Raw genomic sequence first — 57,671 nt, forward strand, 5'->3', positions numbered from 1 at the left:
AGCCGGTACATCTACGGTGAGCTTAACACCGCAGGCAATGGCTTTCAATAACATGGGCGTGCCGGGTGCCAAATCGTTCCACCTTCTTGCACCGGGCTACGGTAACCCTGCTGGCCTGGCTACCAACCCACCTATGGCTAACCCGTACTACGTGCGTATGGCTACTTCGCCTTCCGCTACAGTGCTTGGCGATGCAATGACCAAAAACCCGACATTCTTTACCAACTGGATAGGCTCTAACGATGTACTTGCTTACGCAACCTCGGGCGGTACAGGCGTAGACCAGGACGGTAACATGAACCCTGCAACCTACGGCAGCAGTGACATTACCGACCGCAATGTATTTGCAGGCGTATATTCGCAAATTATAAATACGCTTACATCAAATGGCGCAAAAGGCGTTGTGGCTACAATACCGAATGTAACTGCCATCCCGTATTTTACAACGGTACCATACAACCCATTGACTGCAGCTGCTATAGGCGGCGGTGACGAAGCTGTGGGCGTTGCTACGATAAACCAATTGAATACGTCGCTTTTAGGTCCGGTTAAGCAAGTGCTTACGGCATTAGGGCAGGGCAACAGGATACAGCTTCTCTCTACAACAGAAGCGAACCCGCTTCTTATAAAGGATGAGACGCTGGTAAACTACGGGCCACAAATTACAGGCGCGCTTACAGGGGCCGGTGTACCGGCACAGCAGGCGGCGCTTATAGGCGCTATTTTCGGTCAGGCAAGGCATGCAACGGCTTCAGACCTGGTGCTGCTTACTACAAGGACTGTTATTGGCACAGCGCCGTCAAGCCCAATGGCAATAGCCCCACTTAACAAGTATGGCGTAACCTTCCCGCTTGATGACCAACACGTGCTGACATCAAGCGAAGTTACCATTGTAAACAATGCTACGACTGCATTTAATAACACGATCAAATCTATTGCTGCGTCAAAAGACCTTGCTGTTGTTGATATGAACGCTGTTATGAACCAGCTTATATCCGGCCTTAGGGTTGAGGATGGCTCGATCTATACCGCAAATTATTTTAGTACGGCCACATTGAGCACGGTAGTGTTCTCACTGGACGGCGTGCACCCCAACGCAAGGGGTTATGCATTAGTTGCTAACGAGATACTCAAGGTGATCAACGAGCATTACCATGCGAAGCTGCCACTGGTAAGCGCCGGTAACTATCCGGGTGCCACAGTGCTTCCGACAAACTAAGAAGTAATAAAATTTCTATAAAAGCGTCCTGAATAAGGGCGCTTTTTTTTAGAGCATCATTCTTCAGTATTTGTACGGCTTGCTTTTATACGATCTTATCTAGTATGAACGTTAAGTTAAAACACGATTATTCATCAACCTATCATGACTATGAAACAAACAAGATACCTTTTCACATTATTTGTCGCTGCAGTTGCTTTTGGACAAACCAGGGATACCCGGGCGGAAATGGATATTTATGGAAGGGCTGATGAAATATCAGTTTCCCCTGATGAGAAAATATGGCTTGTCAGCGCAATGGGCAATACATATTATACTGATAATATCAACTCTGACTGGCATTATGGGAGGTCTTTTGGGAATGGTGACCTGATCGGTTCTACACATTTAGAACGTATATCTTTTTTCAATAAAGATGTCGCTATAATGACAGGATATATTCCCGGCCCGGATGCAGAAGAAAAAAGCGGTTATTTCCTTACGTCAGACGGAGGGAAAAACTGGAAGATGCTTGATTTTGGTGATAATTCCTGGATATACGATGTTTTTGTTGATGCTGGAGGAAACGCTTGGATGGGTGGGTCATCTGGCTCAATCCTTTTTTCTTCAGACTTTGGGCAGCACTGGAAAAAACTAAATTCCCCTTACAATTCAGAAACCAGGATGGCGGCTATCTTTATGCAAAGCCCTACAGTAGGTGTATCGGGGGCGTTACACGGCAGTATTTATTGTACAGTGGATAATTGGAAATCAAGCAGGAAAATTATAACCCCCTTTGAACAATATAAATTTAACGGCGAAGACTATAATGATGACAGGATAAAAAAAGTGTTGCTTTGGAATGATCACATTGTTGTTAACCAGAACGGACATGTTTATTATACTAAGGCAGATAAGATCAATTGGCAGCTTTTCCCGGTCGCAATTATTGATTTCGAACTTGATACGGATTCGAAAACCCTTTTTGCCGTTACCGATAAACTGGAGGTTGTGGAGTTTTTCCTGCCAACACAATTTCGGAAATTTAGAGATAGTTCCATTTTTGGGTATCCTACATGTTGCAAGGTTGTTAATCACTCTTTGTATGTCCTCTCAGACCAGGAAATTTATAAAGTGAACAATGCAGGTTTGACACACAGAATACCATATACCACGGACAAACCTATTGAGGAGCCCCGTATTGTAAAACATGGAAAAAACATAATTTGGGGGATAAATGGTAAACAGGTCTATCTTGCCGGTGAAGACAGGGTATGGTACAGGGAAAATGCTCTTGATATTGTTGTGACAGATCTCATGTTGCTTAATGATAGCAATGCGATCTTTTGGGACGGCGAGGACAATTACAGTTATTCGTTAAAGGACCATACTCCCGAAAAAATTGTCCCTAATTCTCCATTAAACGCATTTTTGGCATCGCCAATAAGATCATTCAGTATTACTGCGGGAAGCCAGGGTTGTTTCCATAGTCAGGAAGATGTGGTGAATTATGAAATTAGTAATGATTCGGTTTATACAACAGGTGTTTTCGTAAGTAAGTACATGGATAAAAAACCTCTTGACTTCACTAAAAAAATAAATATAGCCGGATTAGAAAATTCTCTTCATAGTATAAATGCACATCCTTCGTCTATGCCTTCGTTAAAAGATTTTGGAATTACCGGAAAAGATATTAGGGATTATAAGGCAATGGTTAATGAACAGATCAAAGAAATGCAAGGCTTAACTAAAAAAGAAAGATTAGCACGTAAAGAGTTTTATTATGCTGTTCCAAAAATGCTTGATACGATAAACAATCAGACAATTGAGAATATATTCAGGCAAAGGGAAAACATATGGAGTACTACTGTTAATTGGACCGGAGTAAGCATTATTAACCAACAGAATGACACGATCCATATTGGGCGTTCCTTTTACGAACGTTCATTGCCTTGGAATCTTCCCTGGCATTTTCAATATAAAGGCCTTAACTTCAATTGCTATCAAATAGGTTTCTCAAAGTTTATCGATTCCTGTATCCCTCCCGGCTTTATGAATAAGGAGATCTTCGATAATAGGTTACTGATCATGGAAATTGCTAATTATTGGTGGGAACAAAAGCGGGATTTACAATAACAATAACAGAATTACAAGTGTACAAATGATTAAAATTTCCCTAAAAAGCGTCCCGGTTTCGGGGCGCTTTTTGTATTTTTACAGTAATTATTTACAAATGAAAACCCTTATCAACATATTCTTTACTACTGTTTTTGTAATGCTGCTGGCCCACCTGCTTCCGGGCGTTCATGTGCATAATTACATGACGGCATTATTGGTAGCCCTTGTGCTGGGACTGCTGAATATTTTCGTAAAACCGCTGCTGGTATTGTTCACGCTGCCGGCCACCATCTTTACACTGGGGCTGTTCCTCCTTGTCATCAACGCCATCATTATCATGCTTTGCGATGAGCTTGTGGACGGGTTTCGCGTAGACGGCTTCTGGTATGCGCTGCTTTTCAGTTTGGTGTTGTCGTTCTGCCAGTCATTGGTGTCGGGGCTTACGAAGGAGGAAAAGAAGTCGTAATACCTGTTGTTTTTATTCACTGGCATCTTTCGGCTTTATTGCGTTTCTGCCTATTTCGCTATGCAACCCTGAAAGGGTTAAACATAATAGCCCCGGGCATCGCCCGGGGACGCAACAACAGACTATTTATTTTTTCACCATCTTGTAATACAATATTTTAAAAACTTTGTACGGGTTGTAAAAAAACAGTAATTTTGCATCCCAAATTTGATGGTATAAACACATAGTAGAATGAATATTACAAGAGAGAATAAAGACGCATTGAATGCAGTGGTAACAGTGAATGTTACGAAAGACGATTACAAGCAAAAAGTAGATAAAGTTTTACAGGATTACAGAAAAAACGCTTCTATTCCGGGATTCAGGAAAGGTGCGGTGCCTATGAGCCTTATCCAGAAACAATACGGCAAGGCGGTTTTGCTTGACGAAGTGAACAAATTGCTGCAAACTTCCCTTAACGATTATCTTGTTGAGGAAAAACTTGACATCCTTGGCAACCCGCTTCCGAAAGTAACGGAAGATTTCAACTGGGATGCGGATGATTACGCCTTCGAATTCGAGCTTGGCCTTGCACCGGCATTCAGCGTGGACCTTGGCGCTAAAAACAATGTGGTAAAATATAACATTATTGCTGACGATAAAATGCTGGACGAGCAGGTAGAGCGCATCCAGAAGCAGTACGGCAAGCTGGTATCTAAAGATAAAGTTGAAGAAGGAGATGATATCGTTGGTACTTTTACTAATGAGGAAAAAGGCATCAACAACAGGACGACCATCACTACAGAGGTATTTAAAGATAAAAAAGCAGCGAAGAAATTCATCGGCAAAAAAGTAGGCGATGTGGTTACTATCGGTACTAAAGGCCTTTTTGACGACGACCACAAGCTTATGGATTACCTTGCTGTAGGCCACGATGACGTGCACGGACTTGACATTGAGGTGAACTTCACCATTGAAGAAATAAACACGCACGAGAAAACAGAGCTTAACCAGGAACTTTTCGACAAGCTTTTCGGCGAAGGCAACGTGACTTCTGTAGAGCAGCTTAAAGAAAAGATTAAGGAAGATGCCGAGCAGCAATTTGCCCAGCAGGCCGACCAGAAATTCCTGAACGATGTTACGGAGTCGCTTATCGCTAATACAAAATTCGACCTTCCGGCTGAATTCCTGGTAAAATGGCTTCAGACGGCAGGCGAGCAGACCCTTACGCCGGAGCAGGCTGAGGAGGAGTTCAAGCGTTCTGAGAACGGTCTTCGCTACCAGCTTATTGAAGGCAAGGTAATGAGCGAGAACAACCTGCAGCTTACTTTTGAAGACCTGAAGGCGTATACAGCTGAGGTAATCAAAAAACAGATGGCACAGTTCGGCCAGCTGAACCCGACCGATGCTGATGTAGATGGGATCGTGGCAAGGGTGCTTTCTAACAAAGATGAGGTGAAGCGCCTTTCTGAACAGGTGATGAGCGAAAAAATGATGAACCTTTTCAAAGAAAAAGTAAGCTATACAACCAAAGAAGTTACTTATCAGGACTTTATCAAAGAAATGTACGGAGAATAATTCTCGCAAAAAATGAGTATCTTTGAACGTCAGGCCATAATGGGGCTGACGTTTTTTCGTTTCTTTTAATAAACTTAAAAAAATTTTACAAAAACTATGGACTACGGTAAAGAATTCAAAAAATATGCTACCAAGCACCACGGTGTGAACAATTTATATTATGATAAGATCGTTGGCCGCGTTACGCCGATGAACCCAATGAACCTTACGCCTTACATCATGGAGGAGCGCCAGATGAACGTTGCACAGATCGACGTGTTCTCGCGCCTTATGATGGACAGGATTATTTTCCTTGGTACAGGCATCGACGACCAGGTGGCTAACATCGTTCAGGCGCAATTGCTGTTCTTAGAAAGCACCGATGCTTCTAAAGACATCCAAATCTACATCAACTCGCCGGGCGGAAGCGTTTATGCAGGCCTTGGCATGTATGACACCATGCAGTATATCAAACCGGATGTAGCTACGATCTGTACAGGTATGGCGGCTTCTATGGGTGCTGTATTGCTTTGTGCGGGCGCTGCCGGAAAACGTTCGGCATTGCCGCATTCAAGGGTAATGATCCACCAGCCATCGGGCGGTGCACAGGGTGTTGCTACCGATATGGAGATCAACCTTCGCGAAATGCTGAAGCTGAAAGAAGAATTGTATGAGATCATCGCGAAGCATTCTGGCCAGAGCTATGAGAAAGTACACAAGGACAGCGAAAGGGATTACTGGATGAAAGCCCCTGAAGCTAAGGAGTATGGAATGATAGATGAAGTATTGGTAAGAGAATAAAAAATAAAATTTTCCGTTTATAGCAACCTAAGGCGCAAAAAACGCGTCTTAGGTTATATAAGCAAATAAAAAGATGGCGAAAGAAGTATTAGAATGTTCCTTTTGCGGCAGGAAGAAGCCGGAAACCAACCTGCTAATTGCGGGCATAAGCGCACACATTTGCGACCGATGCATTGAGCAGGCCCACGGCATCGTGCTGGAAGAGCTGCGCCAAAGCGGGTCGACTGCCATGGCCGCCGAACTGGAACTTAAAAAACCAAAAGAAATAAGGGCGTTCCTTGACCAATATGTTATTGGCCAGGACCAGACCAAAAAAGTACTGTCAGTTGCGGTGTACAATCACTATAAAAGGCTGATGCAGCAACAGGGCGATGATGATGTGGAGATTGAAAAAAGCAACATCCTCATGGCGGGGCAAACGGGTACAGGCAAAACGCTTGTGGCCAAAACCATTGCCCGTATGCTCAACGTACCGCTTACCATTGTAGATGCCACGGTGCTTACTGAGGCTGGCTATGTGGGTGAGGACGTGGAGAGCATACTGACGCGCCTTTTGCAGGTAGCCGATTATGATGTAAAGAAAGCCGAGCGTGGTATCGTGTTTATCGACGAGATCGACAAGATTGCGCGTAAAAGCGATAACCCGTCCATTACACGCGATGTATCCGGTGAGGGCGTGCAGCAGGCGTTATTGAAGCTGCTTGAAGGTACGGTTGTAAACGTTCCTCCGAAAGGGGGAAGGAAGCACCCGGACCAGAAATTCATAGAGGTGAACACGCAGAACATCCTGTTCATAGCAGGCGGGGCGTTCGATGGTATCGAACGCATCATATCCAAAAGGCTTAACCGCCAGGCAGTGGGCTACAGCACATCGCGCAATACCGATAATATCGATAAAGACAACCTGCTGCAGTACATCATCCCGAAAGACATTAAGGACTTCGGCCTGATACCCGAAATCATCGGGCGTATGCCGGTACTCACACACATGGACCCCCTCGACAGGGAAACGCTACGTGCGATCCTTACAGAGCCTAAAAATGCCCTTGTAAAGCAGTACCAAAAGCTTTTTGCAATGGATGATGTAGCGCTAACCGTTGAAGACGATGCACTCGATTATATCGTGGAAAAAGCATTGGAGTACAAACTCGGTGCCAGGGGACTGCGTTCGCTATGCGAAGCCATCCTTACCGAAGCGATGTACGAACTTCCGGGATCGGATGAGAAAGAACTGCACATTGACAAAGACTATGTGGAGCACCATCTGAACAGGACGTTGTTGAAGCGTTTGAAAGCAGCATCGTAAGCAATACTGTTCTCGACTGCGCTCGAACTGACAACGTGATTATCATATTTACGTTTATATTATTTCCGTTGTCACATCGAGCGCAGTCGAGATGAAGTAATAAATAGCACATAACAAAAAAGCCATCGTTTACACGATGGCTTTTGTCTTTTTGGTAACGCCTTCAGCAGGCATCGGTGTCTTATCTGTTTTGTCGTTTTCCACGATGCATCGGCGCCTTGAGCAGCCGTAGCGATGCACCTGCGGGCCACATGAGGTTAATAATAATAATCCGGCAGCAGCAAGTGTTAAGAGTGTTTTCCTTTTCATTATATCATTTCAGTTTAGCATATAAATGCAAAGGTAATGCCAAACTTTAAATCGCTGTAAATCTTTGTGTTAAAGTTTTTTAGGCTCTCCCGTGGATGGAACAAAGTAAAGGTTTTCCTTCCATAATTTTTTTGCGAATACCCGGAAGCTTTCCGGCGCATTGGTAAAAGCGGGATCAAATTTATATGTACCACCGTCATAGCTTTTATTTCCTTTTTCGTCAACTCCCTGTAGCATTTTTTCGGTTCCCCGCATGGCATGTTTTTTTCCGTTTTCGTACATGATGAGTTTCATATCTGCGGGGCTCACGTCGCCACGACAGGCTGTCTTATAAACCATCCATACTTCCGCAAAGCCATCATTGTCCAGATCGGTAATGTTTGGTGGGTCTGATACGAAGTTGGCCTCGATATCTAAGGGGCAGTCCGAGATGTAATCATAGACCTTCCACGTTTGTAACGGTTTACCACCTTTCATGATGTAATGGTACGCAAACAATTCAGCATCTCGCCCATCATCTTCATGCTTGAATTTCTTGCTTGTATAAATCCCTGTTTCGGTAGTAATTAAAATATTGTCGCCATTGGCATCTTTCCACTGCAAAGCCGACTTTACCTTTCCTTCATACTCAATTCCTTCCGGCAATTGCTTTGCATTGAGTTTTGTCGGCGACAGCTTTCCCTGTGCAAGACATACAGAAATATTTATAAGTACTAAAAACAGTGTGGCGTTACGTTTGGTTATCATATAGGAATAATTAAGCCATTGATCCATCCTCAACCTGCATCGCTTTCAGCTGTTCCAGATAATGGCGCTCATTCGAAAGCCTTGGTATCTTGTGCTGCCCGCCCAGCTTGTCCTGCTCCTTCAGCCAGTCATAAAAAAGCTTTGGCCGCGCAACGTTCAGTACGAGGGGGTTCAGGGTCATATTATTATAGCGCTTTGCTTCGTAATCCGAATTTAGTGACTGTAGCGCTTCATCAAGGGTCTTGCGGTAGTGCTCCACATCATCGGGAACATTCTTAAATTCAATGATCCATTCGTGCGCGCCCTTTTCCCGGCCGTCCATAAATACGGGAGCCACTGTATAGTCGATCACCTCAGCCCCGGTAATGGCACACGCTTTTGCGATAGCGGTATCGGTATTTTCTACCATTAGCTCTTCGCCAAAAACATTGATGTGGTGCTTCGTGCGCCCGGTCACCTTTATACGGTAGGGATCCAGGGAGGTAAAGCGAATGGTGTCGCCGATCATGTAGCGCCACAGCCCGGCATTGGTGGTAATCACGATAGCATAGTTCTTGTTCAGTTCCACATCAGCCAGGCGGATAACCCTTTGATTGGGTGTGCCAAAAGTATCCATCGGGATGAATTCGTAAAAAATGCCATAGTCAAGCATAAGCAGCAGTTCGTTGCTGTCGTTAGAATCCTGTATGGCAAAAAAGCCTTCGGAAGCATTGTAAATCTCATAGTACCTAAAGTCGCTTTTCGGCAGGATCTTTTTGTATTGCTCGCGGTAGGGCTCAAAGCTCACGCCGCCGTGAAAGTACACTTCAAGGTTAGGCCATATCTCCAGCAGGTTGCTCTTTCCGGTCTCTTCGAGCAGGCGGTTCATAAGCACCAGCATCCATGACGGGACACCTGCAAAACTGGTCACGTTCTCCACCATGGTCTCCTTTACAATGGCGGCCAGCTTAGTCTCCCATTCGCTCATCAGCGATGTTTTGTTACTCGGTGTACTGCTGAACTCGGCCCACATAGGCATGTTGTCTATCAATATAGCCGAAAGGTCGCCAAAAAAGGTGTTATTGTCTTCGTAAAGCTGCTTGCTTCCGCCCAGGCGGAGGCTTTTCCCGGTAAACAGCTGCGAGTCTTCATTATTGTTGAGATAGAGGCACAGCAGGTCCTTTCCCGCTTTGTAATGGCAGTCTTCGAGCGCCTCTGTGCTTACCGGAATGAATTTGGATTTGGCATTGGTCGTCCCGCTCGATTTAGCGAACCATTTTATCGGCGTAGGCCAAAAAACGTTCTGCTCGCCACGGCGGGTCTGCTCGATCATTGGTTCCAGGTCTTCATACGAGGATACCGGCACCCTTTCGGCAAAAGCCCGGTAATTCTTCACGGAAGCAAACTCATATTTCACCCCGGTCACAGTGCTTTCCGCGTTGCGTACCAGGTTCATAAGCAGCTCTTCCTGAACCTCATTGGGGTATTTCATAAACAATTCCATCTGGTGGATGCGTTTCTTCAGTATCCAAGAAGCAATTGAATTGATTATCGGCAATGCCATATTTTAGTATCTTTATGCCCATAAAAATACTAAATTTTCCATGCAATACGAAGGCGTTCTCACAAAAATGCAAACCGAGCCCGGCAATCCCATACAATACTACATGGTGTTCGAAAATAGTTTTTTGAATGTGAACCAGTTATTGGGTGAAGATTTTGAGATCAATTTTATGGGTTTCAGCTGCCTTAACTGTACTAAAAAAAAGAAGATCTACCGCATGGGCTTTTGCTACGACTGTTTTTACAGCATCCCTTCGGCGGGCGACTGGATCATGCGTCCCGAGCTCAGCACGGCACACCTTGACGTTGCCGACCGCGACCTGGAATTCGAAAAGAAAGTGCAGCTGCAGCCCCATGTGGTTTACCTTGCATCAGCTTCCGGCATGAAAGTAGGGGTAACGCGCAAAACGCAGGTGCCTACCCGTTGGATCGACCAGGGGGCATCCTTTGCAACACCGTTGGTAGAAGTGCCCAACCGCTACCTGGCTGGTATCACCGAGGTCGCCCTCAAAAGCCACTTTTCCGACAAGATCAACTGGAAGAAGATGTTGCTCAACGACATTACACTAATCGACCTTATAGCGCGCCGCAACGAGGTTCAGGAGCTCCTGCCCGACGAAGTGCGCGATTACTTTGCCACCACCCCGGAAAAGCTGTACGAGCTCCAATATCCTGTTTTGGAATACCCTAAAAAAATAAGCAGCCTCAATATTGCTACTACGCCTGTTTTTAGCGGTAAGCTAATGGGCATCAAAGGCCAATACCTCATTTTTGAAGACGGCACCGTGTTTAATGTGCGGGCGTATGAGGGATTTGTGGTGCAGATAAATGTGTGATTTGGTTGCCAGTTGATGGTTGACAGTTGACAGTCGAAAGGATTATCAATAATTAAAGGAGTATGAAAAAAAGTATACTTATCGTCATAGTGATTTTGTCGGTCATATTTCAATCATGTACATGTGATTGTGAAGGTAAATATTATAATACAAACGATGAATCGGCAGTTAACATGTGATCATAAATACCGATGGAACTTATTTTCAATATTATAAAAAGGATACGTTAAAATTTTCTAACAAAGGAAAATGGACGTTGTCAGAAGATGGATACTGCACCATTGATTTAGAAAATTGGCACAATTATAATGAGCCCGATAGAAAAGAAAAAATTTATGGAAGCTTCCTCTTTTATATCGATGGAGAATATTTAAATGAAGGTCCTGAGGGTCAAAATTCAGGCAGTTTCAAAAAGAATAGATAACCATATTGTTTAAATCAATAATTATAATTCTTGTAGAACATAAAAAACACCTGTCAAGCTTACATTGACAGTTGTTTTTCGTTTGAGTGTAGCTTGCTCCCCTCTCCTTGGAAAGAGGCTGGGGATGAGACCAAAAAAACACCCGTCAAGTCCTAAAACCTGACGGGTGCTTAATTTAGTATTGAGTGAGGCCATCAACTGACAACCATCAACCAATAACTATTTCTCGTCTTTCTTCTCCTTCTTCTTAAACAACCCTTCCATTAGCTTGCCGGCGCCTTGCTTGGCTTTTTCCTCAACCTGCTGTTTTACCTGCTCGCTGGTTTTCGGTTTTGTGGTAGTAGTTGTATCTTTTGTTGTCGAAGTGTTCTTGTTGCCGCCCAGCAGGCCGCCCAAAAGGTCCTTGCCTTTATCAATACCCTGGTTCAGGTACTTGTCTTTCTGCTGCTGTACCAACTGCGTAGTGAGGCTTGTAACCGATTTGGAAAGGTCGGTACTTACTTTCGGGTTCTTGAAGTTCCCTGTAATAACGGCATTCACCGGAACGCTTATTTTGCTGGCATCGGTTTTCAGTGAACTTAGCAGCTTGGTTACTTCGTTGCCCAAGTATTTGGCAGGCACATCGAAAGCAACATTATAACTCATCGTCTGGTCGAAGCCGTGCTGCCCGCTGATCTTTACGTCGATATCCTGGTATTTCAGGTTGAAAGGCTTGATATTTACCTTGCCATTCTCGAAAGTCAACCCTATTTTCTGGTTCAGGTTCAGTTTTTTCAGATCAAGGAACTTCAGGTTGCTGGTAAGCGCCGTCAGCACTTTTGATTTCTCCGGGTTAACCGAAGTAGAAAGCAGTTGCCCCATCAGGTCGCCGCTTAGGGACTTGAGGTCGGGTGTCATTTCCTTGGCATCAAGTTTTCCCGAAAGTTTTATAGTTGTATTGATCTTACCGGTAATCACATCAGCGATAGGCGCAATGGATTTCAGCATCTCCAATTGCGTGAATGATTGTGTAATATCTACGCTGTTTAGCGAAAGATCCATGTCAAAGGCCGGTGCCGCGCCTTTAGTCGATACGCTGCCGTTTGCCCCTATAAGTCCCCCGAAGACGGATGTCTTCAGGTTTTGTATGGAAACTGCCTCGTCTTTTATGATCATCTTACCCGAAACGTCTTTCAGGTTCAGGTTGTCATACACTACCGTATTGGCTTTGGCTGTAATGGTACAGTCCAGAAATGCCGGAATTTTTACGGCATCGCTTGCAGTAGTGGTTTTCTTTACTTCCTTGCCGTCTTTTTTCGTAGTAGTCGTTTTGGTATCCGGAGCCATGAAATCGGCAACTAATAGCTTATCGGAATTCATATTGAAATTCCCCTTAAGTGTCTGATCTTTGAATATAAATCCGTAAAAATTATCAATTGTACCGGTAACCGATATGTCCGAACCGCCTGTTTTAGCATCAAATTTGCTTAGTGTAATGCGGCTTGGGTTGAAGGCTACATCTGCCTGTTTGATCACAATAGGCTTCGCCATGCCCTCACCGGAATAGTTGAAACCGCTCAGGCTTAAGGTACCATTATTCTGTATCTTTTCATACTGGCTCTTTTCTACGGCCTGCATGTCGAATTTCGTTTCCACATCCGCCTTCAGCATACCCGATAACGGCATGTCCAGCTTTACAGGATAAGCTTTCCCGAAATTGGTCAGGTTAATGGTGCCTTTCAGTTTGGCATCCACCAATGGGTTTTCCACGATATTCTTTATGCTGGCGCTGGCATCGAAGACATCCTGGTCAATACGGAACGACAGCTTGTCAAGGTTTACATAGGTATCGTTCAGTACGCCTGTCACGTTGATGATCTTGGTATCGATCACGATATTCTGCACCGATTTCGGAAGGTCAGGATATTTGAATGAAGCATTGTTCGATGCGATTGCGATATTGAATTTCGGCACGCTGTTGTCGCTGTTCAGCCCGTTCACTTTACCGTTGATGGTAAAATCGCCTTCTGTCTTTACAGCTGCCAGGTTGCCCGAATACGCTTCCGGTATCAGTCCCAAAAAGTTCTTGAACGATGAGGTCGGTGTTTTAAAAGTCAGGTCGAATTGCTGCCCGGCTTCCACCATGGCAAGGCTTCCGTCAAATTCAAGCGGCAATTGGTTGATGAGCGCTTTGTTATTTTTAAAAGTATAAATGCTCTTTTCAAGGTCGAGTCCAAGCACGGCATCTAGGCTAAGCGTTACATTGCGCATGTAGTTGGTCTTATCCATATCCAGCGTAAGCCTTGCGGTGGTTTTGGTGTCCAGGTCCAGCTTGCTTGCGGCAAAATTCCCTTTACCTTCGTGGTTCAGGCTGTCGATCACCATTTTTATTTTCGAGCGCTCGTCGTAATATTTAAAGCGAAGATTCTCTATCTTATAATCCTGCACGTTCAGCGCGAACGGCTTGCTTTCTTTGGCATCTGACGGTTTTTCGTCCTTATCTTTTAAGGCGATATCAAAGTTGCCCACGCCGTCTTTATTAAATAGGATATTGATGACTCCATCTTTCGTGCTTAACGATTCGATATTCATCGGCTCGCCATCGCCTTTAAAAAGTTCTTTTACAGACATGTCAAGGTTCAGCTCGCCCATATATACCAGCGTATCGCCTGCAAAAGGCGCTTTATTGATAATACTAAGCTTATCAACAGTCACATTCGCTTTCGGGAAGCTGCTGAAAAGGCTCAGGCTTACGTCCTCGAAAGCCACGGTAGCATCCACCTTCTCGTTGATGGCCTTAACGATCATCTCTTTTATCTTGTTCTTAAAAAGGAAAGGCGCTGCCGCCAGCGCTATAATGATAACCAGCAGGGTTATCCCGGTCCATTTCAGGATTTTCTTAGCCATGTTTTTTATTTTGTAATATTTGCCTTAAAGATATTGCAACTGCCCCAATATTCAAAAAATAAAATAACCACATAGTTATGTCAGGATAGCTATGTGGTTAAATTTTAAGCAGTCGTATTTGTATAACGCAGTTATCGGATGTTTATTTCATACGGCATGATAGCCTGTGTGCCCCTTAGCTGGCTAACCCGTCTCAGGCGCTCGATCATCTGGTAGTTTTGCTCGCCCACTTCTTCCTTAATGAACTCTTCTTTCGTTTTGGCAAATGGCATTCCACTAAGGCCTGCAAACAGCTTTTCAAAAGTCATTTCATATTCAGGAAAGTTCACAGTGTTGTACGTTTTTATCTTGGCAAGTTTGGCAGCATATTTTATGGCATCGTCCATTCCGCCCAATTCGTCTACAAGGCCATTTTTCAGCGCCTCGCTTCCGGTCCATACACGGCCCTGTGCTATAGCATCAACCTGTTCAAAGCTCATTTTGCGGCCTGCTGCCACGCGGTTCACAAAAGTGGTATACACGCGTTCAATGCTTTGTTGGATCACCTCGCGGGTATTGTCCTGCAACGGCGTAAACAGGCTGTAGCCCGATGCATTGCTGTGTGTGCTCACCTGCTCGGTATGTATCCCTATCCTGTTGGATAGTTCAGACATGTTCGGCAGTACGCCAAATACGCCTATTGAACCTGTGATGGTGCCCGGCTCGGCAAATATCCTGTTGGCGTTACACGAAATATAATAGCCTCCCGATGCCGCATAGTTGCCCATCGATACCACTACCGGCTTTTTCTTTTTGGCAAGCTCAATTTCCCTCCATATAAGTTCCGATGTAAGTGCGCTTCCGCCCGGGGAGTTCACGCGGAGCACAATGGCTTTTACATTGTCGTCCTCAAGCGCCGCCTTGAAGGATTCCCTCATTGGGTCTTCGCCAATAGCCGTAAGACCGCCTTCGCCGCCGGTAATTTCGCCCTGCGCGTAAATGATAGCGATATCGTCCTTAGCGCCGGATGTGTATCCGTCAAGCGCCGTAGCATCTACATAATCCAGTATGTCAACCGAGTTGTAATCTTCGTCTTTCTTTACTTTCAGCGCCTTTTTGATGCCGTTGTGGTATTCGTCTTCATAGCCTATCTTGTCGATCAGCTTGTTTGCTTTTGCCATTTCAGGCGTACGGCCTTTCAGGTTCTCGGCAATGCTGTTGATGCTGTCCAGCGGAATGTTGCGGCTTTTCGAAATGTCATCTGCAACCGATGCCCATATCGAGGTAAGCATGGCAGTGATCTGCTCCCTGTTGGCAGGGCTCATCTCGTTGGCCAGGAACGGTTCCACCGCGCTTTTGTATTTCCCATGGCGTATCACTTCCATCTTCACGCCTGTTTTTTCCTGCAGGTCCTTAAAGAACATCACTTCTGATGATAACCCTTTGAAATCTACCTCGCCCACCGGGTTCAGGTACAGCGTATCGGCTACCGAGTTAAGGTAATAATCGCTTTGGGTATAATTGTCGGAGTAGGCTACCACAAATTTCTTTGCTTTTTTAAAATCCTCCAGTTGGTCACGCAACGATTTTATCTGTGCGATACCCAGCATCGTCATGCCGTTGGTTATCGAAATGCCCTTGATGCGGTCGTCTTTCTTAGCCGATTCTATCGCCCTCAATACATCCGACAGGCCTTCGTGCGGTTCAGAGTTCAGGAAGCTGTATTCGTCGTTGTAAAATGTGCCGGAATAGTCTTCGGTAACTTTGCTCAGGTCAAGCTCTATCACCGAATTGTCTTTTACCTGCGCGGTTTGTTTTTCACCACCTGCAGCGGCAACGCCTACTATGATGAGGAAAAGGATAAAGAACAGGAAGCAAAAAAGGAAAAGCCCTGTTAGGGTAGCCAGCAGCATTTTGAAAAATGAAGGGCCGGTTTTCGCCGGTTTATAAGGATAAGGCTGATTTGGGGTAGTATTCATAAAAATTATAATATTTACTTTTTATATAAGTAGCAAAAGTAAGCATTATGTTACAAAGCAACAGGAGATAAAAGTTTCATGAAAGTTAAGGTATGAATTACAGGAATTTTATGCCGACAGAAATCCGCGTTCATACGCCCGATTCGCGTTCCATTTTTAATTTTGTTGCAATAGCCAAATTTATCAACAACCGGCAATCGCATTTGAATGTTTGCTTACTTTGCAGCCTATGAGATTCCAAAACACCGCCATCTTATCGCTGGGCAGCAACATGGGCAACAGGCTCGAAAACCTGCAATGGGCCATCGACACCATCCATACCAAAATTGCCACGGTAACGGCTGTTTCGGGTATTTATGAAAACCCTGCATTTGGGTTCGAAGGCGATGATTTTTACAATTGTGCCATCGTCGTGAATACTGCCAAAACCGCATCACAACTGCTAAGTGAGTTGCTTGCCGCAGAACTGGAAGGCGGACGCACACGTAGCGCCACCGAAAGACATACGTCGCGAACTATCGATATTGATATTATTGCCTTTAATAATGAGGTTATTAACGAAGAGCACCTGCACATACCGCACCCGCGCATGCACCTGCGCAATTTCGTGCTCTACCCGTTGCGCGACGTGGCCCACGACTGGATCCATCCCATATTGAAGCTGGATGTGAATGCCCTGATAGCACAAAGCGGCGATACCGGAAGGTGCGAATTCGTATTACAGCTACCGGCACCACTGGCCGGTTTACGGCCGCATACCTTCAATTACATTGCCATAGAAGGGAATATAGGCGCAGGAAAGACCACCCTTGCCGGTAAGATATCCGAAGATTTCAATGCCAAGCTTATCCTTGAGCGTTTTGCCGATAACCCGTTCCTTCCAAAATTCTATAAGGACCAGGCCCGTTATGCCTTTTCACTGGAAATGTCTTTCCTGGCCGACCGCTACCAGCAATTAACTGATGACCTCGCGCAATTCGACCTGTTCAGGGATTTTGTTGTAGCCGATTATCATATATTTAAATCGCTTATCTTCTCTAAAGTAACCTTAAGCGAAGACGAATACCGCCTGTACCGCAAGCTGTTCGATATCATGTACAAAGAAATGCACAGGCCGGGGCTGTATGTGTACCTGTACCAGACTACCGAAAGGCTTTTACACCACATAAAGCAGCGTGGGCGCAGCTATGAGCAGGATATGAAGGCCGAATACCTCGAGAGCATCAATCAGGGGTACCTCGACTATATCAAATCGCAGGCCGGGCTCAATGTGCTGATTATCGATGTAACCGACCGCGATTTTGTACACCGCCAGGAAGACTACATCTGGCTTCTGGAACAGATCAATTCGAAAGTAATTTAAGGATTTTTTTGGGCGTGCCGCTTCCGCAGGCTGCAGCCCCGGGCTTTCGCCTTTATCTGCTTCGTTCCCTGCCTTTGCCGGCAGGCAGGCTCCGCAGGATATCGGCTCTATACCTCACGCGAAGCTACATTCTTGCCGGGTAGTTACGGCCCTTCAGGGCTTCCGTATCCTGCGCCGGTCTCCCCGGGCGATGCCCGGGGCTAAACAGTATAACCCCGTTGGGTTGCTATAGAAAGGGTCAAAATTATTCGAGGATTTTGTAATTGTGTTTAGTTACCGTCAGGCTGTTAACCCTGAAAGGGTTAAATAAATTAGCCCGGGTATCACGCGGGATAGAAAAAGGGTTTTGTATTAGCCCTGAAAGGGTGAAACATTTTTTAAACAGTAATTGCATTCAATTTCTTTAATATATTTACCACAAACCAATTATAAGAAACCATGGAAGAAAGAAAACCCGACGACTATTCCGAAGCAGGAAACCCCATCTACAAATACGAACCGCTAAACGAAGGTATTCAGCCTGTAATCGGCGATCCTGAAACGACTTCGTATATCGATGCGCACCTCGAAAAATTTTTCAACGATGAAGATGTAACGGTTTTCCATGAGCTTATATCCGATAAGGTACATATCGACATTTACATGATCAGGGGAGGGGACCAGCGCGACTACAACATCCTGATGACATCGGGCATGAGCAGCCTGCCCATGAATGTGCCGGAAGGCAGGGAAGACCTGGCCTATGCCGAGGTAGTGGCGTTATTGCCGAAAGACTGGCCGCTGACCCAGGAGGCTTTCGATAATGAAGACAACTATTGGCCCATCCGCCAGCTCAAAACCCTCGCGCGATTCCCGCACCTGTATGGCACATGGGTAGGGCAGGGCCATACCATAGCCAATGGTAATCCACCGCAGCGGATGTCGCCCAACTGCGCTTTTGAAGGGGTGATCCTACTTCCGGGATTTGTGCTTCCTGAGGAATTCAACACCATCGAAGCAGGCGACAAAGAAATAAACGTACTTACCATGATACCGCTTTATGCAAACGAAATGGACTTCAAGCTGAAAAAAGGTGCAAATGCTCTTCTGCCGCTGTTCGATAAGTACAATGTGGGAGATATAATTGATATCACAAGGCGGGATACCTGCAAAAAGAAATTCGGGTTATTTTAAATATTTATAGTTTAAAAAACGACGAAATGTCACATTGAACGCAGTCGAAATGCGGCATTTTCGTTCTTCGTGCTTCTCGACTGCGCTCGAAGTGACAACCGTTCATCGAACATAAGTTAATTTGGAAAGCTACTTAAATGTACAAATACATAGTATTCGATTTTGACGGTACGCTTGTTGATTCGAGGGGTATATTCCTTTCGCTTTACAACGCGCTGGCTGCAAAATATGGCTATGCCCCAATGACAGCCGATAACCTCGAATACCTGCGAGGCCTCAGCATCGGTGAACGTTGTAAGGTTCTAAAGGTGCCCATGTACAGGCTCCCGTTCCTCGCTTCGGCGGTAATAAAAGGTTACAAAGCCGCTATTCCTTCACTTCAGTTCAATGAGGGCATGCAGGAAATGCTGCGATCGCTATCGGCACAAGGGATGCCTTTTGCGATACTTTCATCCAACTCCAAAAGCAACATAAAGGAATTTTTTACGCTGCGGGAAATGGCTGTCGATGCGGTTTACACCTCGTCCAAAATTTTCGGCAAAGACAAGATGCTCCAAAAATTCCTGAAAGATAAAAGCCTTGATGCCTCAGAAATTCTTTACGTAGGTGATGAAGCCCGCGATATCATTGCCTGTAAAAAAGCCCGTGTAAAAGTAGCCTGGGTAAGCTGGGGTTACGATTCCCATGCCGCTATAACCGGCCTCGAACCGGATCATATTATCAATTATCCGTCGGAATTGCTGGAAATTATTGATCCTGTAAAACCTTAATATAACAAATACAGACACGTTCTGTCATTTCGAACGCAGCTTGCGGAGTGAGAAATCTCCAGACATCTATAAATAATTTAAGATTTCTCCTTCGTGAAATGACATGAAATCGGATTCTAAGCCATAAAAAAGCCACCGTTAGCGATGGCTTGATCTTTTATCTCAGGAGGCTGAAATGTCCCTTTATTTCCGGGGTAATATCGTTTAATTTTATCACATACCAGTAGTCGGTAGCAGGCAGTCGGTGGCCGTTAAAGGTACCATCCCAACCCCGGTTCCTCCTGTTCAGCACTGTTATCAGCTTGCCATAACGGTCAAAGATATCTACTGTTATTTCCGGGAACTGGTTCATTCCCTGCAGGGTAAACTCTTCGTTGATGCTGTCTCCGTTCGGGGTAAAGAATTTAGGGATCACGAATACCAGGAATGTATAGGTGTCCTCGCCGCATCCACTGTTTGAAACGACAGACACCGTATGATAACCGTTTCGGAGATCATAAAAATTCGGCGAATTCTGGTACGGCCCGTTGTCTAATGAATATTCATAATTTTCAGGGTCATTGCCGACCATAACCACGAGGGCATCAGCTGATCTTACGATCACTGTACTGATATCCGGTGCTGTGCGCATACTTGCTGTAAATTCCTTTGAGGCGGTACACCCATCCGGTGTGGTTACAACCACCGAGTAAGTACCGGCTGCGCTTATTGTTATAGTTTTGGTGGTTTCGGTTGTCGACCATAAATACGTTACGCCTGTGACACCGGCATCCAGGTCAACATTCCCGCCCTCACAGAAAAGGACATCTTCATCAGGGCCCAGTGTGGGAAGGAAATGATAGATAACATTTACAGCCTCACGCGTTGCAGAGGTGCAGCCGTTGTTCACCGCTTCAGCATAGAATGTCCTGTCGCCTGTAATCACAGGGCTTTGTATGGTGTTCCCTGTGCCTACGAGGTGGCCTCCTGTTGGGGCATCATACCAGTTTATGGTTCCGTCTGATGGTATACCTTCAAGTGTTGCCCTCACCTGTCCGCACACGTCCACGGTCGCGGTAACTGTAAGTGTTGGCAGTGGCACTACTCTTGCTTCTACTGCGGTTCGGGTTGCCGATATACAGCCTCCCGGGCTCACCACTTCGGCATAATAAGTGGTAGTTGCAGTAAGTACAGGTGTTGTAAAGCTTTGTCCTGTAGCTAATACAGTGCCTCCGGTTGCTGCCGCATACCAGTTGATGGTCCCTGAGGAAGGTACCGCACCGATAGTTGTACTTCCGGTTTCGCATATAACGCCATTACTGGTGGAAGTTATGGTTGGCAGCCCATTTACCGTCACCGTTACCGGCTGCCTGGTCGCTGAAGTACATACGCTTACTGCCTCGGCATAAAAAGTAGTTGTTGTGTTTACAACCGGGCTGGTAATGCTGTTTCCCGTACCGATAAGCGTACCTCCCGTTGCTGTAGTATACCAGTTTACCGTTCCAGCCGATGGTGTGGCCTGTAGCGTTGCTGTTCCCGGGCCGCATAATGTTGGAGGCGTTGTAACCGTCAAGGTAGGGGACGCGCTTATGGTAATACTAACAGCTTTTCGTGTTGTCGAAATACAGGTTCCGTTAGCAGGTTCTGCGTAATAGGTTGTGCCGGCAGTTATAGCAGGTGTGGTAAAGCTGTTTCCAGTACCCACTGCGGTGCCCCCGGTTGCCGAGGTATACCACGTAATTGTAGCCCCTGCCGATGGTGTTGCCTGCAGGGTTGCAGTGCTTCCCGAACAGGTAGCAACCGGTGTAGTTACTGTAGCGGTTGGCAGCGGCGTCACCGTTACCAGTATGGAGGTACGTGCAGCCGATGTACACCCCTCTGCATTAACAGCCTCTGCATAATAAGTCGTGGAGGCATTCAGCACCGGGGTAGTAAAGCTGTTGCCTGTGCCCAAAATGGTACCGCCAGTTGCTGTGCTGTACCAGTTGATCGTAGCAGGTGTTGGGGTACCAACAGAAATAGTGGCAGCCTGCCCGGCACAAACCACCGCAGGGTTAGCAGAATTTATGGTAGGGAGCGCGTTTACCGTAACAGTAACGGGCTGCCTTGCAGAAACGCAGGTTCCGTTGGCAGCTTCGGCATAATAGGTTGTTGTAGCAGTAATTACAGGTGTGGTATAGCTCGTTCCTGTCGCAAGCACTGTGCCGCCGGTAGCTGTGGCGTACCAGTTTACCATACCGGACGAAGCTGTTGCCTGGAGGGTGGCGCTGCCCTGGCCGCATAATGGCGAGGGGGTGGTAACGGTTACGGTAGGCGATGCGCTTACATTAACGATAACAGCGCTTCTTGATGATGAGATACAGGTGCCGTTTACCGCTTCAGCATAATAGGTAGTGGTGGCATTTATGGCGGGCGTGGTAAAATTATTGCCCGTGCCTACTGCTGTTCCGCCGGTTGCTGTGGTGTACCAATTAACTGTAGCCCCTGCCGATGGTGTTGCCTGAAGGGTTGCAGTGCTTCCGTTACAGGTGGTTACCGGAGTAGTTACCGTAAGTGTAGATGTTGGCGTTACGGTTACCTGAACGGATGTACGTGTAGCAGAAACACATCCCTCGGCATTTACCGCCTCGGCATAATAAGTCGTTGTGGCATTCAGTACGGGAGTGGTAAAGCTGTTGCCTGTGCTTAAAAGTGTACCGCCCGTTGCTGCGTTGTACCAGTTGATCGTAGCAGGCGTTGGTGTGCTGACAGAAATTGTAGCAGTTTGTCCGGCGCAGGCCGTTGCCGGGTTGGCAGGGTTTATAGTTGGTAATGCGTTTACAGTAACGGTGGCAGGCTGCCTTGCGGCAGAAATACAGGTTCCGTTGGCAGCTTCGACATAATAGGTTGTTGTTGTAGTGATTACAGGCGTAGTATAGCTTGTCCCTGTGGCAAGTATTGTGCCCCCGGTAGCTGCGGCATACCAGTTCACTACACCTGCCGAAGGTGTAGCTTGTATTGTAGCGCTGCCCTGGCCGCAAAGTGCGGCAGGCGGTGTTACGGTAACGGTAGGCTGTGGCGAGGGGGTGACCACGACCTCAACACGGGTGGCCGACGCACATCCTGTAGATGAGCTTACCGCTTCGGCATAGTAAGAGGTCGTTGCAGTTATGGCCGGAGTTGTAAAGCTCGTTCCTGTCCCTATAGATGTTCCGCCGGTTGGGGTAGTGTACCAATGTACTGTCCCTGCCGATGGTGTTGCCTGTACAGTAGCAGTATTGCCCTGGCAAACGCTTACCGCAGGGTTGGAGGTGGTTACTGTAGGTAATGCGCTTACGGTCGCGGTAACCGGTGTACGGGCTACCGTACTACAGTCGCTTCCGAAAGGCGATGCATAATAGGTGGTTGTCGAGCTTATTACAGGAGTGGTGAATGTAGGACCTGTAGCTACTTCTGTAGCGCCTGTAGCGCTGGTGTACCAATGTATGGTAACATTGTTAGTGGCTACTGCCGAAAGGTTTACGGTACCGCTTCCGCATCGTGTACCCGGGGTGCTCGATGTTATTTTTGCAAAAGTAATCGTTGTGCTTGCCGAGATAGTGATTGGAGGGTCGCCCGGCATGCCTCCATACTCCACTACATAACCCTGTGCGGCATAAGCGCCCGTTGCATCGCCGGTAACCGAAAGGTCATTCCATGAGCCGGGTACACCTATACCGGGTGCGGTAATATGTGCGTAATCTTCGTTATTCTGGTTATTGGGTTCGCCGGTATTCCAAAATGCATACGTAGGGGAAGAGCCTGCAGGGCCGCCATTCCAAAAAATGGTTCCTGCTTCGGGGCCGGTCATCCAGCGCCATACGCCTTCCACTGCCGCGTCGCTTCCGCCTATCCATCCGTTGCCCGATGCCTGAAGGCCGCAAAGCTGTGCTTCTTCAGCCGAGGTTATCGTAGCAAGGTAGCCCTGCAATCCATAGTAGGTGCTGGCCGCAGCAGCTGCCTGCGCATTGGTCCAGGTAATATAGAGTTGGGGTACAAACATATAATAATGGCCTGTGGACGGAAGATAGTTTGCCGCACCCACTGTTATAGAGAAGCTGCGGGTACCCGTTGGGTTAGCATTGTTGTTAGTATATATAACGTCTAATACGGCAGAAATAAAGTCCGCATAAGAGGCGCTTCCGCCTACACCATGCAATGTGAGCTTACCCGCTGCAGCATTCCAAGTGGCAGAAATTGTCGGGTGGCCCGGAAGCAGCGATAAAACGTCCTGTCCGTTTACATAACCTGCAGAGATCTGGATGTAAATATTATCGGTCGTTGTATCATCCGGATCAGTGATATTAAATGCAGTTGCAATATGCATCGGGGTACCGGTGCAATACACCTGGTTTCCGTCGGCAGTAACAAGGGGAGGAGTGTTCTGGGCATTTAATGAAGCTGCCGGCAGGATGCAAAATAAAAGGATTGCAAAAAACGATTGCGTAAAGTTATTCATCCTGTAAAAATTTATCGTAAAATTATTCATTTCGTAAAAGTAGAGAAGTTAGACTACCGCGTACGGGCTGTATAGTTTTTTTGAAAGATATGCCACACTACAACACCCGCACTTACCGAAATGTTGAGGGAATGTTTAGTTCCTAACTGCGGAATTTCTATTGCCCCGGTGCATTGTTGTATGGCTTCCTGCGACACTCCCTTTACTTCATTGCCAAAAATCAGGGCATATTTTGTGTTTTGTTGTGGTTCAAAATCATTCAGGTACACGGCGCCTTCCACCTGCTCAACTGCCCATACTTCGATATTTTCTGCCTGTAACGAAGCAATAACATCCAGTACGTTTTTTTGGTATTCCCAGGCAACAGTTTCCGTCGCGCCGAGGGCGGTTTTGTGTATTTCTTTATTGGGGGGTACGGCGGTAATGCCGCACAGGTAAATCTTTTCGATAAGGAAAGCATCGGCTGTACGAAATACGGACCCTATGTTATGAAGGCTGCGTATATCGTCCAGCACGAGTATGAGGGGTGTTTTTTCGGCATTTTTAAAGTCGCCGATACTCATCCGCCCCAACTCATCGTTGACCAGTTTTCTCATGTAATTTTTTTAGAATAGATGAAAGACAAAAGTAACATAAATAAAAGATTTAGGTAAACTTTAACGTTTTCGGGCGGTATTAATTTGGGCGTGCCGCTTCCGCAGGCTGCAGCGTTGGGCCATCCGCTGTATCCCTCCGCAAGCCTGCCTTTGCCGGCAGGCAGGCTACGGGGATGCCGCTTCTGTCCCTCACGCAGAGCTACACTCATGCCTGATTGTTACGCCCTTTCAGGGCTTGAACCCGCATTGCCGTTATTGCACCCCGGGCGATGCCCAGGGCTAAAAAGTGTCACCCCGTTGGGGTTTGGAAAGTATCCTCTCATTTTATTATTATAATTGTCCTGAAATAGGTTTACAAAAAAAGCATACCTGATTTGAATCACCCGGGTAGGAGTGAAATGCATCTCTTGATTATTATTCTGTAGTCCTGAAAAAGGTTTACACAAATCAAGCAAACAAGTAAGCGTATTATAATTTCCTAATAACCCTGAAAGGGTTTAACCTATTAGCCCTGGCATCGCCCGGGGTTACGAAATGCAGATTGAAAAAAGCCCTGAAGGGGCGTAACCCATAACAAGTATTTTATGTGTGGGATTAAAAGTTACACCCTTTCAAGATTTGCCACCTTGTAAAACGCAACAACCCCGGGCAATGCCCGGGGCTAATAGTATCACGTCTTAGATAATTAGTTGTAAATTACTTCGGCTGCATGCCGGTAGTAATTGCGATCCTGTTCCAGCCATTGATAACGATAACGGCCATGATTACCTCAGCAGTATATTTTTCGCCTAAAACAGCTACAGCTTCATTGTAGGTTTTGTCGGAAACATGGTTTGAGATCAGGGTAACTTCTTCTGTCAGGGCAAGAATGGCCTGCTCTTCTTTGGTAAAGAATGGTGTGTCCCTCCATGCGATCAGTGTAAAAAGGCGTTGCTCTGTCTCGCCCAGCTTTTTGGCATCCCGGTTATGCATATCCAGGCAAAACGCACAGCCATTTATCTGTGACGCCCTGATCTTGATAAGTTCGTAATGATTTTTCGCAAGCCCTGTGCCGGCAATATATTTTTCAAATTGCAGCATCATTTTATAGCCTTCCGGTTCGGTTTCAAATAGGTTCATTCTTTTGTCCATGATTATGTTGATTTAGTATTACAGGACAAAGTTCCTTCACAGAGCCGACAAAAAACTTAAGGTAGTTTAAGAAAGGGCATTTTGCTAATTATAAACTAATACTGTACGTTAATTTGTTGTTTTTTCGAAGTAGAGTCGTTGCAATGCAACGACTCTGCCGTGGCACGAAAGATATTTTGATAATATTTGTTAATCACTTCTTTGCACGCAGCATACTTAAAAATTCGGGTGTCATTCCCAAAAAAGATGCCAACATATACTGCGGTACGCGCTGTACAAATGCAGGATATTTTTGCAGCATCTGCTTATAACTCTCCTCGCTCGTTAAGTTAAAAATATAATGGATGCGCGTAAGCTGTGCCGAATACGCCCTTTCCAGCACCTGCCTGAAATATTTTTCCAATTGCGGTATCTTTTCGAACAGCTCTTCCTGCACGTTACGGTTGATGGCTGCCACAGTTGCGTTCTCGATAGCCTGCAGGTAAAACCCCGAGGGCTGGCCGCTCTTGTAACTGTTGTATTCTGTTATCCACCAGTTCTCAATGCCAAATTGTATTACCTGTTCCACACCCTTTGGCGTGATGAGGTACATCCGCACCAGGCCTTTTACCACAAAATAATTCTCATGGCACACTTCGCCTTCCCGCAGCAGGTGCTCTTTCTTCTTCACCTCCTTTATAGTAAGGTATGAGGTGAGTAGTTCTTCCTCAGCTGCTGTCAGGGTGATGAACTTTTTGATATGGGTAAGGATCTCTGTAAACATCGAAAGATTGTATTAGTAAAGTCTAAATTTAAAAAGAATATTTAACCACATAGGCACATAGCTCTAAGTTGTTTCGAAAGTTAGAAAAATCGTCCTCAATTATAGTTCAACATAGGTATTGAAGCATAGCTTCAATACTATTGCGGGCTTTATGGACAACCCGATCACTATGAAATCTATGTTGCTATGTGGTTAAATTTTAGTTAGTTTTCAGTATGTGAATATATAACTTTTAAGGCCAATAAAAAAGGGGGCTGCCTTTTTGAGACAGCCCCGGAGTTAACTAAAAACAGGCTTACAAAACAAAATATGCGTTCTTCACGGGTTCGATGTGGCGTGTTACCTGCGGCAGCGCCGTTTCATCAAACTCATCGCGGTATTCATATACCATTTGCATCAGGTTCTTTTCGATATTGCACGATATGGTTATCATTGGAGTATCCGTTGGCCTGTTGTCGAAAGGGTCCTGAAGGTGTATAGCCATTTTTTCGATAAGGAAACATGCGGCGGCTATTGTGGCTACTACCGGAATCTGCATCCAGCCAAGGAAATCGGTCAGGCTAAACGGCAGCAGCAGTATGAAAAGGCACAGCGTAAATCTTATATAAAGACTGTAAGTTGTCGGGAATATGGTATTCTTGATGCGCTCGCATTTGCCCATCGAATCGCACAGCCTGGTCAGCGTGTTGTCTATCTCCACCTGTTGGTAGGTATTCAGCTTGCCTCCGTCTTTCGCTCTCCTGAGTTCTTTGGCGTGAAGCATCAGTATGGCATTGGGTACGTGCTTGTGGTTTTTCACAAAGCGCATTTCATTTTCATTAAGCAGTTGGTTAAGTGGTTTGTAGGGGTCTTTCCCGCGAAGGGACTGCGCCAGGGCATAACACCACGCCGACTGCCTTTTGGCAAAGCGTTCCTTAAAGTCATGTGCCTCCGTCGAAAAATCGGGGTCTTTGTAAAAAGAGATCACCTGGCGCAACAGCGAGCGGGAGTCGTTCACGATGCCGCCCCATACAATACGGGCCTCCCACCAACGGTCGTATGCCTGGTTCGACTTGAAAGCCAGCAGCAGCGATATTATGGTTCCTATTATCGTAGGTATCGCAATCGGGATATCTATCGAAAAGGCGTGGTAAAAGTGGTGTATGACCTCAAAAACCACCGTGTAGGCAATAACCAGCGCCAGTTCGACCCTGATCTTACCCAGCACATATTTCATCGGTATTCTTTTTTTTAGCAACATATTCGTTGTGTTTTAAATTAAATCCTTGCCGCCTCTTCGTGTATCGAAAGCATCGGCAGCCCGAAAGCATCATTATCAACAGCCTTTTCTGCTACTGCCTTTTTCGACTTTCGTGTCTCAATCAGCAGGTCGATGCCGTTCCTCTCTATCGCTTCGTTTACAAAAGGGGCAAAATCTTTGTAGCCGTCTTCGGCAACGCTGGCCTGGCTCACTATCTTGAAATCGAATTGCCGGTTCACAAGCTGTTGCAACTCCTTTATACCTATCCGGGCATTATTGCTCTCGAGATAAAGCGCTTTGTTGAAAGCCGGCCGGCCGCACCTGCTGCCAAGATGGAGGATAGGCTTTTTGCAGGTGCTGACCAGCTTACAGAAGTAAGTGTGTATTCTTTTCTTCTCGGCTTTATAGGAAGGTGAGAGGATCACCATATCAGTACCAAGATATTGGAGCAGGTTGCGCAACAATGCCGCCGAAAGCCCGTATTGGTGATGCACATCAAGCGAACAGTTAGCGGATAACGCTACGGCGTTGTAGCATTCATTAAGCAATTCAGACTGTGCCTGTGTAAGTGCCCTTCTTGTTTTCCTTAAAAATTCTGCCGCTGAACCGGCGTCGGGCGCCTCAGTGAGTGTTAGCAATACTATGGTGCAGCTTTTTCCCCTCGCATGCTTTATAGCAGTATCTATAGCATGAAGCGTATCACTTTCAAAAACAGTAGGTATGAGGATGCTTTTCATAGTATGCTCTTTTTAAGTTTATACTACAAAGCAACAACCCGTAAATTAGAATAGATTTAAAATAACATTAGAAAATCCTAAGATTTCATATTAGAATTTTTAATGTTGGGCCTGCCGAATGTTATCGTCACTACGGTACCTTTGTCCGGCTCGGATTGTACAGCAAGCTCGCCGTTATGCATCCGGATGATTTTCATTGCCAATGGCAGCCCGAGCCCATAGCCCGTATAACGTGATGCTTTTTTGCCCCGGAAGAAAGGTTCGTATAAATAAGGTACATCCTCAGGCGGTATGCCTATGCCTATATCGGTAATTACGACTTTTATGTTGTTTTTGTCTGCCGTAAGAGCCACAAACACTTCATTGTTATCGGAATACTTTACACCGTTGGCAATAATATTCCCTACGGCCAGTTCCAGCAATGGCTTATTGCACGGCAGTATCAGGAGTGATTCGTCCTCCGGCATATTGCTTAAAATGATGCTGATGCGGTTGTTTGGGTAGAGCCTGTCGAGGTCGCCCTTTACATCCATCAGCAGCTCATCGATGCGTGCCACATCCTGCACCTGCTTTTTCCCGTCGTAACCGGTTTGGGTAAGTTTCAGCAGGCTTTCGGTCAGATTAGAAAGGCGTGTGGCCTGCCGCCCGATGCTTTCCAGGGCGCTGCTGTATTCTTCTGCCGAACGCTCCTTAAGCAGGGTAACTTCGGTTTCTGCCATTATGGTAGCTATGGGCGTTTTCAGCTCATGCGATGCATTATTGATAAAATTGGCTTGGATCTCAAAAGAAGTTTCCAGCCTGTCCAGCATATCGTTGAATGTATGTGTAAGCGCAGCGATCTCATCCGAATCTTCAGTACCGGTAAGAGGCAGCCGGTTGTGAAGGTTGGAAGCGCTGATGCGGTTCACCTCCTGCGTAATCCTTGCCACCGGGTTGATGACCCTTTTGGCCAGGAAGCGCCCAAGGAAATAGGCCAGTATTACAAAGGCCAGCCCGCCAAAGATCATGATGCGCGTAAGGTACAGGCTCGTAGTATTGCCCCGGCGGTCTTTTGCAGTAACGATGACCATGTACTGGTTGCGGCCTTCATTAAATATCTGCGCATAATAATACTGGTAGCCTTCCTGCTCCGACCCCGAGCCGTTCTTCATCACGCTTTGATAAAAATCGGGAGAGAGGTGCAGGTCGGTGTTATATTCAAACGAGTTGGAGCCGTTCACGCGCAGCACATAGTCTTTTTCATTGATCATTTCTTCCAAGCCGTTGGCTTTAAATTCCCTAAAGTATTCTGCCTTTAAAGGGTCGTGCTGGTAGTGTATCGAAGCTACTATTTTCGCCCTGTCCTGTAACCTTTTCAGGAAATAATAGCTATTGTTCTGCTGAAAAAGGAAGAACACCACAAAGCACAACAGCAACGTACTGACAACCGAGAGGGCTACATAGGTTATGGTAATCTTCTTTCTTATCTGCATATTATGGCTTTATCACATATCCAAGCCCTTTTATGGTGTGGATCAGCTTGTTGTCGTAGGGTTTGTCAATCTTTTTGCGGAGGTAATTGATATATACGTCCACCACATTAGTGTTCATATCGAAGTTGATGTTCCATACATTATCCAGTATCTTTTCCCGCGAAAGTATCATACCCGAGTTTTTTGCCAGGTAGTACAGCAGCAGGAACTCCTTTGCGGTGAGCGGTATGGTATCGCCAGCCCGTGTTACCGACTTGGCATTGAGGTCTATTATAAGGTCATCTACTTCAATAATTTCAGCCGGTTTTTGCGCCTGCCCGGCCCTGCGCGCCAGTGCGTTGATGCGCGCCTCGAGCTCGGTGAACTTAAAAGGCTTGGCCATATAGTCATCTGCCCCGGAGTTGAGGCCCGACACAATATTCTCACTGCTGTCCAGTGCCGTAAGCATGAGTATCGGCACAAAATTACCGGCAGCGCGGAGACGGCGGCATATCTCGATACCGTTGATGTCCGGCAGCATTACATCCAGCAACACCACATCGAAGCTATTACCTTCCAACAGCTGCAATGCCGTAGTCCCATCAAGGGCAGCGCTCACATCATGGCCGCGTTCGGAAAGGCCTTTGCGGATAATGGAGAGCAGGTTGGGTTCGTCTTCTACTATAAGCAGCTTCATTCGGTAGGAAAAGGTTTAACCACAAAAATAGAAATTCAAATGTTAAAGGCTTCTAAATTAAAACAGGGCTGTGCCGATTTATGATATTCGTAAAAGATATATATAAATTTCAGGAATTGTTTTCCTGTGGCAGGCGTTGCACCGCAAGTCTAAGACAGGATTTTAGAACGACAAAAGCAGCCCGAAAGCTGCTCTTGTACCCCTAAAATGTAACTGGAAATTATTTTGCTACAGCAGTATTAGCAGCATCATACATCAGGTTGATATCGTCATTAGTATAATCGGTAAACTGGTCCGGTGACTGGTCAAAGCCCATCCCTTCCTGAATGATCACGCTGCTTTCGCCTGTAGTGATGCCAACGGTGAATGAAAGTTTTCCTTTGGTGTCAGCTTTCATGAACGCTGTAGGCTTGTCATCTACAAGTTTATCGAAACTTGGATTTAGCTCTTTATCCGTAGATAGTACTTTGATATTTCCCACAGCCTCTTCAGCGGTGCCTTCGTTTTTTGATACCGTCAACTTGAACCTTTTGCCACCGTATACAAACAGTTCGCCTTCGGTAGTACTCTTGATGATTTTAGCATCTTTTGGCGCTTTCAGGATAATTGGGATGCCTTCGCCACTTAGGTCAAGGTCTACAAATTCAGAGCCTACCAATGGCTTGTCCTCTGCAGCAGGAGCCTCTGTTGCTGCTTCCGTTTCCGTTCCTTCTTTAGCTTTGTCGCCTTTGCAGCTATATGTTGTAAAAGCCAGTGCCGCGATCGCGCTTAATAAAAATAACTTGTTTTTCATGATGTTGTGATTTGTGATTGAATTATTGGTTAATGGTCGATTCGAAGCCAAAGATATGGTAAAGTACTTTGCGATTTTTCGTCGATGAATATTTGTATCACAACAAACAATATTCGCGCTTACTAACTGAATATTCGTTTTTACAAGGCAGGAAACCGTATTAGCCTGAATGTCAAAATTAAGACAATGGGTTTATAATCTTAAGTTAGTCGTTGCAATGCAACGACTCTACAACGTTGTTTAATCTGTATACGTTAATAAAGTTTAATGTGGCGTAGAGGCGTTGCAATGCAACATCTCACATATGGTTATATCCAACCCACGTTATTAGGCAATAATTATTTAACTTGCGGCTCAAACTGAACAAACTATGAAACTATTACGATTACTGGTACTGTTGCTTGCCTTTCCTGCCTTAGCGCAGCAGGGCGGCATGTGGATACCTTCCCTGCTGAAAGGGATGAATGAAAGTGAGATGAAGAGCCTGGGCATGAGAATGACGGCTGATGACATTTATTCTGTCAACCATTCGAGCCTGAAGGATGCTGTGCCGCAATTTAACGGCGGTTGCACTTCGGAGGTCATTTCGTCTAAAGGGCTGCTGCTTACCAACCACCACTGCGGTTTTGGCGAGATACAGGCGCACTCTACGCTTGAGCACGATTATATTACCAACGGCTTCTGGGCCATGAGCCTTGAGGAAGAGCTGCCGAACCCTGATGTGGTGGTAACTTTTATCGTGCGTATTGAGGATGTAACTTCAAAAGTGCTCGACGGCACACAATCCATCACTGCCGAGAAAGACAGGCAGAAGAAGATACAGGACAACATTGCATCGCTAACTAAAACGCTTCCGAAAGAATCGTGGCAGGAAAACAGCATCCGTACGTTTTACGAAGGCAACCAGTACATGCTGTTCGTTACCGAAACATTTAAGGACATCCGCCTGGTGGGTGCGCCGCCTTCCTCTATAGGAAAGTTCGGTTCGGATACCGATAACTGGGTGTGGCCAAGGCATACAGGCGATTTTTCGCTGTTCCGCATCTATGCGAATAAGGACAACAGGCCCGCCGAGTATTCTAAAGACAACGTACCGTATACACCAAAACATTACTTCCCAATATCATTGGGCGGCGTTAAGGAAGACGATTTCATGCTGGTGTTTGGCTATCCTGGGCGTACCACAGAGTACCTGCCTGCCGTAGCGGTAGAGCAGATCGTGAACGTGCTCAACCCTGCGAAAATAGAAGTACGCGATGCCGCACTGAAAGTAGCCGATGGCTTTATGCGTAAAGACCAGGCCATCAAAATACAGTATGCCGCTAAGTACGCAAGCATTGCCAACTACTGGAAAAAATGGATAGGGGAGACACAGGGCCTTAAGAAAAGCAATGCTGTGGCGCTGAAAAAAGCCGAAGAGGCTGCATTTATGGCAAGGGTAGCAAAAGCGGGGAAACAGGGCGAATATGGCACCCTGTTCACCGATTTCGAGAAGAACTACAAAGAGATAGAGCCTTACACACTGGCTCGCGATTATTTCATGGAAGTTGCATTGCGCAATACCGAGCTGCTTACCATAGGCTACAGGATGTACCAGTTGGAGCAGGCTTATACCGCACGCGGCGAGCAGGCTTTTAATGACCGCAGGAACAACACCATTGCAGCGCTTGAAGAGACTTATAAAGATTATAACAAGAATGTCGACGAAAAGGTGTTCGAGCAGCTAATAGCGCTTTACGGTACCAAATCGCCTAAGCAATTCCTGCCGCAGGAGGTTATAGGTGCCGACTACAAGGCGCTGACCGCATCGGTTTACGGTTCTTCGAAGCTTACTTCCTATGCAGGTGCAAAAGAGCTTTTGAGCGGCGACGGCAAAACCGTTATCGAAAAACTGAATGCTGATAAAGGCTACCAGTTGGTAAAAGCCATGGCCGATGCCTACAGCACTAAAGTCGCGCCAAAATATGACGAAATCAACTTGAGGATCGCTTCATTGCAGCGCACCTATATGAAAGGCATACTCGAGCTAAGCCCGAAAGATGCCCGTATATTTCCTGATGCCAACAGCACGCTAAGGGTTACTTATGGCAAAGTGAACGGCTACGAGCCAAGGGATGCGACTTACTACCAACCGCTGACTTACCTGGATGGCGTTATTGAAAAATATGTTCCGGGCGATTATGAATTTGACGTGCCATCAAAACTGATTGACCTGTATAATAAGAAAGACTACGGCCGTTATGGCGAGAAAGGCAGGATGCCGGTTTGCTTTATTGGTACTAATCACACCACCGGCGGCAACTCGGGCAGCCCTGCTATCGATGCAAAAGGTAACCTGATCGGCCTCAATTTTGACCGTGTGTGGGAAGGCACGATGAGCGACATTCATTACGACCCTTCCATCTGCCGGAATATCATGGTAGACATCCGTTACGTACTGTTCATCATCGATAAATTTGCGGGCGCAAAGCACCTGGTGGACGAGATGAAAATCGTAAATGCGAAGAAAAAATAGCACATGATATTTCTGCGGACTGACTAGTAGTTGGTGATAAAATAACAGCATATGTATTTACCGGGCTCCCGGGCCTTTATAATAAGGGTATGGGAGGGAAAAAGTTGTATTTAAACAGCTGTATGTCAGTATTTAAAGGCCTTAAAAAAAATTTAGCGCTAAATATTTTGTGATATTAAAAAATTTATATCTTTGCCTCGAATTAATAATTAACCTTTATAATTTAGTAAGATGAAAAAAATCGTATTAAGCCTTGCGCTAGTAGCTATGATGAGTGTATCTGTTGTTTCTTGTAAAGATGCAGCTAAAGAAGAGCCTACAACTGAAGAAACTAATGTTGAAACTACAGTTGAAACTCCAGCTGAAACTCCGGCTGAGACTCCAGCAGATTCTACAGTTAAAACAACTGATTCAACTGCAGTTAAAACTGAAACTACTACAACTCCTGCTGCTCACTAAGAATCGCAAGACTATAGTAATAAAGAAGCCTTTCGCATTGCGAAGGGCTTTTTTTATGGACAATTAAACCAGATCAGGCTATGACCAAATCAGATTTAGACACAATTATTGAAATTACAAATAAGGCTACTAAAGCGCCATGGACTTCTTATAGTGAAGGGAGGGATTTTGAGAGCGGGAGCAGCTTTATCATGACCGGATGGGCGATGACAGGGGTTATGATATGGAATTGCCACATCTAAGAGAAGAAGACCAGGATTTTATTGCTATGGCAAGAAATGTGCTGCCGGAATTGGTGAATGAAATCCTCAGGCTGCAGAAAATTCTGGAAGACAATTCCATTCTGTTTTAGCTATAAAAAAAGCCCCAACAATGTTGAGGCTTTGTACTGTGTACTCAAGGTGGGACTTGAACCCACACGGGCATTGCTGCCCACTGGATTTTAAGTCCAGCGTGTCTACCGATTCCACCACTCGAGCTTAAAAAGGTTGAGCGAAAAACGGGATTCGAACCCGCGACCTCCACCTTGGCAAGGTGGCGCTCTACCAACTGAGCTATTTTCGCATTATGTCAATTACCGTTGTTTTGTTTGGTATTGCGGTTGCAAATGTAACACATAAATTCAATTTTGCAAGGCTTTTTTCAAAAAAAATTCACTCAAAAATATAATGTTCTGATAGCGTTTGGCTTACTATTGAAAGTTTTTTAATCTCTTTGGGATTTCTCCACTACGCTACGCTCCGGTCGAAATGACACAGACTCCAAAACTGAAAACTGCGACCTGCCTTTGCCGGCAGACAGGCTGAAAACTGCGACTGCGACTGAAAACTTTACTTCACCAGCATCCGCTTGATCTCATTCAGCTTCATCAATGCCTCAACGGGCGTAAGCGTATTGATGTCGATGTTCATGATCTCCTCTTTTATTTCTTCGAGTAGCGGGTCGTCAAGGTTAAAGAAGCTTAACTGCAGTTCGTCTTTGGCAACGGCTTTCATATTACCTAATGCTTCGCCCGAATGGTCTTTTTCCAGTTTCTTTAGCATCTTTTGGGCTTTCTGTATCACCGTTTGCGGCATACCCGCCATTTTGGCCACGTGGATACCAAAGCTGTGTGCAGAGCCGCCTTTTACCAGCTTACGGATAAACAGCACCGTGTCTTTTAACTCTTTCACCGATACATTATAATTCTGTATCCTGCTGAAGATGTCCTGCATTTCGTTCAGCTCGTGGTAGTGCGTTGCAAAAAGGGTCTTGGGCTGGGCAGGATGCTCGTGCAGGAATTCGGCAATGGCCCATGCGATAGAGATACCATCATAAGTACTTGTACCGCGGCCTATCTCATCTAATAGTATCAGGCTGCGGTCGGAAATATTGTTCAGGATGCTTGCCGTCTCGTTCATTTCCACCATAAAGGTCGATTCGCCCATTGAGATGTTATCCGATGCTCCAACACGGGTAAAGATTTTATCAACCGTACCCATGCGCACACTTTCCGCAGGTACAAAGCTACCCATTTGCGCAAGCAGTACTATAAGGGCAGTCTGGCGAAGGATAGCCGACTTACCCGACATATTCGGCCCCGTGATCATGATGATCTGCTGTTGGGAGCGGTCGAGGAACACATCATTGGCAATATAAGGCGTACCGACAGGAAGCTGTTTTTCGATAACAGGGTGGCGGCCATTTTTGATGTCGAGCTCAAAGCTGTCGTCTATCTCCGGGCACACATATTTGTTTTCGATGGCAAGCTGCGTAAACGATGCCAGGCAGTCCATTTGTGCAATAAGGCTCGCATTGAGCTGCACCGGCTTTATATAGGTCGCGATCCAAACCACAAGCTGCTCGAATAATTGGGTTTCCAGATGGTGTATCTTTTCTTCGGCACCAAGTATCTTGGTCTCGTATTCTTTCAGCTCTTCGGTAATGTAGCGCTCGGCATTCACAAGGGTTTGCTTGCGTATCCATTCAGCAGGCACTTTGTCCTTATGCGTATTGCGTACCTCAATATAGTACCCAAACACATTATTGAACGATATTTTAAGCGATGATATGCCCGTCAACTCCGATTCACGCCTTTCTATCCCTTCCAGGTATTCCTTGCCCGAATAAGCAATGCTGCGCAGTTCGTCCAGTTCCGGGTGGATGCCCTTGGCTATGGCATTCCCTTTACTAATGGCAACGGGAGCCTCTGGATGTAGTGTGGCTTTTATCTTTTCGCGAAGCAGGTCGCAGGCATGCAGGCTGTCGCCAATGGCTTTCAGCGCCTCGTTGTTGCTTTCGAGAGCCAATTGCTTTATCGGCACGATGGCATCGAGCGAATCTTTCAGGTAAATGACTTCGCGCGGAGACACTTTACCGGTGGCTATTTTCGAGATTAGCCTTTCCAGGTCGGATATCTGCTTTATCTGCTGCTGTATCTTTTGCAGCGTACTTTTATTTTCTTTCAGGTAAGCTACCACTTCATGGCGCGCCCTTATTTTGTTGGCATCCTTTAGCGGAAGCGCCAGCCAGCGTTTCAGCAACCGGCTCCCCATGGGAGAAAGTGTGCGGTCGATCACATCCAGCAATGTTACGGCATTTACGTTCGGGCTTTGGTACAGCTCCAGGTTGCGTATGGTAAAACGGTCCATCCATACATAGGCATCCTCTGCAATACGCTGGATGGCCGTGATGTGCTGCACTTTGTTGTGCTGTGTTTCCGAAAGGTAATACAGCACCGCGCCGGAGGCTATGATGCCTTCCTGCAATTCCTCAATCCCAAAACCTTTCAGCGAGTTGGTGCCAAAATGCCCCGTCAGGCTGTCAAAGGCATAATCCTCTTTATACACCCAGTCCTCCAGGAAAAAGGTATGGTAGTCGTCGCCAAACGTATCGCGGAAATTGGTTTTCTCATTCTTTGGCACCAGCACCTCGCTCGGGCTGAAATTTTGTAACAGCTTGTCGATATATTCCTCGTTGCCCTGCGCGGTAAGGAACTCGCCCGTAGACACATCCAGGAACGATATCCCCATATTTTTGCGCCCGAAATATACCGAGGCCAAAAAGTTATTTGATTTGGAGTGCAGTACCTCATCGTTCATCGATACACCGGGAGTTACCAGTTCGGTCACGCCGCGCTTCACGATGGTCTTGGTCATTTTCGGATCTTCCAGCTGGTCGCATATCGCCACTCGGAGCCCGGCCTTTACCAGTTTCGGGAGGTAGGTATTCAGTGAATGGTGCGGAAACCCGGCCAGCGCCGTTTCGGTTTCGCTGCCTGCCCCGCGCTTGGTGAGCACGATACCCAATATCTCCGCCGCCCTTACAGCATCTTCGCCAAAGGTCTCATAAAAATCGCCCACACGGAACAGCAGGCACGCATCGGGATATTTCACCTTAATAGCGTTGTACTGCTTCATTAACGGGGTTTCCTTCGCGGACTTTTCTTTAGTAGCTGCCAATGTAAAGGGTATGATTTGATTAAGAGGCGAATTTACTCAAATTCCGAAAAAGAAGCGCAAGGGTGTTTGTAAATGGTGGATAACTTCTATTCTATTTCAGATTTCAGAAGGCAGATTTCAGATTGAGCTTCACTCATGCCGAAGGGGTAAGTTTATATTAGGCGTGCCACATCCCGGCTTCACCCAGCGCAGTGGCCGGGCCATACGCTGTATCCCTCCACTGCGCTGCGGGGATGCCGCTTCTGTCCCTCAAGCGGAGCTACACTCATGCCGGAAAATTGCGACGAATTGAATAAGCTATTAGAAATCACACCACCACCTTCATCAATCCCCTGTTATGCACCGTATACCCTTTAGACAAATACAATTTTTGGGCAACAACATTATGCCCTTCAATCTCAAGGTAAATTATTTTAATAGATAATAATTTTCCCTGTTCATATATAAAGTCTAACGTTAACCTGCCCAGTCCCAATCCGCGTGCATCGGGCGAAATGAAAAGCTCATCCAAAAACGCGATCCTCCCTTTATATTCAAACGAAAAAACGAATGTAAGGATTGCATAGCCCACAGGTTTCCCTTCATGTAAGATCACCCAGCCACGGCCCAGGCTCTCATTCTCTGTAAATTCCAAAAACAAATCCCTCGACACCGTAGCATCAATAGGGTAGTTGTCGATGGCATAGAATTCTTCCATCATGCCCACTACAGCGTGTGCATCGGCTTGTTCGAAAGGCTTAAACACCGGTTTCATTAGCAATATGGTTTATGATGATGCCTACAGCACCACGGTTCATCGATACAAAAGTGCCAGCAATATGGCCTGTTTCCCAACGCTGGTCATCGTTGTGGGTAAGCAGGGATAAAGCATCTTCCATTTCCTGTTTGTTTTTAACGGAAATACAGCCGCCCATATTTACCAATGCTACCGCTTCCGGAAACTTTTGGTGGTTGGGCCCAATGATGACCGGTACCTCGAAAGCCGCAGGTTCCAGTATATTGTGCAACCCTGCGGTGCCGAACCCGCCGCCTACATACGCCACATCGGCATAGCTGTATATTTTGGTCAAAAGCCCTACGGTATTGATGATCAGTACATCATAATCCGCAAGGTTTTTGCCTTCTTTTTCAGTGAATAAAACAGCTGGTTTGGTAATGCTTTGCTGCAATGCCGGCACATGCGCAAAAGTATGCGGAGCGATAATAAATTTAGTGCCCGTGGACGAATTGATATAATCCGTAAACATCGTTTCATCTTTGGGCCACGAGCTCCCGAAAACAACCGTGATCTTTCCATCAATAAACTCTTCTATAAAAGGCAGGTTGTTGTCTCGTTCCAGTATCTCGCTTACGCGGTCATAGCGGGTATCGCCACTTATGGTCGCATTGGTAAACCCTATGGTTTGCAGCAGCTTTTTAGAGCTTTCATATTGCACGAAAAAATGAGTGAACGCCTTCAGTGCATCCCTGTAAAAACCACCATACCATTTAAAGAACGCCTGCTTCTCCCTGAACATCCCCGAAATAAGGTAAGTAGGCGTGTTGTGTTTCCTAAGCTCATTGAGGTAATTCGGCCAAAACTCATATTTGATGAAGAAAACAAGCTCAGGGTGGGCGAGGGCAACGAATTTTTTGGCATTTGCCAGTGTATCCAGTGGCAGGTAAACCACTACATCGGCATCTTTGGTGTTCTTTCGCACCTCATAACCCGAAGGCGAAAAAAACGACACGACTATCTTGTGGCCGGGATACATGGCTTTTACTTTTTGCATCACCGGCAGGCCCTGCTCATATTCGCCCAGCGAGGCGGCATGGAACCAGATCACCTTATCCGAAGCGGCAATTTTTTGCGAAAGCGTATCGAAAACCACTTTCCTGCCTTCTACGAACAATTTGATCTTGGGTATAAAAAGCGCTATAAGTTTCAGGTGCCATCCGGCAATTACGGTGAGCAGGTTATATATAAAAAGCATGCCTTGAATATTGATGCGCTAAATTACATATTTTCATTGGCAGGCAGTCATTTAATTAGTAGTTTTGCGTGACTTTAATACTTCGCAGATAATGAAAAAAATACAGATGGTCGACCTGAAAAGCCAGTACGACCGCATAAAAGATACCGTAAATGCTTCCATTCAGGAAGTGCTCGACAATACTGCCTATATCAACGGCCCGCAGGTACAAAGCTTCCAGAAAAACCTGGAAGATTATCTTGGCGGCAAGCACGTAATACCTTGTGCTAATGGTACCGATGCCTTGCAGATAGCTATGATGGGCCTTGGCCTGCAGCCGGGCGATGAGGTGATTACAGCCGATTTTACCTTTGCTGCCACGGTTGAAGTGATTGCGTTATTGCAGCTTACCCCGGTCCTGGTGGATGTGGATGCCGATACGTTCAATATTTCCATAGAAGCGATAAAAAAAGCGATCACGCCAAAAACAAAAGCAATCGTGCCGGTACATTTGTTCGGGCAGGCAGCCGATATGGAAGCTATTATGGCGCTTGCCAAAGAACATAACCTGTATGTAATTGAAGATAATGCGCAGGCTATAGGGGCGAATTATAAATATGCAGGTGGGTCTAAAAAGAAAGTGGGAATGATTGGCCACGTGGCTTCAACATCATTCTTCCCGTCTAAAAATCTGGGCTGCTATGGCGATGGCGGCGCGATATTCACCACTGATGATGCCCTTGCCCACGCACTTCGCGGTATTGTAAACCACGGCATGTATGTGCGTTACCACCACGATGTGGTAGGCGTGAACTCAAGGCTCGACAGCATACAGGCAGCAGTGCTTAACGCAAAGCTTCCGTTGCTTGATGGCTATAACGATGCCAGGCAAACAGCTGCCGAAAAGTACAGCGCTGCTTTTGCAGGCCATGACAATATCATTACACCTATAGTAAAAGGCGACAGGGACAGCCACGTTTTCCACCAATATACGCTTAGGATCATTGATGCCGACCGCGATGCACTAATGCAGCACCTTTTAGATAAAGGCATTCCGTGTGCAATCTATTACCCTATTCCCCTGCACAACCAAAAAGCTTATGCTGATGTACGCTATAACGAAGCCGATTTCCCGGTAACCAACCAGTTGGTTAAAGAAGTGCTTTCCCTGCCAATGCATACCGAACTGGATGATGAGCAGATAAAGTTCATCACGGATAGCGTGTTGGAATTTTTAAATAAGTAACCCAGATAGTCTAACAATCTAATAATCTAATAATCTTGAAAAAAATACTGGTAACCGGCGGCCTTGGGTTTATAGGATCGCATACGGTAGTAGAACTGCAGAATGAAGGCTTTGACGTAGTAGTAATAGACGACCTTTCCAACGCTGAAGCTGGTGTTGTAGATGGTATTGCTGCTATTACAGGAAAAAAACCGGAGTTTGAAAAGATCGACCTTCGCGACAAAGCAGCAGTACAGCAATTTTTCAAAAAATATCCCGATGTATCGGGCGTTATACACTTTGCTGCCTCGAAGGCGGTTGGCGAAAGTGTAGAAAACCCGCTATTATACTATGAGAACAATATAGGCTCACTGGTATACCTGCTGCAGGAACTAAATAAAAAGCCCGAAGCGCAATTTATCTTCAGTTCGTCGTGCACTGTATACGGCCAGGCCGAAAAGATGCCCATCTCAGAAGATACACCGGTACAGCCTGCAATGTCGCCGTATGGCAATACCAAGCAGGTAGGTGAGGAGATTATACAGGACGTAGCCAAAGCGACTAGTATCAATGCCATTTTATTGCGGTATTTCAACCCGGTCGGCGCGCATGAATCGGCGAACATAGGGGAGCTGCCACTTGGGGTTCCACAAAACCTGGTGCCATTCATTACACAGACCGCGATCGGGATGAGGGAGCAGCTATCCGTGTTCGGGGATGACTACAACACGCCAGACGGTACCTGCATCCGCGATTACATCCATGTGGTAGACTTAGCAAAAGCCCACGTTACTGCCCTACAGCGCCTTATCAATAAGGCCAATGCCGAGAAGGTGGAGGTGTTTAATTTGGGTACCGGAAAAGGCAGCAGTGTGCTCGAAGTGATACATGCCTTTGAAAAAGCCACAGGCCAAAAACTCAATTATAAGATAGTGCCCAAAAGGCCGGGCGATGTTACCGAAGCGTACGCAGACACTACTAAAGCCAACAATGTACTAGGCTGGAAAGCAGAGCTTTCATTAGAAGATGCCCTGGCTTCTGCCTGGAAATGGGAACAGAAAGTGAGGGGGAAAGAATAGTCGCAGTCGCAGTTTTCAGTCACAGCCTGCCGGCATAGGCAGGTCGCAGTTTACAGTTAAGACTGACTTCAAAATAAATAGTAGAGCCGTTGCATTGCAACGGCTCTTTAACTTTTCGTAGGTAACAGTTTTTACGCTCCTGCGGTTTCAGCTTCCTTATCTATCTTTTTCACCAATCCCTGCAGCACATTGCCCGGGCCCACTTCGGTAAATAAAGTAGCGCCGTCAGCGATCATGTTCTGTACGCTCTGTGTCCAACGTACCGGTGCAGTAAGCTGTATGATGAGGTTGGCTTTTATGTCTTCAGGATCGGTCACTGCGGTTGCCGTCACGTTTTGGTACACAGGGCAAACCGGTTTAGAGAATGTAGTTTTCTCAATGGCTGCAGCAAGCTCTTCGCGCGCAGGCTCCATCATCGGTGAGTGAAACGCGCCGCCTACCGGCAGGATCAATGCCCTTTTGGCACCCGCAGCCTTCATGGCCTCACATGCCTTTTCTACTGCTGAGGTCTCACCCGAGATAACAAGCTGTCCCGGACAGTTATAATTGGCAGGCACTACTACGCCGTCAATAGAGGCGCAAACGTCTTCCACAACTTTATCTTCAAGGCCTAGTACCGCTGCCATAGTAGATGGGGTGATCTCACACGCTTTCTGCATGGCAAGCGCCCTTTGCGAAACCAGCTTCAGGCCGTCTTCAAAGGTCAGCGCACCGGCAGCCACAAGTGCAGAAAATTCGCCAAGCGAGTGCCCGGCTACCATCTCCGGCTGGAAATCCGCGCCAAGCGTTTTGGCCTTTATTACCGAATGGAGGAATACCGCAGGTTGCGTTACCTTGGTCTCTTTCAGTTGGTCGGCCGTGCCTTCAAACATAATATCCGTGATGCGGAAGCCCAGTATTTCGTTGGCTTTCTCAAAAAGTTCCTTTGCTTCTGCCGAGCTTTCATACAGGTCTTTGCCCATCCCGGTAAACTGGGCGCCCTGGCCCGGAAATACATATGCTTTCATATTTGTTTCGGTTAGTTTTGTTTTGACAAAAATAAGAATAAAAGCATGCTAACTGAAAACGGGAATTATTTATATTTGATTGGATAGTTATCATGTTGAAACTAAATAAACCTAAAAAAGATGGATATATCTTATGAAAGGTCTTTTGAAAAGTTAGGCGGTATCCCCGATGCAAAAATTGATGTTGATAGCTTCAAAGACTATTTGAAACGACATTCTATTGACCTGCCGAAGGATATTTTCGATCTTTTGGCAGATCATAGTGGGGAATATTTTAAGAATGATATAGAAATTACAAATGTTGAGCTGGTTCCGACAGCATCTTCGGGCAAGATCGGTTTGGGGTCAATAGTAAATGCCAATGATATAAAAGATATCATTCAAATAATAGGATATCTGCCGGATGATGTGTTTCCGGTAATGGAGGGCAGTGCTGGCGATCACATAGTCGTTGGTATTGGTAGATCAAATTATGGGAAAATGTATTATTGGTATCATGAGGCTAATTATGGTGAAGAGATGACCCTTATTTTTAATTCTTTTAAAGATTTTGTAGATAACCTGCAACAGGTTGAAGATGATAACGATGACCCAAGGGAAGTTGTAGGCTTTTGGCTTGATCTGTGATCTGTATGGTTTCATTTGTAACTTTATCCTCTCTTTGCATACTAATACTTCAAACACAAAAAACATCATGAACAAATACATTGCGGCATTCATTATTGCATTATTCGGTTTCCTGCTATTTTATTTCGGCCTGCCGGTCATTAGCTATGGCTTCATCGGCTTTGCCGTGATCCTGCTTTTCCTTATTTCGCTTGCAATCCTTTTCACTGGTTTCGAGGTGTCGGCAAAAAAAGTGGTGCCGAAATTCTCTGCTTTCCATAAGGTGCTTTTCGCGGCAGCAGCAATATTGATCGTATACATAGTAATATTTCCTTTATTTACCACCCTGCCTATGTTTCGTAGCGAGTCGTACCGCAACCTCATTGGCAAAGTGCATTCCGGCAAAGAGATGTCAAACCACATTGCGCCCATATCCATCAATAAGGTAAGGGTCGTAGATGAGGAGTTGGCGCACCTTCTTGGCGAAAAAATATTAGGCTCCGATCCCGCGCTGGGCAGTAAGTCGGAACTGGGTGAATTCTTTATACAGAAAGTAGGTGACGAACTGTATTGGGTAGCGCCGTTGTTGCACTCGGGCTTTTTTAAATGGCTGAATAATTCAGAAGGTACCGAAGGCTATGTAATTGTTTCGGCTACCAACGAGCGCGACGTAAAGCTGGTACAGAACCTTGGTGGCAAAGACCTTAAGATAAAATACCAGCCGGGCGCTTATTTTGGCAGTTATGTAGAAAGGCACCTTTATTTTAATGGATATGCCACAGTTGGGCTTGCCGATTTCAATTTTGAGATCAACGACCAGGGCAAGCCGTATTGGGTGGCAACACGATATAAAAAAGAAATCGGCTTTAGCGGTAACGATGCTACCGGTATCGTACTCGTAGATGCACAGACTGGCGCTATTGAGGAATATTCCATAGCCGATGCGCCTAAGTGGGTAGACAGGATACAGCCGATATCATTCATCATCGACCAGCTTTCCGATTGGGGCGAATACGTTCACGGCTACTGGAACTTCTCGAATGAAAATAAGCTGATGATCACCGAAGACCTCACGCTGGTTTATGGCGAAGATGGCAGGTCGTACTGGTACACTGGGGTTTCATCAGTAGGTAAGGAAGAATCGGCGGTTGGTTTTGTGCTGGTAGATACCCGAACCAAGGTGGCAACTATGTACAACCAAAGTGGCGCTACCGAATATGCTGCACAGCGTTCTGCCGAAGGTAAAGTACAGGAAAAGGGATATAAAGCTTCATTGCCTATCCCGTATAATATCAATGGCATTCCAACGTATGTAATGACGCTGAAAGATGGCGGCGGACTGGTAAAAATGTATGCCATGGTGGCCATCGGCGATTATACCATTGTGGGTGTTGGCAACACTATGCGCGAAACGCTGATGTCCTACAAAAATGTGTACAACATGGCTGGTAACCGCATAAACCCTGACGATAAAGACACGAGAAAAACCCTGAAAGCAGTGGTGGGCCGCATCCAGAGCGACATCAAGAACGGCAATAGCTTCTATTACTTTACGGTAAGCAATTACCCAAAAATATTCATTGGCTCGTCACAATTGTCCAACGAGTTCCCGGTAACGGTGGTGGGCGACAGCATCAATATTTCTTTTGATGTGGATAATGAAGACGTAATCGATGTTACGACTTTTGATAATTTGATGATAGGGAAGAAGTAACACATGATGAAACAACGTTGCAGAGGTGGTGTATTGCAATGTCTCAATATGATAAATCCTTCCGTAATTCGGGAGGATTTTTTATTTACTTATATACTGATTTATCTTAATATCAAAATAAGCCGTATCATACATTGGCATCATCGAATAGAAAAAATCTTTGCGGACTTTAGGGTCGGAGGGTAGTGTAACGCAGTGAAGGTCTTTCTCCAGTATTTTCCATATCAGTTCGGTACAAAAAAGCTCACTGTCATCGTCAATGGTACCTTTATGGTCGAAAGGGATGTGCTTTGCAAGGTAGCCTTCCGCAAGCTGCGCTACCTTGTGGCCCATTGCCGCATCAGTGGTTTTTACATGCGTAACAATAATTTTTCCGGGCGCGGAGTAGTTTAAGAATTCTGCCAATGGCTGTATTTGCAGGCCGTCGATATTGGTAACATCAGAAGATAAGGAGTGAATGACATGCAGTGCCCCATTGCGGCGGACGATAATGCCGGCATGGGTCACATCAATAGTATTGTGGTTGATCGTGTCATTCAGGTTTTTTGAAATATAGTCGCTAAAAAACCCAAAGCCCCTCCGGAGAATGAAGTCCCCTTCTTCCAGCTGTGCCATTTCGGCTTTGCTTAGCCGTGTAACATCCTGGTTTTTGATGATCTCTTTTTGTTCCGACCGGTGGTCAAAATAAAAAAAGGCTTTATAGCTCATCAGCATAAAACAAAAAAGCACTACCAGGCTTAAAAATATTCTTTTAATGCGGTAGCGCTTTTTCATGATAACAGCAGCCATCATTGCGATGGCGTATTATTTATTTTTTGCCTTCTTTGTTCATGGTAACTTTCCAGTCGCCATCAACTTTTTTAAGGTCCATTGTTTTTTCAGCAGAATCTTCTCCTTCAGCAATAACTTTGTACTTTACTACAGCTTTGTCTTCTTTTACGTCAGATGAAATGATTTCCACTTTTACGTCTTTTTTCTTGGCTTCTGCCTTTTGCTCAGGAGTCATCATGCCGCCTGCCATGCCAATCATCTGGCCTGTAGTCTCATCACAGTATTTCTTAGCTTCGTCAAAGTCTCCTTTTGTTGTGCTCTCAATAAAACTCTTCGCTACACCTTCAGGTCCGCTTTCTTTTCCGCATGATACAAATAGTGTGATCGACATGATCGCCAGCATTGCAAATAATTTTCTCATAATATAGGTTGTTAAATTTTTGTAAAAATATACTTTTCAGGTAAAAAAAATAACCAAAAACATATTATTTATTAACATTTATTAATGCAGCCGCAATTTTCGACTTTTGTACGATTTCTTCTACAGGCGTACCGATAACATCGCTTACCAATGCCACACCCATCCGGCGGTAAGGGCGGGAGGTAGGTTTTCCGAACAGCCTGAAGTCGGTTTTAGGAAGTGCCGCTATTTTTTCTATTCCTGAAAAGGTAGGGTTGTCGCTATTTCCGGATGCCAGTATCACGGCGCTTGCACCGGCTTTTTCAAGCGTTACTTCGGCAATAGAGAGGCTGAGTATGGCACGAAGGTGCAGTTCGAACTCATTGAAATTCTGCGTCCCTGCAAGTGTCACCATACCGGTATCGTGTGGCCGGGGCGAAAGTTCCGAGAAATACACACCCTCATCGGCCAGGAAGAATTCCACGCCGAAAAGCCCTGCACCACCCAATGCTTCGGTTACTTTTCGCGCCATATCCTGTGCTTCGGCCATAGCGGCATCTGTTACATTGGCGGGCTGCCAGCTTTCCTGGTAGTCGCCGCGTTCCTGCCTGTGCCCTATAGGAGGGCAAAAGAGGGTAGGGCCGTTATTTTGGGTCACAGTGAGCAGCGTTATCTCCGAATTGAAATTCACAAAAGCTTCCACGATCACTTCCACCACATCGCCGCGCGAGCCTTCCACGGCATACTTCCATGCTTTTTCAATGTCGGCTTCCGTTTTTATAGTGCTTTGTCCCTTGCCGGAAGATGACATTAGCGGCTTCACCACACACGGGATGCCCACTTCGGCAACAGCTTTTTGCAACTCTTCCGCTGATGTGGCGTATCGGTAGTTGGCTGTACGCAGGCTAAGGTCTTTCGTAGCCAGGTCGCGGATGGCCTTGCGGTTCATGGTGAAGTTGGCCGCTTTAGCCGATGGTACTACCGTAATGCCCTGTTTTTCGTAATCGTAAAAGCGTTCGGTGCGTATGGCTTCGATTTCGGGGACAATAAAGTCAGGCTTATGCTTGGCAACTATCGCATCAAGGGCAGCTCCGTCTAACATATTAATGACTTCAAAACCGTGGGCTACCTGCATGGCGGGTGCATTTTCATAGCTGTCAACCGCTATAACCTTCTGGCCGATGCGTTGTGCGGCTATAACAAATTCTTTGCCCAGTTCCCCCGAGCCTAATAGTAATATTTTCTTTTGCATTGTGTTGTTGTGGTTAGTGTTAGTAATGACCTCTCAATTGTATTACATAAATAGTACTTTCTTCTACCGTATATACTATTCGGTGTTCCTGATTGATCCTGCGGCTGTAATATCCGCTAAGCTCATATCGCAAAGCTTCGGGCTGCCCGATGCCTGTAAAAGGCGTTTCCTGCATATTGGCCAGCAGCGATTTTATTTTGTTTAGAATCCTTGTATTATTGGTTTTTTTCCAAAAATTATAATCTTCCAATGCCGTATCGGTAAACTCGATGCTAAAGCTCATCCAAATTGATTTTTGTTGTTTTGCCCTGCTTTAATTGTTCTTTACCTAACAGCAGGCGTGAACGGTTTTTTTCGGAAGAAAGCAGTTTTAGTGTCTCATTCAGCGAATTATAATCCGATAATGAAATAAGCACTACATCTTCATTATTTGGACGATGCACTATGATCTCCTGATTATCATCGATAACAGTATCAAGCGTTTCTTTTAAATTCTTTCTGAGATCTGTAATACTTATTGTTTTCATAGTGAATTATTTTGTACTTGCAAATGTACAAAATAATGTACGCTATTAATAATGAATCATAAAAAAAGCCCCCGCGTTGGCAGGGGCAGTATGAGTTTAAGCAAGCGCTTCTTTTATCCTTCGTAATGCTTCTGTGAGCAGGTCTTCGCTGGTGGCGTAAGAAAAACGGATGCAGTCAGGGTTTCCAAATGCATCACCGGTCACTGTTGCTACATTGGCATGCTCCAGCAGGTACATGCTCAGGTCGTCAGCATTATTGATTTTTATACCCTTCAATGTTTTGCCAAAGAAAGAAGATATATCAGGGAAAACATAAAATGCCCCTTCCGGCACGTTGATCTTTACGCCGGGTATCTCTTTCAGCAAGCCTACAACAAGATCCCTCCTGCTATGAAAAGCGGCTACCATGTCTTTAAGTACTGATGGGTCGGCATCAACAGCGGTAATCGTGGCACGCTGTGCAATGCTGTTGGCGCCGCTGGTTACCTGGCCCTGCATTTTAGTACAGGCTTTGGCAATAAATTCCGGTGCGCCGATGTACCCGATTCTCCATCCGGTCATGGCAAAGGCTTTCGCTACACCATTCACGGTTATGGTCCTGTCGAACAGTCCCGGTATCGATGCGATGCTGCAAAAAGTACCTGAGAAATTGATGTGCTCATAGATCTCATCGGATACGATATAGATATTTGGGTATTTGTCCAGCACTTTGCCAATCGCAGTGAGCTCCTCACGGCTGTAAACCGATCCGCTCGGGTTACATGGCGAGCTGAACCACATCATTTTTGTCTTTGGGGTGATGGCTGCTTCCAGCTGTTCCGGAGTGATTTTGAAATCAGTATCTACAGATGTAGGCACTTCTACCGGCACACCGCCCGAAAGCTTAATGATCTCATAGTAGCTTACCCAGTAGGGTGCAGGCAGTATCACCTCGTCGCCATCGTTCAGCATTACCTGCCCGATGTTGTACAGCGATTGCTTTGCCCCTGTGGATACCACGATCTGCGAAGGCTTATACTCAAGGTCGTTATCCCTTTTGAATTTCCTGCAAATGGCTTCTTTCAGTTCCATGTAGCCATCTACAGGCGAGTAGGTGCTGTAATTATCATGGATAGCCTGTATGGCAGCTTCCTTGATAAAATCCGGCGTGTTGAAATCCGGTTCGCCAAGGCTAAGGCTTATAATGTCTTTTCCCTGTGCTTTAAGCTCCCTGGCTTTGGCTGCCATGGCAAGGGTTTGTGAGGTAGATAGGTTATTGATTCTGTCAGAAAGCGGGTTCATGCTTAGTGTAGTTTGTGTTATAGGTTGAAATTTATTAGCTTATGGCAGGTTTCATTCCCAGTTCTTTAAGATGCCTGAAGTGGGCAGCTACAGCGCCCCTCATCGTTTTGAATTCGTGGTACGGCAGGTTGTGCTCTTTAGCGGTCTGCTTTACGATCTCGGCAATCTTACCATAGTGTACATGGCTAATGTTCGGGAAGATATGATGCTCTATCTGGTGGTTCAGCCCTCCGGTAAACCAGTTGATGATTTTGTTTTTCGGGGCAAAATTTGCCGTAGTGTATAGCTGGTGTATTGCCCAGGTATTCTCCATTTCACCGTTCTCGCCGGGTATAGGGTTGGCGGTTTCTTCAACAACGTGCGCCAGCTGGAATACGATGCTTAATATAAGCCCGGCAACATAATGCATTACAAAAAAGCCTGCCAGCACTTCCCACCACGGAATGCCTAACAGCATCGGGAGTGCCAGCCACACGGTAACATAAATGATCTTTGTGATCACGAGTATCGTCCATTGTTTTATCGGGCTTTGGAATTTACCGTAGGAAAGCCCTCTTTTTATATAACGCCTCATTTGCTTAATATCGGTAGTGATAGCCCAGTTGAACGTAAGCAATCCGTAAAGGAAAATAGAATAATAATGCTGGAATTTGTGGAACCAGCTCCATTCTGCGCTGTGCGTAAAACGGATTACGCGGCCGGCATCGAGGTCTTCGTCGTGTCCGTGTATGTTAGTATACGTATGGTGGAGTACATTGTGCTGTATCTGCCAGTTGTTTACATTGCCCGCAAGGATGTAAAGGCTGCTGCCCATCAATTTGTTAAGCCATGATTTGGACGAGTAAGAGCCGTGGTTGCCATCGTGCATTACGTTCATCCCGATGCCCGCCATCCCGATGCCCATTACTATAGTAAGCAGTAGATGGATCCATAGGGGAATATCCAGTGTAAGGATTACAAAATACGGGGCAAAGAAAAGCGAGAACATAATTACCGCTTTGAGGTGCAGCTTCCAGTTGCCTGTTTTCTTAAGGTTGTTTTCCTTAAAGTAGTCGTTTACGCGTTTATTGAGCGTCCTGAAAAATTTTATAGAGTCGTTTTTAGAAAAAACGGGAGGGGAAATATTCATGAAAAATTATTATAACTTAAGTTCCAAAGGTAGTCATAATCAATACTGAAACCAAACTAAGTGATAAATATCACGTCAATTCATTACTTTTGCGAAAAGTAAAATAATGGAGGAGATAATCAGGCAATTCCCGGATCTTAGCGAAATACAGGTACAGCAGTTTGAAAAATTAGCAGCATTATACGAAGACTGGAACGCAAAGATTAATGTTATTTCAAGGAAGGATATCGACTCCCTTTATACAAAGCATGTGCTGCATTCGCTCGGTATCGCAAAGGTTATGGAGTTTAAGCCCGGTGCCGATGTGCTCGATGTAGGCACGGGTGGCGGCTTCCCCGGGATCCCGCTTGCGATCTTATTTCCAGAGGCTAATTTTTACCTGATCGATGTTATTGCAAAAAAAATAAAGGTAGTGCAGGAAGTGGCAAATGCACTCGGACTTGAAAACGTGAAGGCCGAGCAGATGCGGGCCGAAAATGTAAAACAGGATTTCGATTTTATTGTAAGCCGCGCCGTGACCAATATGCCCGACTTCGTTACATGGGTAAAAGATAAGATAAAGAAAAAGCAGCAGCATGAACTGAAGAATGGCATACTCTATCTCAAGGGCGGCGACCTGTCCGAAGAGCTGCAGGATTTCCCTAAAGCTACCCAATACAACCTCTCCGATTACTTTAAAGATGAATTTTTTGAGACAAAAAAGGTAGTACACCTGCCGCTGAAATATAAAGCATAAAAAATGCCTCCGATCATGGAGGCATTTTATCTAAGGTAAAAATCAATTTTAAAGCTCTTCAAAATCCTGGCTTACATTGGGGAATGCTTCCCTTACATTCACAGCATTGCCATTAGCATCGATGACAAAAGCCACAAACTCTATATTGGCAGCATTCGCTATATTTGCCGGAACTGGGACGCTAAACGATTTGGTGTACACATTGTTCACCACCGTTTCGCTGCTGTCAATGGCTTCACCCAAAAGTGGCGTAAGCACCGCCCTCAGCACGTGGTTGTGGTGGAAATCTTCCAGCAGGTCAACACCGTCATAATACGTGGTGTAATTGTGCTGATCATAGATAAGCCCGTTTTCCAGTACATAAACCACCAGCTTCAGGTTGCTGAAGTTGCTGCTGAACTTTACGTTCACATTCACATTCATCGTGCTGCCGCTAACCGATGTTTCCAGCGCCAGTCCCATTTTAGGATTATTGCCCTGCGTAAGCCCGATTACCTGCGCAATATTTTCCGGTTCAGGGAAAGTCCATTGCGTTTTGCGGTTCAGGAAGCCTTTAGGGTATCCCTCGGCGCCAAGTGTATTTTCAAGTTCCGAAGTATCGTAATTGTATGGGTCATATACAGAACTCGAAACATTTGAACTCGGCCTGTGTATGGATACTGCCACTACTTTGTCGCTTTGCTGCTTAGCCAACTCGATGCCGTAAGCCACGCGTGGGCAGTAGCCACACCATGTGCCGGTATAGTCCTCAATAAGCACACGTTTTACAAAATTGGTCTCGGAGCCATCATGATAGTGTACAGTTATCGTATCTGAAACCGTCCCGATCACTGCCTTAATCTTAAAATCACCTGTTTCAGACGATGTAAGGGTATTTCCCTCGATCGGAGAGCCATTTACAGAAAAATCCGCTTCACCGGTCACATCATTGTTGTTATTATCTTTTACCGTAAAAGTAACGGTCTCCCCGGTGATCTTTATGGAACTGTCAGCAGTCAGCACAACGCCCTCTACCGACTTTAGTACCGTATAATCCGTTGAGCAGCCACAAAAAGCGAACGCGATAAATAGCAGTATAATATTCTTTTTCATTGTCATTCATTGCAGCCGGTTAGGCTGGTATTTAATTTTTTACGATCCTTATCTGCGAAGACTTGTTGTCTTCGGTGGTAAACCTTGCAAAATAAACCGCAGCGCTGAGGCCTGAAAGGTCGGCTGATTGTGAGCCTTCTTTGATGCTCTCTGTTTTTACAACCTGGCCTGCCATATTGATAAGTTCCATTTTTACATTCTGGGTTGCAGAAAGTTCCAGCTGGCCGCTCACTACTGTATTTTTAAGGGTAATACCCATGTTTTTCAAAGCAGTGAAATCGGTTGTGCCTGCTGTTGGTGCATACCTATAGGTAAAATTCAATAAATTCTCGCCTATTTGCGCACCGGTGTTGTCAACCTGTATAAAGGCAAGGTTTACTACCACATCCTGGGTTGGATCTATTATAGCCTCACCAAGATAAAAATGATCTCCATCAAAGTTTGAATCTCCCGGAGCAAGTGTCAGTCCCGTCACAGGGTTGTTTGGTACGGTGCCACCAGAGGTAAAATGGGTATAGCAAGTCCCGCCAAAACAAAACTGTGTACTCTCGGAATTACCAGTGGTGTTTTCCATTGACACAACCTTTAACTTCAGGTTAATCGTCGCATCAGATATATTGGTTACATGCAAGGGCATTTCAGTATAGTTTTGTGGTACAATTGTATGTGTTACATATATATATCCTTCATTTACAGTCTGCTCATTCCTTTCTGTTACCTCTATTATTTGTGCCTGTGCAATCCCGCATAATAATAGCCCGGCCATTAAAATAATTTTCTTCATGATCTTGTTTAATTTAAAATAGTTGCAATTGTTTTTTAAGTAAAAAGCTATCGGGCCTAATTTCTTATTCCCGATAGCATAATAAATATTTCAGTAGTACAGAATTACTCTATAACGATCTTTTCGATCTTTTCAGATGTAAGCCCTTTTATTTTGGCGATATACATGCCGCTCTGTAGCGATCCAAGGTTTACAGAACCACCATTCTCTATGCCTTTAGCAGTGTATACTACTTTGCCTGTAAGGTCAAGAACCGTTACGTCTACAGTTTCCTGTGTTGTAAAGTTAAGGATACCTGTTGTAGGGTTAGGGTACATAGCGAAAGTCTCATTAGTAATGGTTTCAGTGCCAAGGGTTCCCATAGCCCTGAAAGCTTTTGGAGTTGAAAGTGTCGATCCGAAATTACCTATGTTAAGGTTTTGGTAGGCTGCTACTCCGTTAGAATAGATCTCAATACCACCGTCTCCGGCAGACCATCCGTCACCCGCAGCGTCTTTTACTACAAGTGTAAAGCACTCAGGGCTGGTGCCTGGCAACGTTACATTGTGTATTTTTACAGTGTTTGCATCAGCACCTCCTGCGCCATATTCTCCCGGGCCTTCAAGGTAAGGTCCTCCTGAAGCAACAAGAGTACCTGCACTGTTTTTAATCTGCCATGTTATTTCATGAGGGTAGTTGTCTGTATGTACCCTTACTTCGATATTATTATTTGGTGCTACGCCTGCTACTGAGAACGCTACAGGTGCAGTGGCTGCCTCAGGGTGGGCTGGCGTGCTGCCGTTTATCGAAGTGATCTCCATAGTATAGGTAGATTCCGGGTTCAACACAACATTGTTGAAGTTGATAGATGCCGCATTGTTAAACTGAGGGAAGTTACCATTGTATGTTTGTGTTGCTACAACAGCGCCTGTATTGTCTTTTAATACAACTGTTGCTGTAGTAATATTGTTCTCGCCAAAGTTTTTAAGCTTGCCCTGAACCTGCACCGCATCGCCAACAGTACAAAGCCTTACAGCAGCAGCAGATTGCTCGATATGGCCAAAGTTTTGTGTTCCTACAAGTGTCTGGCAGCCGCTATTAATAACTTCTTTAAGCTGTGCAGCATTCAGGTGGTCTGCATACGTGGTAGTTTTTGTTTCTTTACATATAACATACACTGTCGGAAAAAAATCAATGTCATAGTGGTTCGCAGCGCCCAAATTCATGACAACGTTATCCTCAATAATAGGGTATGGAGTTCCAAGAGTCCAGTTGCCCTGGCTTGGAGAGATTGGCCCCTGTACCCCATAAAGGTTGGCGGTGTTAGTATTGGCAATATCACCTTCTATAAAAAATACCATTGCCTCATTTGAACCGTTAGGGCCGTAAGCCTCATAGAAATCGGCAAGTGCATGGGTCTTGTGGTAATTCCAGCATGGTGCACACCAGGTAGCTGAGAAATCGATAACAACGCTTTTGCCTGCATTAAGATATTGGGAATACAGTGAGTATTGTACACCGTTGATATCGGTAGCAGTAAAGTCAGGTGCGATAGAACCGTCGGCAAGTGGATTTCCGTCCCCCGAAATCTGTGCCGACGCTGTTAGCCCTGCGGCTAAAAGTAATCCTAAGAGTAAATTTTTTTTCATATGTTCAAGTTTAATAGTTATAGTTATTCGCTTGGAATTGAGGCGAAAATTATGTAAAAAAATTGTTACACAGAAAAAAATGCGGTAAAATGTTTAAAAAAACATTAAATCTTAATAATGCGATGCGAAAAATGTTATAAAAAGCATGTTTTCACCCCTATCTTTGTGATTTTTATATTTCTACCATCCCTATAGGGTTATAATTTTAGCAAAAAACGGCCTTTCGCAGATAAAATTTTTTTAATATTGCCACGCAACTATTTATGTCTATTTTAACTAAACAACAATGAAAAAATTACTGGTACTGTTTTTCTTCCTTACGGCTTCTGTTTATGCACAGAAAGAAATGCCGAATGTGAGCCTTAAATCAGAAAACAACAAAAGCTATAATGTAAAAAACGACTTTGCCGAAAAAGACAAGATCTATGTATTTACTTTTTGGGCAACATGGTGCGTTCCGTGCATCAACGAGCTTGATGCGATCAATCAGCATTATGCCGAATGGTCTAAGGAGCTGAACATGGAGGTTATTGCTGTATCTATAGATGATACCCGTACGCAAAAACGCGTAAAGCCACTCCTTAACGGCAAGAAATGGCCTTATACGGTACTTCTCGATACCAATCAGGACCTTAAGAGGGCACTAGCTATTGCCAATGTGCCTTACACCGTTGTAGTTAAGAATAAAAAAGTGGTTTATGTGCACAACGGCTATAGCCAGGGCGCTGAGAAGGAGCTATATGCTAAACTGAAGACACTATAGATTGATGAGGAAATTACTTTTACTATTGCTGCCGCTATCGGTAGGGAACCTTTGGGCACAGGAAAACGATTCCATACAAAAAAAGGACTACGGAAAAGTGTTCGGCGGATTCGAGTCGAATTCCCAGTGGTACCTCAACGATAAAGAAAGGAACCTTTCGCACCCCAAAGACCCTGTACGGTCCAATAACTACCTTTTGGTTAATTACCAGATAGGCAATTTTAGCGCAGGGATACAGGCAGAGGCCTATGAGCCCAATGCGCTTTTAAATTACAACCCGGGCTTTAAGGGCACAGGCATCGGCACCTATTATGCCAGCTATAAGACAAGTAAATTCGAAGCAACTGCGGGCTACTTTTATGAGCAGTTCGGCAGCGGGCTTTTGCTGCGCGCGTGGGAAGACAGGGCACTGGGTATCAATACGGCCCTTCGTGGCGGAAGGATACTATACCGCCCGTCTGATAATGTCAGGCTTACGGCTTTATACGGTCGCCAGCGTTCCGGTTTTGATGTATCGCATGGCGATGTGTATGGCTTTGATTCCGATTTTAACCTCAACAGCCTTTTTAAGTTCGAGTCGTCCGACCTCTCTGTAGGCGCAAGCTACGTAGGCCGCTATGAAAAGATAGATATGCCCAACCCACCCGTTGATGAGCTTACCAATGCTTTTTCCGGCAGGGTGAACTTTATACATAATGCTTTTTATGTGTCGGGTGAATTTGATTACAAACAAAAAGACATCCTTCTTAATGCCCTAAATACGCTGAACTACGATTTCATTAAGCCGGGCAACGCGTTACTGCTTAATTTCGGCTATTCTAAAGAAGGCCTTGGTATCGATGCTACCCTACGCCGCATGGAAAACATGGGCTTCCTTTCCGAAAGAACCCCTACCAGTGTGGGCGACGGTATCTCTACCAGCCTTAACTTTAATGACAAAATACTCAGCTTTACACCGGCATTAACCAAGCAGCACCACTCTAACCTGGCAAACATATATGTGTACCAGGCGCAAGGCAGGGTGAGCTTTGTAGACCCTACCATTATGATGGCAGGTGAGACCGGCGGCCAGTTGGATGTGTTTTATGATTTTGCCAAAGAAACCATGTTCGGCGGAAAGTACGGCACCAAAGTAGCTGTCAATGTTTCGAGCTGGTACAACCTTCCGGGGCAGTACAGGTTCAACCCGGCACAGTATGATACAAAATTCTTTGGGGTAGGCACCAAGTATTTCTCAGATTATAATATCGAGATCAAAAAGCAGCTTTCCGAAACATGGCATACCGCTTTTGAATATGTGAACCAGTATTATAACAAAGAATGGCTTCAGGGCGGCGAACTGGTAAAAACCAACATCGTTACCGGCGAGGCAACCTATAATTTCACGCCTTCAAAATCGATACGGGTGGAGGCCGAGCACATGTGGGCCGATGCCGATTTCAAGAACTGGGCAGGCGGTACTGTAGAACTTAACCTCAACGATAAGTACTCGTTCTATGTATGGGATATTATGAACTATGGTAATGACGACCCGAACAGGCGCATCCACTACTACAATGTGGGTGGTGCCTACAGGATAGGCGCAACGCGTGTAGCTCTCAATTACGGAAGGCAGCGTGGCGGACTTGTGTGTGTGGGCGGTGTATGCCGCTTCGTACCCGAAAGTACCGGGGTGTCAATGCAGATCAGTACGGCATTCTAATAACGTAAATTCCTTAAAACCGTACTGGTAGAGACGCAGTGCCTGCGTCTCGCCTAATGGTCAAATGATTATGTTAGACGCAGGCACTGCGTCTCTACCATATAACAACAAAAAAGTTCCCGCATTACGGGAACTTTTTTTATTCATATCATCACGTATTATCCCAAAAACGGGTACCTGTAATCACTAGGCGGTACAAATGTTTCTTTTATAGTCCTTGGCGATACCCAGCGAAGCAGGTTCAGTATCGATCCGGCTTTGTCGTTGGTTCCAGATGCCCTTGCACCCCCAAAAGGTTGTTGGCCCACTACG

50 protein-coding genes and 2 tRNA genes (2 of these 52 running past the window's edge) are annotated in these 57,671 nt (G+C 45.6%); 21 read left to right on the top strand and 31 right to left on the bottom strand.

The window, feature by feature from the left end; genetic code table 11:
• The 6 genes from HYN59_RS06690 to clpX form a co-directional block, all read left to right on the top strand.
• Positions 1 to 1,219: the 3' portion of an SGNH/GDSL hydrolase family protein gene (locus tag HYN59_RS06690; protein WP_108777537.1), read on the top strand. The gene continues 356 nt to the left of window position 1, outside the view; 1,219 of the gene's 1,575 nt are visible here — the last part of the coding sequence; its start codon lies off the left edge, out of view; the stop codon is at positions 1,217 to 1,219.
• Positions 1,220 to 1,369: 150 nt separating this feature from the next.
• A complete protein-coding gene (locus HYN59_RS06695; RefSeq protein ID WP_108777538.1) occupies positions 1,370 to 3,334 on the top strand; it encodes a beta propeller repeat protein in 1,965 nt (654 codons plus the stop codon).
• A gap of 97 nt (positions 3,335 to 3,431) precedes the next feature.
• Entirely contained in the window at positions 3,432 to 3,782 is a 351-nt protein-coding gene (locus tag HYN59_RS06700) for a phage holin family protein (protein ID WP_108777539.1), read from the top strand.
• Positions 3,783 to 4,013: 231 nt separating this feature from the next.
• Positions 4,014 to 5,339 (top strand): trigger factor, encoded by a 1,326-nt coding sequence (gene tig / locus HYN59_RS06705; protein ID WP_108777540.1) that lies wholly within the window; start codon positions 4,014 to 4,016, stop codon positions 5,337 to 5,339.
• Positions 5,340 to 5,435: 96 nt separating this feature from the next.
• Positions 5,436 to 6,119: an ATP-dependent Clp endopeptidase proteolytic subunit ClpP gene (gene clpP / locus HYN59_RS06710; protein ID WP_108777541.1), complete on the top strand. Its 684-nt coding sequence runs from the start codon at positions 5,436 to 5,438 to the stop codon at positions 6,117 to 6,119.
• Between the two features lie 73 nt (positions 6,120 to 6,192).
• Positions 6,193 to 7,425, top strand: coding sequence for an ATP-dependent Clp protease ATP-binding subunit ClpX (gene clpX / locus HYN59_RS06715; RefSeq protein WP_108777542.1), 1,233 nt, complete (start codon positions 6,193 to 6,195; stop codon positions 7,423 to 7,425).
• Positions 7,426 to 7,554: 129 nt separating this feature from the next.
• On the opposite strand, the gene HYN59_RS06720 is transcribed toward clpX, so the two are convergent.
• From HYN59_RS06720 to HYN59_RS06730, 3 genes are all read right to left on the bottom strand, one after another.
• Positions 7,555 to 7,734, bottom strand: coding sequence for a hypothetical protein (locus tag HYN59_RS06720; RefSeq protein WP_108777543.1), 180 nt, complete (start codon positions 7,732 to 7,734; stop codon positions 7,555 to 7,557).
• Positions 7,735 to 7,803: 69 nt separating this feature from the next.
• Complete coding sequence (locus tag HYN59_RS06725) at positions 7,804 to 8,481, bottom strand: M949_RS01915 family surface polysaccharide biosynthesis protein (protein WP_146185881.1); 678 nt, start codon at positions 8,479 to 8,481, stop codon at positions 7,804 to 7,806.
• 10 nt (positions 8,482 to 8,491) lie between these two features.
• Complete coding sequence (locus HYN59_RS06730; RefSeq protein ID WP_108777545.1) at positions 8,492 to 10,024, bottom strand: GH3 auxin-responsive promoter family protein; 1,533 nt, start codon at positions 10,022 to 10,024, stop codon at positions 8,492 to 8,494.
• Positions 10,025 to 10,064: 40 nt separating this feature from the next.
• On the opposite strand from HYN59_RS06730, the gene HYN59_RS06735 reads away from it, so the two are divergent.
• Together HYN59_RS06735 and HYN59_RS06740 are read left to right on the top strand one after the other, a co-directional pair.
• Entirely contained in the window at positions 10,065 to 10,859 is a 795-nt protein-coding gene (locus HYN59_RS06735; RefSeq protein WP_108777546.1) for a DUF2797 domain-containing protein, read from the top strand.
• A gap of 175 nt (positions 10,860 to 11,034) precedes the next feature.
• On the top strand, positions 11,035 to 11,283 hold the full coding sequence (locus HYN59_RS06740; RefSeq protein ID WP_108777547.1) for a hypothetical protein: 249 nt from the start codon (positions 11,035 to 11,037) through the stop codon (positions 11,281 to 11,283).
• Positions 11,284 to 11,502: 219 nt separating this feature from the next.
• Here HYN59_RS06740 and HYN59_RS06745 read toward each other — a convergent pair whose 3' ends face one another.
• A complete protein-coding gene (locus HYN59_RS06745; protein WP_108777548.1) occupies positions 11,503 to 14,169 on the bottom strand; it encodes an AsmA-like C-terminal region-containing protein in 2,667 nt (888 codons plus the stop codon).
• 131 nt (positions 14,170 to 14,300) lie between these two features.
• Entirely contained in the window at positions 14,301 to 16,127 is a 1,827-nt protein-coding gene (sppA, locus tag HYN59_RS06750; protein ID WP_425433071.1) for a signal peptide peptidase SppA, read from the bottom strand.
• A gap of 229 nt (positions 16,128 to 16,356) precedes the next feature.
• On the opposite strand from sppA, the gene folK reads away from it, so the two are divergent.
• The 3 genes from folK (at position 16,357) to HYN59_RS06765 (ending at position 19,433) form a co-directional block, all read left to right on the top strand.
• A complete protein-coding gene (folK, locus tag HYN59_RS06755; protein ID WP_108777549.1) occupies positions 16,357 to 17,490 on the top strand; it encodes a 2-amino-4-hydroxy-6-hydroxymethyldihydropteridine diphosphokinase in 1,134 nt (377 codons plus the stop codon).
• Positions 17,491 to 17,928: 438 nt separating this feature from the next.
• Positions 17,929 to 18,663 carry a suppressor of fused domain protein gene (locus HYN59_RS06760; RefSeq protein WP_108777550.1) on the top strand — a complete coding sequence of 245 codons (735 nt, stop codon included), beginning with the start codon at positions 17,929 to 17,931 and terminating at the stop codon, positions 18,661 to 18,663.
• Positions 18,664 to 18,800: 137 nt separating this feature from the next.
• Complete coding sequence (locus HYN59_RS06765; RefSeq protein WP_108777551.1) at positions 18,801 to 19,433, top strand: HAD-IA family hydrolase; 633 nt, start codon at positions 18,801 to 18,803, stop codon at positions 19,431 to 19,433.
• Between the two features lie 157 nt (positions 19,434 to 19,590).
• Here HYN59_RS06765 and HYN59_RS06770 read toward each other — a convergent pair whose 3' ends face one another.
• From HYN59_RS06770 to HYN59_RS06815, 9 genes are all read right to left on the bottom strand, one after another.
• Complete coding sequence (locus HYN59_RS06770) at positions 19,591 to 23,889, bottom strand: Ig-like domain-containing protein (RefSeq protein WP_181369524.1); 4,299 nt, start codon at positions 23,887 to 23,889, stop codon at positions 19,591 to 19,593.
• A 53-nt stretch (positions 23,890 to 23,942) separates the two neighbouring features.
• The gene (locus HYN59_RS06775) at positions 23,943 to 24,485 is read right to left on the bottom strand and encodes an RNA methyltransferase (RefSeq protein WP_108777553.1); all 543 of its coding nucleotides are present in this window, start codon (positions 24,483 to 24,485) and stop codon (positions 23,943 to 23,945) included.
• Between the two features lie 696 nt (positions 24,486 to 25,181).
• Positions 25,182 to 25,616, bottom strand: a complete 435-nt coding sequence (locus HYN59_RS06785) for a carboxymuconolactone decarboxylase family protein (RefSeq protein WP_108777555.1) — start codon at positions 25,614 to 25,616, stop codon at positions 25,182 to 25,184.
• 193 nt (positions 25,617 to 25,809) lie between these two features.
• Complete coding sequence (locus HYN59_RS06790; RefSeq protein ID WP_108777556.1) at positions 25,810 to 26,379, bottom strand: Crp/Fnr family transcriptional regulator; 570 nt, start codon at positions 26,377 to 26,379, stop codon at positions 25,810 to 25,812.
• Between the two features lie 295 nt (positions 26,380 to 26,674).
• Positions 26,675 to 27,619, bottom strand: a complete 945-nt coding sequence (locus HYN59_RS06795) for a bestrophin family protein (protein WP_108777557.1) — start codon at positions 27,617 to 27,619, stop codon at positions 26,675 to 26,677.
• Between the two features lie 17 nt (positions 27,620 to 27,636).
• Positions 27,637 to 28,356 (bottom strand): hypothetical protein, encoded by a 720-nt coding sequence (locus HYN59_RS06800; protein WP_108777558.1) that lies wholly within the window; start codon positions 28,354 to 28,356, stop codon positions 27,637 to 27,639.
• 77 nt (positions 28,357 to 28,433) lie between these two features.
• Entirely contained in the window at positions 28,434 to 29,828 is a 1,395-nt protein-coding gene (locus tag HYN59_RS06805) for a sensor histidine kinase (protein ID WP_108777559.1), read from the bottom strand.
• Position 29,829: 1 nt separating this feature from the next.
• The gene (locus tag HYN59_RS06810) at positions 29,830 to 30,504 is read right to left on the bottom strand and encodes a response regulator transcription factor (RefSeq protein WP_108777560.1); all 675 of its coding nucleotides are present in this window, start codon (positions 30,502 to 30,504) and stop codon (positions 29,830 to 29,832) included.
• Between the two features lie 220 nt (positions 30,505 to 30,724).
• Complete coding sequence (locus tag HYN59_RS06815) at positions 30,725 to 31,297, bottom strand: hypothetical protein (protein WP_108777561.1); 573 nt, start codon at positions 31,295 to 31,297, stop codon at positions 30,725 to 30,727.
• 370 nt (positions 31,298 to 31,667) lie between these two features.
• Here HYN59_RS06815 and HYN59_RS06820 point away from each other — a divergent pair, with 370 nt between their 5' ends.
• The 3 genes from HYN59_RS06820 to HYN59_RS18150 all read left to right on the top strand — a co-directional run bounded on the left by HYN59_RS06820 (position 31,668) and on the right by HYN59_RS18150 (position 34,513).
• Positions 31,668 to 33,812, top strand: a complete 2,145-nt coding sequence (locus HYN59_RS06820) for a S46 family peptidase (protein WP_108777562.1) — start codon at positions 31,668 to 31,670, stop codon at positions 33,810 to 33,812.
• Between the two features lie 231 nt (positions 33,813 to 34,043).
• Entirely contained in the window at positions 34,044 to 34,271 is a 228-nt protein-coding gene (locus HYN59_RS06825; RefSeq protein WP_108777563.1) for a hypothetical protein, read from the top strand.
• A gap of 80 nt (positions 34,272 to 34,351) precedes the next feature.
• The gene (locus tag HYN59_RS18150; protein WP_219928798.1) at positions 34,352 to 34,513 is read left to right on the top strand and encodes a hypothetical protein; all 162 of its coding nucleotides are present in this window, start codon (positions 34,352 to 34,354) and stop codon (positions 34,511 to 34,513) included.
• A gap of 151 nt (positions 34,514 to 34,664) precedes the next feature.
• On the opposite strand, the gene HYN59_RS06835 is transcribed toward HYN59_RS18150, so the two are convergent.
• The 5 genes from HYN59_RS06835 to HYN59_RS06855 form a co-directional block, all read right to left on the bottom strand.
• A tRNA-Leu gene (locus HYN59_RS06835) sits at positions 34,665 to 34,750 on the bottom strand.
• Positions 34,751 to 34,762: 12 nt separating this feature from the next.
• Positions 34,763 to 34,835, bottom strand: a tRNA-Gly gene (locus HYN59_RS06840).
• A gap of 266 nt (positions 34,836 to 35,101) precedes the next feature.
• Entirely contained in the window at positions 35,102 to 37,669 is a 2,568-nt protein-coding gene (gene mutS / locus HYN59_RS06845; protein ID WP_108779661.1) for a DNA mismatch repair protein MutS, read from the bottom strand.
• Between the two features lie 349 nt (positions 37,670 to 38,018).
• Positions 38,019 to 38,465 carry a GNAT family N-acetyltransferase gene (locus HYN59_RS06850; RefSeq protein WP_245895677.1) on the bottom strand — a complete coding sequence of 149 codons (447 nt, stop codon included), beginning with the start codon at positions 38,463 to 38,465 and terminating at the stop codon, positions 38,019 to 38,021.
• The gene (locus tag HYN59_RS06855; RefSeq protein WP_108777564.1) at positions 38,449 to 39,684 is read right to left on the bottom strand and encodes a 3-deoxy-D-manno-octulosonic acid transferase; all 1,236 of its coding nucleotides are present in this window, start codon (positions 39,682 to 39,684) and stop codon (positions 38,449 to 38,451) included. Before HYN59_RS06855 ends, HYN59_RS06850 begins: the two co-directional genes overlap by 17 nt.
• A gap of 91 nt (positions 39,685 to 39,775) precedes the next feature.
• Here HYN59_RS06855 and HYN59_RS06860 point away from each other — a divergent pair, with 91 nt between their 5' ends.
• Together HYN59_RS06860 and galE are read left to right on the top strand one after the other, a co-directional pair.
• On the top strand, positions 39,776 to 40,909 hold the full coding sequence (locus HYN59_RS06860; RefSeq protein ID WP_108777565.1) for a DegT/DnrJ/EryC1/StrS family aminotransferase: 1,134 nt from the start codon (positions 39,776 to 39,778) through the stop codon (positions 40,907 to 40,909).
• A gap of 35 nt (positions 40,910 to 40,944) precedes the next feature.
• Positions 40,945 to 41,967, top strand: a complete 1,023-nt coding sequence (gene galE, locus HYN59_RS06865; RefSeq protein WP_108777566.1) for a UDP-glucose 4-epimerase GalE — start codon at positions 40,945 to 40,947, stop codon at positions 41,965 to 41,967.
• 131 nt (positions 41,968 to 42,098) lie between these two features.
• Here galE and fabD read toward each other — a convergent pair whose 3' ends face one another.
• Positions 42,099 to 42,974 (bottom strand): ACP S-malonyltransferase, encoded by an 876-nt coding sequence (gene fabD / locus HYN59_RS06870; protein ID WP_108777567.1) that lies wholly within the window; start codon positions 42,972 to 42,974, stop codon positions 42,099 to 42,101.
• Positions 42,975 to 43,094: 120 nt separating this feature from the next.
• Here fabD and HYN59_RS06875 point away from each other — a divergent pair, with 120 nt between their 5' ends.
• Both HYN59_RS06875 and HYN59_RS06880 read left to right on the top strand, forming a co-directional pair.
• Positions 43,095 to 43,601: an SMI1/KNR4 family protein gene (locus HYN59_RS06875; protein ID WP_108777568.1), complete on the top strand. Its 507-nt coding sequence runs from the start codon at positions 43,095 to 43,097 to the stop codon at positions 43,599 to 43,601.
• Between the two features lie 67 nt (positions 43,602 to 43,668).
• Positions 43,669 to 45,294 (top strand): hypothetical protein, encoded by a 1,626-nt coding sequence (locus HYN59_RS06880; protein ID WP_108777569.1) that lies wholly within the window; start codon positions 43,669 to 43,671, stop codon positions 45,292 to 45,294.
• An 81-nt stretch (positions 45,295 to 45,375) separates the two neighbouring features.
• On the opposite strand, the gene HYN59_RS06885 is transcribed toward HYN59_RS06880, so the two are convergent.
• The 7 genes from HYN59_RS06885 to HYN59_RS06915 all read right to left on the bottom strand — a co-directional run bounded on the left by HYN59_RS06885 (position 45,376) and on the right by HYN59_RS06915 (position 50,654).
• Entirely contained in the window at positions 45,376 to 46,086 is a 711-nt protein-coding gene (locus HYN59_RS06885) for a YiiX/YebB-like N1pC/P60 family cysteine hydrolase (protein WP_108777570.1), read from the bottom strand.
• Positions 46,087 to 46,102: 16 nt separating this feature from the next.
• Positions 46,103 to 46,486, bottom strand: a complete 384-nt coding sequence (locus tag HYN59_RS06890; RefSeq protein ID WP_108777571.1) for a DUF4878 domain-containing protein — start codon at positions 46,484 to 46,486, stop codon at positions 46,103 to 46,105.
• Positions 46,487 to 46,550: 64 nt separating this feature from the next.
• Positions 46,551 to 47,717 (bottom strand): formate-dependent phosphoribosylglycinamide formyltransferase, encoded by a 1,167-nt coding sequence (purT, locus tag HYN59_RS06895; RefSeq protein WP_108777572.1) that lies wholly within the window; start codon positions 47,715 to 47,717, stop codon positions 46,551 to 46,553.
• Positions 47,718 to 47,736: 19 nt separating this feature from the next.
• Positions 47,737 to 48,000, bottom strand: coding sequence for a Txe/YoeB family addiction module toxin (locus HYN59_RS06900; RefSeq protein WP_108777573.1), 264 nt, complete (start codon positions 47,998 to 48,000; stop codon positions 47,737 to 47,739).
• On the bottom strand, positions 47,990 to 48,244 hold the full coding sequence (locus tag HYN59_RS06905; RefSeq protein ID WP_108777574.1) for a type II toxin-antitoxin system Phd/YefM family antitoxin: 255 nt from the start codon (positions 48,242 to 48,244) through the stop codon (positions 47,990 to 47,992). The genes HYN59_RS06900 and HYN59_RS06905 overlap by 11 nt, the downstream gene beginning before the upstream one ends.
• 96 nt (positions 48,245 to 48,340) lie before the next feature.
• The gene (locus tag HYN59_RS06910) at positions 48,341 to 49,525 is read right to left on the bottom strand and encodes a pyridoxal phosphate-dependent aminotransferase (protein ID WP_108777575.1); all 1,185 of its coding nucleotides are present in this window, start codon (positions 49,523 to 49,525) and stop codon (positions 48,341 to 48,343) included.
• 34 nt (positions 49,526 to 49,559) lie between these two features.
• Complete coding sequence (locus HYN59_RS06915) at positions 49,560 to 50,654, bottom strand: fatty acid desaturase family protein (RefSeq protein WP_108777576.1); 1,095 nt, start codon at positions 50,652 to 50,654, stop codon at positions 49,560 to 49,562.
• A 106-nt stretch (positions 50,655 to 50,760) separates the two neighbouring features.
• Here HYN59_RS06915 and rsmG point away from each other — a divergent pair, with 106 nt between their 5' ends.
• On the top strand, positions 50,761 to 51,390 hold the full coding sequence (rsmG, locus tag HYN59_RS06920) for a 16S rRNA (guanine(527)-N(7))-methyltransferase RsmG (RefSeq protein ID WP_108777577.1): 630 nt from the start codon (positions 50,761 to 50,763) through the stop codon (positions 51,388 to 51,390).
• 48 nt (positions 51,391 to 51,438) lie between these two features.
• Here rsmG and HYN59_RS06925 read toward each other — a convergent pair whose 3' ends face one another.
• The 3 genes from HYN59_RS06925 to HYN59_RS06935 all read right to left on the bottom strand — a co-directional run bounded on the left by HYN59_RS06925 (position 51,439) and on the right by HYN59_RS06935 (position 54,894).
• Positions 51,439 to 52,482, bottom strand: coding sequence for an Omp28-related outer membrane protein (locus HYN59_RS06925; protein ID WP_181369525.1), 1,044 nt, complete (start codon positions 52,480 to 52,482; stop codon positions 51,439 to 51,441).
• 31 nt (positions 52,483 to 52,513) lie between these two features.
• Positions 52,514 to 53,266, bottom strand: coding sequence for a T9SS type A sorting domain-containing protein (locus HYN59_RS06930; protein ID WP_108777579.1), 753 nt, complete (start codon positions 53,264 to 53,266; stop codon positions 52,514 to 52,516).
• Positions 53,267 to 53,370: 104 nt separating this feature from the next.
• Positions 53,371 to 54,894 (bottom strand): T9SS type A sorting domain-containing protein, encoded by a 1,524-nt coding sequence (locus tag HYN59_RS06935; RefSeq protein WP_108777580.1) that lies wholly within the window; start codon positions 54,892 to 54,894, stop codon positions 53,371 to 53,373.
• A 286-nt stretch (positions 54,895 to 55,180) separates the two neighbouring features.
• On the opposite strand from HYN59_RS06935, the gene HYN59_RS06940 reads away from it, so the two are divergent.
• Positions 55,181 to 55,657, top strand: coding sequence for a TlpA family protein disulfide reductase (locus HYN59_RS06940; protein ID WP_108777581.1), 477 nt, complete (start codon positions 55,181 to 55,183; stop codon positions 55,655 to 55,657).
• 4 nt (positions 55,658 to 55,661) lie between these two features.
• A complete protein-coding gene (locus HYN59_RS06945; RefSeq protein WP_108777582.1) occupies positions 55,662 to 57,359 on the top strand; it encodes a DUF6029 family protein in 1,698 nt (565 codons plus the stop codon).
• Positions 57,360 to 57,517: 158 nt separating this feature from the next.
• On the opposite strand, the gene pruA is transcribed toward HYN59_RS06945, so the two are convergent.
• Positions 57,518 to 57,671, bottom strand: the end of a protein-coding gene (pruA, locus tag HYN59_RS06950) for an L-glutamate gamma-semialdehyde dehydrogenase (protein WP_108777583.1). The gene runs 1,472 nt beyond the window's last position; only the last 154 of its 1,626 coding nucleotides appear in the window; its start codon lies off the right edge, out of view — the gene reads right to left on this strand; the stop codon is at positions 57,518 to 57,520.

Origin of the sequence: Flavobacterium album (assembly GCF_003096035.1) — a bacterium.
Lineage (GTDB): Bacteria > Bacteroidota > Bacteroidia > Flavobacteriales > Flavobacteriaceae > Flavobacterium > Flavobacterium album.

Bases quoted from the DNA above. Each gene is read 5' to 3' on its own strand.
- HYN59_RS06735 (WP_108777546.1), top strand. From the start codon at position 10,065: ATGCAATACGAAGGCGTTCTCACAAAAATGCAAACCGAGCCCGGCAAT.
- HYN59_RS06900 (WP_108777573.1), bottom strand. From the start codon at position 48,000: ATGAGCTTTAGCATCGAGTTTACCGATACGGCATTGGAAGATTATAAT.
- fabD (WP_108777567.1), bottom strand. From the start codon at position 42,974: ATGAAAGCATATGTATTTCCGGGCCAGGGCGCCCAGTTTACCGGGATG.
- HYN59_RS06720 (WP_108777543.1), bottom strand. From the start codon at position 7,734: ATGAAAAGGAAAACACTCTTAACACTTGCTGCTGCCGGATTATTATTA.
- HYN59_RS06810 (WP_108777560.1), bottom strand. From the start codon at position 30,504: ATGAAGCTGCTTATAGTAGAAGACGAACCCAACCTGCTCTCCATTATC.
- HYN59_RS06915 (WP_108777576.1), bottom strand. From the start codon at position 50,654: ATGAATATTTCCCCTCCCGTTTTTTCTAAAAACGACTCTATAAAATTT.
- HYN59_RS06890 (WP_108777571.1), bottom strand. From the start codon at position 46,486: ATGAGAAAATTATTTGCAATGCTGGCGATCATGTCGATCACACTATTT.
- HYN59_RS06805 (WP_108777559.1), bottom strand. From the start codon at position 29,828: ATGCAGATAAGAAAGAAGATTACCATAACCTATGTAGCCCTCTCGGTT.
- HYN59_RS06910 (WP_108777575.1), bottom strand. From the start codon at position 49,525: ATGAACCCGCTTTCTGACAGAATCAATAACCTATCTACCTCACAAACC.
- HYN59_RS06825 (WP_108777563.1), top strand. From the start codon at position 34,044: ATGAAAAAAATCGTATTAAGCCTTGCGCTAGTAGCTATGATGAGTGTA.
- HYN59_RS06875 (WP_108777568.1), top strand. From the start codon at position 43,095: ATGGATATATCTTATGAAAGGTCTTTTGAAAAGTTAGGCGGTATCCCC.
- clpX (WP_108777542.1), top strand. From the start codon at position 6,193: ATGGCGAAAGAAGTATTAGAATGTTCCTTTTGCGGCAGGAAGAAGCCG.
- rsmG (WP_108777577.1), top strand. From the start codon at position 50,761: ATGGAGGAGATAATCAGGCAATTCCCGGATCTTAGCGAAATACAGGTA.
- HYN59_RS06785 (WP_108777555.1), bottom strand. From the start codon at position 25,616: ATGGACAAAAGAATGAACCTATTTGAAACCGAACCGGAAGGCTATAAA.
- clpP (WP_108777541.1), top strand. From the start codon at position 5,436: ATGGACTACGGTAAAGAATTCAAAAAATATGCTACCAAGCACCACGGT.
- HYN59_RS06850 (WP_245895677.1), bottom strand. From the start codon at position 38,465: ATGAAACCGGTGTTTAAGCCTTTCGAACAAGCCGATGCACACGCTGTA.
- HYN59_RS06700 (WP_108777539.1), top strand. From the start codon at position 3,432: ATGAAAACCCTTATCAACATATTCTTTACTACTGTTTTTGTAATGCTG.
- HYN59_RS06760 (WP_108777550.1), top strand. From the start codon at position 17,929: ATGGAAGAAAGAAAACCCGACGACTATTCCGAAGCAGGAAACCCCATC.
- HYN59_RS06695 (WP_108777538.1), top strand. From the start codon at position 1,370: ATGAAACAAACAAGATACCTTTTCACATTATTTGTCGCTGCAGTTGCT.
- mutS (WP_108779661.1), bottom strand. From the start codon at position 37,669: ATGAAGCAGTACAACGCTATTAAGGTGAAATATCCCGATGCGTGCCTG.
- HYN59_RS06770 (WP_181369524.1), bottom strand. From the start codon at position 23,889: ATGAATAACTTTACGCAATCGTTTTTTGCAATCCTTTTATTTTGCATC.
- sppA (WP_425433071.1), bottom strand. From the start codon at position 16,127: ATGAATACTACCCCAAATCAGCCTTATCCTTATAAACCGGCGAAAACC.
- HYN59_RS06935 (WP_108777580.1), bottom strand. From the start codon at position 54,894: ATGAAAAAAAATTTACTCTTAGGATTACTTTTAGCCGCAGGGCTAACA.
- HYN59_RS06925 (WP_181369525.1), bottom strand. From the start codon at position 52,482: ATGAAAAAGAATATTATACTGCTATTTATCGCGTTCGCTTTTTGTGGC.
- HYN59_RS06725 (WP_146185881.1), bottom strand. From the start codon at position 8,481: ATGATAACCAAACGTAACGCCACACTGTTTTTAGTACTTATAAATATT.
- HYN59_RS06795 (WP_108777557.1), bottom strand. From the start codon at position 27,619: ATGTTGCTAAAAAAAAGAATACCGATGAAATATGTGCTGGGTAAGATC.
- tig (WP_108777540.1), top strand. From the start codon at position 4,014: ATGAATATTACAAGAGAGAATAAAGACGCATTGAATGCAGTGGTAACA.
- HYN59_RS06905 (WP_108777574.1), bottom strand. From the start codon at position 48,244: ATGAAAACAATAAGTATTACAGATCTCAGAAAGAATTTAAAAGAAACG.
- HYN59_RS06855 (WP_108777564.1), bottom strand. From the start codon at position 39,684: ATGCTTTTTATATATAACCTGCTCACCGTAATTGCCGGATGGCACCTG.
- HYN59_RS06930 (WP_108777579.1), bottom strand. From the start codon at position 53,266: ATGAAGAAAATTATTTTAATGGCCGGGCTATTATTATGCGGGATTGCA.
- HYN59_RS06940 (WP_108777581.1), top strand. From the start codon at position 55,181: ATGAAAAAATTACTGGTACTGTTTTTCTTCCTTACGGCTTCTGTTTAT.
- HYN59_RS06815 (WP_108777561.1), bottom strand. From the start codon at position 31,297: ATGAAAAACAAGTTATTTTTATTAAGCGCGATCGCGGCACTGGCTTTT.
- purT (WP_108777572.1), bottom strand. From the start codon at position 47,717: ATGCAAAAGAAAATATTACTATTAGGCTCGGGGGAACTGGGCAAAGAA.
- HYN59_RS06880 (WP_108777569.1), top strand. From the start codon at position 43,669: ATGAACAAATACATTGCGGCATTCATTATTGCATTATTCGGTTTCCTG.
- folK (WP_108777549.1), top strand. From the start codon at position 16,357: ATGAGATTCCAAAACACCGCCATCTTATCGCTGGGCAGCAACATGGGC.
- HYN59_RS06745 (WP_108777548.1), bottom strand. From the start codon at position 14,169: ATGGCTAAGAAAATCCTGAAATGGACCGGGATAACCCTGCTGGTTATC.
- HYN59_RS06730 (WP_108777545.1), bottom strand. From the start codon at position 10,024: ATGGCATTGCCGATAATCAATTCAATTGCTTCTTGGATACTGAAGAAA.
- HYN59_RS06775 (WP_108777553.1), bottom strand. From the start codon at position 24,485: ATGAGAAAACTGGTCAACGATGAGTTGGGGCGGATGAGTATCGGCGAC.
- HYN59_RS06820 (WP_108777562.1), top strand. From the start codon at position 31,668: ATGAAACTATTACGATTACTGGTACTGTTGCTTGCCTTTCCTGCCTTA.
- HYN59_RS18150 (WP_219928798.1), top strand. From the start codon at position 34,352: ATGACCAAATCAGATTTAGACACAATTATTGAAATTACAAATAAGGCT.
- HYN59_RS06800 (WP_108777558.1), bottom strand. From the start codon at position 28,356: ATGAAAAGCATCCTCATACCTACTGTTTTTGAAAGTGATACGCTTCAT.
- HYN59_RS06765 (WP_108777551.1), top strand. From the start codon at position 18,801: ATGTACAAATACATAGTATTCGATTTTGACGGTACGCTTGTTGATTCG.
- HYN59_RS06860 (WP_108777565.1), top strand. From the start codon at position 39,776: ATGAAAAAAATACAGATGGTCGACCTGAAAAGCCAGTACGACCGCATA.
- HYN59_RS06885 (WP_108777570.1), bottom strand. From the start codon at position 46,086: ATGATGGCTGCTGTTATCATGAAAAAGCGCTACCGCATTAAAAGAATA.
- HYN59_RS06790 (WP_108777556.1), bottom strand. From the start codon at position 26,379: ATGTTTACAGAGATCCTTACCCATATCAAAAAGTTCATCACCCTGACA.
- HYN59_RS06945 (WP_108777582.1), top strand. From the start codon at position 55,662: ATGAGGAAATTACTTTTACTATTGCTGCCGCTATCGGTAGGGAACCTT.